Here is a 43508-nt window from a genome sequence, read left to right on the forward strand (position 1 = left end):
CGGCCCGCGGCGCGGCGGTGTCCACCGCCTCGAACGCCGTCTCCAGGAGCGGGCCCGCGCCGTCCCGGGCGGCGATCTCGACCGCGACCGGGAGGGCGCCGTCGCCGACGGGAACCGACCACACGTCGATCCGCCCGGCCAGGCTGTCCGGGTCGGCCGGGGTCACCCGCAGCCCGGCCGCGGCCCGCCCGGCCACCCGCCGTGCCGGCAGCGCCGTCACCGGGTCGTCGGGGGTCGCGCCGAGCAGCCGGCGGGCCAGGTCGGACGGGGCGAGGTCCGAGGCCCGCGGGAAACGCACCGGGGCGAGCGGGGAGACCGTGGTCAGCCGGTTCGCGCCGTAGTCCCAGATCCGCTCGACCTGTCCGTCGCGGTAGGTGTCGACCTCGCCGACCGGCGTCAGCTCGTCGACCCGCCAGCGGCCCGCGTCGGCGACCTGGACGCGGATCCGGGTGGTCGTGGACAGCAGCCGGGCCGCGGATCCGATCGGCGCGACGGTGGGCAGCCCGAGCCGGCCGGTCGCCGTCGCCAGGCCGGAGTGGGGGACGACACCCGCCAGCATCCGGGCCCGCAGCGCGGCCGGGTCCGGGGTCCCCGCGACGTCGCCGACGGGGAGCCAGCGGTCGGTCGTACCCACCGCGACCAGGGCGGCGGCACCGGCACCGACGAGCAGGGAGCGCCGGCCGAAGCGGCGTGCGGACATCACCCCACCCACCGTGCCACGCCGCGTGCCCCGGCCGCGCGGCCACGAGGGCGCCTAGGATGGACGGGGCACAGCGGGGGAGGTGCGAGGAGATGAACGCCGACGAGCGGCGGTTCGCCGTGCTGCGGGCCATCGTGGCCGACTACGTCTCGACGCAGGAGCCCGTGGGCTCGAAGGCCATCGTCGACCGGCACAACCTCGGGGTGTCGAGCGCGACGGTGCGCAACGACATGGCCGTCCTCGAGGAGGACGGCCTGATCGCGCAGCCGCACACCAGCGCGGGCCGGATCCCGACCGACAAGGGCTACCGGCAGTTCGTCGACCGGATCTCGCAGGTCAAGCCGCTGTCGTCGGCCGAGAAGCGGGCCGTGCAGACGTTCCTGGACGGCGCCGTCGATCTCGACGACGTGCTGCGCCGCTCGGTGCGGCTGCTCGCGCAACTGACCCGCCAGGTCGCCGTCGTGCAGTACCCGACGCTCACCCGTTCCACGGTCCGCCACCTCGAGGTCGTGCAGCTGACCCCGGCCCGGCTGATGCTGGTGCTGATCACCGACTCCGGCCGGGTCGACCAGCGCGTCGTCGACCTGGGCGACGTGCTCGCCGACGCCGACGTCGCCCGGCTGCGTGAGATGCTCGGCAACGCGCTGAACGGCCGCAAGCTGGCCGAGGCCTCCGCGGCCGTCGCCGAGCTGCCCGACACCGCGCCGGAGGACCTGCGCACCCCGCTGCTGCACCTCGCGACGGTGCTCATCGAGACACTCGTCGAGCACCCCGAGGAGCGGATGGTGCTGGGCGGCACGGCGAACCTGACCCGTAGCCACACCGACTTCCCCGGCTCGCTCCGTCAGGTCCTGGAAGCACTGGAGGAGCAGGTCGTGGTCATGCGGCTGCTCGCGGCCTCGCAGGACTCCGGCCTGGTCACGGTCCGGATCGGCGAGGAGAACGAGGCCGAGGACCTGCGCACCGCGTCCGTGGTCACGGTGGGGTACGGATCGGGTACCCCGCTGGGCGGGATGGGCGTCGTCGGACCGACCCGGATGGACTACCCGGGCACGATCTCGGCGGTGCATGCGGTCGCCCGGTACGTGGGTGAGATCCTGACCGGTCGGTAGACCTTTCATCGTTGTTGTACGTACTTCCCAGAGGAAAAGAGCCAGGTGGCACGCGACTACTACGGGATCCTGGGCGTCGAGCGCGGCGCCGACGCCTCGGAGATCAAGCGGGCGTACCGCAAGCTCGCCCGTGAGCTGCACCCGGACGTCAACCCCGACCCCGCAGCACAGGAACGGTTCCGGGAGGTCAGCGCCGCCTACGAGGTGCTGACCGACCCCGAGAAGCGTCGGGTCGTCGACCTCGGCGGCGACCCCCTCGACGCCCGCGGCGGGGGTGGTGGCGGTGGCGACCCGTTCGCCGGGTTCGGCGGGTTCAGCGACATCATGGACGCGTTCTTCGGCGGCACCGCCGGCGGCGGACGCGGGCGCGGCCCGCGCAGCCGGGTCCAGCCCGGCGCCGACGCGCTGATCCGGATGGAGCTGACGCTGGAGGACTGCGCCGCCGGTGTGCAGCGCGACCTCGCCGTCGACACCGCCGTCCTGTGCACCCAGTGCCAGGGCTCCGGCTGCGCCGAGGGCACCCACCCCACCGCCTGCGACACCTGCGGCGGCTCCGGGGAGATCCAGAGCGTGCAGCGCTCGTTCCTCGGGCAGGTCGTCACCGCACGGCCCTGCCCGACCTGCCGCGGGTTCGGCGAGGTCATCCCCGACCCCTGCCGCCAGTGTGCGGGCGACGGCCGGGTCCGGTCGCGGCGCACCGTCGCCGTCAAGATCCCGGCGGGCGTCGCCGAGGGCATGCGGGTGCGCCTGTCCGGCCAGGGCGAGGTCGGCTCCGGCGGCGGTCCCGCCGGTGACCTCTACGTCGAGGTGGAGGAGGCGCCGCACGAGCTGTTCACCCGCGACGGCGCCGATCTGCACTGCACGCTCCCGCTGCCGATGACCGCGGCCGCGCTCGGCACCACGTTGCCGTTGCCGCTGCTCGACGGCTCGGTCGCCGAGATCGACGTCGAGGCGGGCACCCAGCACGGCACGGTCCGCACGCTGCGCGGCAAGGGCATGCCCCGGCTGCGCTCCACCGGGCGGATCGACGGCCACGGCGACCTCCTCGTGCACGTCGAGGTGGCGGTGCCGACCCGGCTGGACAAGGAGCAGACCGACCTGCTGCGCCGGCTCGCCGAGCTGCGCGGTGAGGAGCAGCCGGACCTGATCGGCGGCTCCCGCAACGGGCACGGCCTGTTCTCCAAGCTGCGCGACAGCTGGACCGGACGCTGACCCGGTGACGACGGCGCCGCTGTTCCTGGTCGACGACGTCGGCTCCCTCCCGGGCCCGGGCTCCGACACGGTGCTCGACGGCCCGGAGGGACGCCACGCCGCGACCGTGCGACGGCTGCGCCCCGGCGAGGCGCTGGTGCTGTCCGACGGCCGGGGCGGTCTCGCCCGCGCCGAGGTCGTCGACGTCGCCGGGCGGGACGCGCTGACCGTGCGGCTGCACGAGGTGACCCGGGTGGCTGCACCCGCGGTCCGCGTCGTCGTCGCGCAGGCGCTGGTCAAGGGCGACCGCGGCGAGCTCGCCGTGGAGACCGCCACCGAGGCCGGCGCCGACGGGTTCGTCCCCTGGAAGGCGGCCCGCTGCGTCACCCGCTGGGACGACGGCCCGCGCGGCGCGAAAGCCCTCGAACGCTGGCGTTCCACCGTCCGCGAGGCCGCCAAGCAGGCCCGCCGCCCGTGGCAGCCCGACGTCGCAGGCCCGGTGACCACCGCGCAGCTCGCCGCCCGTGTCGGTGCCGCCGACACCACGCTGGTGCTGCACGAGTCCGCGGGCGAGGACCTCGCCTCGGTCGCGCTGCCCGCGGCGGGGGAGGTGCTGCTCGCCGTCGGACCGGAGGGCGGCGTCGACGACGCCGAGCTCGACCGCCTCGCCGAGGCCGGCGCCGTCCCGGTCCGGATGGGGCCGGAGGTGCTGCGGGCCTCCACCGCGGCCTGCGTCGCGCTCGGTGCGCTCGCCGTGCGCACCGGCCGCTGGGCCCGCTGAGCCCCCTCGCCGACCCGTCCCAGGGCGCCCCCAGTGTCACTTTCGGGGCTTAGAGCGCTACGAGGGTGACCCTGGGAGCAGGGCGGGGAGGGACGCGGACGCCGGTCACGATCCGGCGAACCGGTCGTCGGGGACCGGGCGCGGGTGTCATCATCCGCCGCGTGAGTGACCACGCTCCCCGGATCGGACGCCGCACGCTGCTGGCAGGCCTCGCCGCCACCCCGCTGCTCGGCGCCTGCGGCAACGACGCCCCCGCAGCCCCGCGGCGGCCCCCGCGCGACGAGACCGCCCCGCGGACCGAGCGGATGGCCTACGGCGGCCAGCCCGACCAGTTCGGCGAGCTGACCTTCCCGGCGAGCCGGGACCTGCCCCGCGGCACCGTGATCGTCGTGCACGGCGGGTTCTGGCGGGCAGGCACCGACCTCACGATCATGCGTCCGGTCGTCGACGCGCTGGTCGCGGCGGACTTCGCGGTCTGGAACATCGAGTACCGGAAGGTGGGCGCCGGCGGTGGCTGGCCCTCCACCTTCGACGACGTCGCGATGGCCGCCGACCACCTCGCCACCCTGCGCTCCACCCGGCTCGACCTGCGCCGGCTCGTCGTGCTCGGGCACTCGGCGGGCGGGCACCTCGCGGGCTGGCTGGCGATGCGCGCGACGCTCGCCCCCGGCGACCCGGGCGCGACGCCCGTGGTCCGCCCGGCCGGGGTGGTCTCGCTGGCCGGGGTGCTCGACCTGGCCGGCGGGATGCTGCTCGGCGACGGCGCCGTCGCCGACCTCGTCGCGGCGACCCCGGGCGCCGACCCGGCCCGCTTCCGGGCGACCAGTCCGCTGGAGGCCGTCCCGCTCGGGGTGCCGTCGGTGTGCGTGCACGGCACCGCCGACGAGGTGGTCCCGCTCTCCCAGAGCGAGGACTTCGTCGCCGCCGCGACGGCCGCCGGTGACCGGTCGGAGCTCGTGCGGGTCGAGGGCGCGAACCACCTGCAGCTCATCGACGTCGCCCACCCCGGCTGGGCCGCCGCGCTGCAGGCCGTGGAACGGCTGAGCGCCCCCGCCTGATCCGCGGGAGAATCCGCGGGTGCCGTCGGCGGTCCGACCGGTACGATCGGCGCAGTCCGGCGACCCGACGTACGAGGCAGGCGAACACACTCTTGACCGGCACCGAACCCGGCTCCACCCCCCGGACCGACCTGCGGTCCACCGCGGCACCGGGCGGGACCGTCCGGTCGAGGATGGCCGTGCCGGACACCGCGGTCCTGTCCCTGCTCGGCTCCCGCGACGACAGCCTGCGCGCGGCCGAGGAGGAGCTGACCGCCGACGTCCACGTCCGCGGTAACGAGCTGACCCTGTCCGGGGACCCGGGCGACGTCGCGTTCGCCGAGCGGGTGTTCGCCGAGCTGATCACCCTGGCCGAGCGCGGCCAGCTGGTCGGTGCGGACGACGTGCGCCGCACCGTGCAGATGCTCTCGGCGGAGAACACCGCCGACGAGCGCCTGGGCGAGTCCCCGGCCGAGGTGCTGAGCCTGGACATCCTGTCCCGGCGCGGGAAGACCATCCGCCCCAAGACGCTCAACCAGAAGCGCTACGTCGACGCCATCGACGCGTTCACCATCGTCTTCGGCATCGGCCCGGCCGGTACCGGCAAGACCTACCTGGCGATGGCCAAGGCCGTGCAGGCGCTGCAGGCCAAGCAGGTCAACCGGATCATCCTGACCCGGCCCGCGGTCGAGGCGGGGGAGCGGCTGGGCTACCTGCCCGGCACGCTGTTCGAGAAGATCGACCCGTACCTGCGCCCGCTCTACGACGCGCTCCACGACATGCTCGACCCCGAGTCCATCCCGAAGCTGATGGCCGCCGGGACGATCGAGGTCGCGCCGTTGGCGTACATGCGCGGCCGGACCCTGAACGACGCGTTCATCATCCTCGACGAGGCGCAGAACACCACGCCCGAGCAGATGAAGATGTTCCTCACCCGGCTCGGCTTCGGTTCGCGGATCGTGGTGACCGGCGACATCACCCAGGTCGACCTCCCGGGCAACGCCCGGTCCGGCCTGGCCGTCGTGCAGGACATCCTCGACGGAGTCGACGACGTGCACTTCTCCCGGCTCGAGAGCGCCGACGTGGTCCGGCACCGCCTGGTGTCCGACATCGTCGACGCCTACGCCCGGTTCGACGCGTCCGAGCACCGCACGGCGGCCGTCGGCAACGGCGCACCCCGCAACGGCCCGGCGCGGCGTCCCGACCGGCGGCGGTGACCGGGGGGCGGGTGGCACCGGGCCCGTCGGTACGGCCGTCTAGGCTGCCCCCTACATCCGTATCGGCGAGCAGGGGCAGGGCAGCGGCGGCGTGAGCATCGAGGTCGTCAACGAGTCCGGTATCACCGTCGACGAGGCGCAGATCGTCTCGGTCGCCCGGTACGCGCTGGACGCGATGAAGGTGAGCCCGTCCGCCGAGCTGGCGATCACCGCCGTCGGGCTGGACGCGATGGAGGAGCTGCACGTCCGCTGGATGGACGAGCCGGGCCCCACCGACGTCATGGCGTTCCCCATGGACTCCCTCGTCGAGGACACCCGGCGCCCCGATGCGCCGGACCTGGGTCCGGCCCTGCTCGGCGACGTCGTGCTCTGCCCGGCCTTCGCCCGGGACCAGGCGCGCAAGGCCGGGCACACCCTGGCCGACGAGCTGCACCTGCTGACCGTGCACGGCATCCTGCACCTGCTGGGGTACGACCACCTCGAGCCCGAGGACGAGCGCGAGATGTTCGCACTGCAGAACCGGCTGCTGGTCCGCTGGCGGTCCGACCGGGCCCGCGAGCGCGCCCGGGACGCCCAGAAGCGCAGCGACGACCGCCTGCTCGGTGCCGCCGGCTTCGAGGACGAGTCCGGCCGGTGACCGGAAGACCCACGACCACGTTCTCCGAGGAGCAGAAGTGACCACCGTCTGGCTGATCGTCGCGACGGTCCTGCTCGTGCTGCTGGCCGGGGTGTTCGCCGCCGCCGACTCGGCCCTCATGTCGATCTCGCGCGCCCGGGTGGACGCCGTGGTGCGCGCCGGCCGCGCCGGCGCGAAGGCGCTCGCCGCCGTCGTCGCGGACCGGCCGCGGCACGTCAACCTGCTGATGCTGCTGCGGGTCACCTGCGAGACGGTCGCGATCATCCTGCTGGCCGTCGCGCTCGCGCCGCTGTTCTCCGCCACCTGGATCGGGCTGCTGCTCACCGGCGTTCTCATGGTGCTCGCCAGCTACGTCCTGATCGGGGTCGGCCCGCGGACGCTGGGCCGCCAGCACCCCTACCGGATCGGGCTGCTGCTCGCGGGCCCGATCCGCGCGATCGGCGTCGTGCTGTCCCCGCTGGCGAAGCTGCTGATCCTGCTGGGCAACGCGATCACCCCGGGCCCCGGTTTCCGCGACGGCCCGTTCTCCACCGAGGTGGAGCTGCGCGAGCTCGTCGACATGGCCAGCAACCGCGGCGTGGTCGACGAGGGCGAGCGCAAGATGATCCACTCGGTGTTCGAGCTGGGGGAGACCCCGGTCCGCGACATCATGGTGCCGCGGCCGGACCTCATCTGGACCGAGCGCGACACCCCGGTGGAGAAGGTACTGCGCCTGGCGCTCAAGAGCGGCTACTCGCGCATCCCGGTGCTCGGCGAGGGCGTGGACGACGTCATCGGCATCGCCTACCTCAAGGACCTGGTCCGGGCCCGCGAGGAGGCCCGGCGCGGAGAGCGTGAGGTCCCGCTGCTCGACATCCTGCGCCCCGCGGCCTTCGTGCCGGACTCCAAGCGCAGCGACGACCTCATGCGCGAGATGCAGCGCACCCGCAACCACATGGCCGTCGTCGTCGACGAGTACGGCGGCACCGCGGGCGTGGTGACGATCGAGGACATCCTGGAGGAGATCGTCGGCGAGATCACCGACGAGTACGACACCGAGGAGGTGCCCGAGGTCGCCGAGGCCTCCGACGGCGCCTTCCGGGTCTCCGCCCGGCTGCCCGCCGAGGACCTCGAGGAGCTGTTCGCCGGCCGGTTCCGCGGCACCCCGCGGGAGGACGAGCTGCACGAGGCGCTGGAGAACGCCGACGTCGACACCGTCGGCGGGCTGCTCGCCCAACGGCTGGGCAAGGTGCCGCTGCCCGGCGCCACCGCCGAGCTGGACGGCCTGCTGCGGCTGCAGGGCGAGGGCGGCAAGGACGCCCGCGGCCGTGTCCGCATCACCTCGGTGCTGGTCAGCCCGCTGGAGCCGGCCGAGACCGAGGACACCGACCACGACGAGCCGCGCGGGAACGCCCGGGAGTCCGACGTGCCCGACCACGTCGCCGGCGACCCCACCGAGCACGCCGGCGCCGACCGGCACTGACCTGGCCGCCCCCGGCCACGGGGAGCGACCGACGGACGTGACCGTCCCGCCACGGGCGGGACGCGAGGAGGACCTGATGGCTGCCCGCACGACCTTCCCCGCGGAGCGGGCCCGGTGACCGGGCTGCCCGCGACACCGCGCTACGACCTGGTCGTCGTCGGCGGTGGGATCGTCGGCCTGGCCACCGCGTACGCCGCCACCCGCAACGGGCTCAGCGTCGCCGTCGTCGAGCGTGAGCAGCGCCTGGCGAACCACCAGACCGGCAACAACTCCAACGTCGTGCACTCCGGGCTGTACTACGCGCCGGGCGGCTACAAGGCACGTCTGGCCGTCGCCGGGTGTGCCGAGACCATCGCGTTCTGCCGCGAGCACGACCTGCCGTACCAGGTGTGCGGCAAGCTCGTCGTCGCGACCGAGCCCGAGGAGCTGCCCCGGCTCGACGAGCTGGCCCGCCGCGGCGCCGCCAACGGCGTGGAGAACCACCGCCTCGACGAGCACGGCATCCGCACCTACGAGCCCGACGTCCGCGGTCTCGCCGCGCTGTGGGTGCCCTCGACCGGCATCACCGACTATCGGCTGGTCGCGGAGAAGCTCGGCGAGCTGGTGGAGAAGAACGGCGGCGAGGTCCACCTGGGCCGCACCGTCACCGGGTTCGCCCGCCGCCCGTCCGACGTCGTCGTGCGCACCACCCGCGGTGACCTGCTCGGCACCCGCGCGGTCGTCTGTGGCGGCCTGCGCTGCGACGAGCTCGCCCGCCTGGCCGGTGCCGACCCCGGGGTGCGGATCGTGCCGTTCCGCGGCGAGTACTCCGGCTTCTCCGAGCGGGCCGCCTCGCTGGTCCGCGGCCTGATCTACCCGGTGCCCGACCCGGCGTTCCCGTTCCTCGGGGTGCACGCCACCCGCGGCATCGACGGCACCGTCCACGCCGGCCCGAACGCCGTGCTCGCGATGGCCCGTGAGGGCTACGACTGGCGCACGATCAGACCGAAGGAGCTGCTGGGCACGCTGACCTATCCCGGCATGGTCAAGGTGGCGCGCACGCACTGGCGCTACGGCATCGGCGAGGTCCGCCGCTCGCTGTCGACACGGGCGATGGTCCGCCAGATCCAGCGGATGCTGCCCGACGTCACCGCCGCCGACCTGCACCCGGCCGGCGCCGGGGTGCGGGCCCAGGCGGTGCAGGCCGACGGCACCCTGGTCGACGACTTCCTGTTCCTCGACCAGGCCGGCCCGGACGGCGCGGGCCGCCCCGGCTCGATCCTGCACGTGCTGAACGCACCGTCCCCGGCGGCGACGGCGGCCCTGCCGATCGGCCGCGAGATCCTCGACCGGCTGGGTGCGGCGTGACCGGCGCACAGCCCGAGGGCTTCCGGTCCGGGTTCGCCTGCTTCGTCGGCAGGCCCAACGCCGGCAAGTCGACGCTGACCAACGCGCTGGTCGGGGAGAAGATCGCGATCACCTCCTCGCGCCCGCAGACCACCCGGCACGCGATCCGCGGGATCGTGCACCGCCCGGACGCCCAGATCGTCCTGGTCGACACCCCGGGGCTGCACCGCCCGCGGACCCTGCTCGGGTCGCGGCTCAACGACCTGGTGCGCGAGACCTGGTCCGAGGTCGACGTCGTCGGGTTCTGCGTGCCCGCCGACGAGAAGGTCGGCAAGGGCGACCGGTTCATCGCCGAGGAGCTGCGGCGGATCGCCGCGCACACCCCGGTGGTCGCCGTCGTCACCAAGACCGACACCGCCCGCCCCGAGCAGGTCGCCGAGCGGCTCACCGAGGTGTCGGCCCTGATGGAGTTCACCGAGGTCGTGCCGACCTCGGCGCGGTCGGGTTTCCAGGTGTCGCTGCTCTCGGACCTGCTGGTCGGGCTGCTGCCGGAGGGCCCGCAGCTCTACCCGGACGGCGACCTCACCGACGAGCCGACCGACGTGCTCGTCGCCGAGCTCGTGCGGGAGGCGGCGCTGGAGGGCGTGCGCGACGAGCTGCCGCACTCGATCGCCGTCGTCGTCGAGGAGACGATCGAGAAGAAGAACCTCCTGGAGATCTACGCGATCATCTACGTCGAGCGGTCCAGCCAGAAGGGCATCGTGATCGGCAAGGGCGGTGCCCGGCTCAAGCAGGTCGGCAGCGACGCCCGTCGCCAGATCGAGAAGCTGCTGGGCACCCGGGTGCACCTCGACCTGCACGTGAAGATCGCCGAGGACTGGCAGCGGGACCCGAAGCAGCTGCGCAAGCTGGGGTTCTGAGCAGGACCTAGACTGGGTGCGTGGCCCAGTTCTACCGCGACACCGGGATCGTGCTCCGGGTGCAGAAGCTGGGCGAGGCGGACCGGATCATCACGATGCTGACCCGCCGGCACGGCAAGATCCGGGTGGTCGCCAAGGGCGTGCGCCGCACCCGGTCGCGGTGGGGCGCACGGCTGGAGCCGTTCAACCACGTCGACGTCCAGTGCTACACCGGGCGCACGCTGGACGTGGTCACCCAGGCCCAGACCGTCGACGCGTTCGCCCCGGCGATCGTCGCGGACTGGTCGGCGTACTCCTGTGGCTGCGCGATCCTGGAGACCGCGGACCGGCTGGTGTCCGAGGAGGGCGAGCCGAGCCTGCGGGTGTACCTGCTGCTGCTCGGCGCCACCCGGGCGCTGGCCGACGGCGCCCGTGAACCGGCCCTGGTGCTCGACGCGTTCCTGCTGCGGGCGATGAGCCACGCGGGGTGGGCGCCGTCGCTGTCGGAATGCGCGCGCTGCGCCACCCCCGGCCCGCACCGGTCGTTCACCGTCGCCGGGGGCGGCATGGTGTGCCCGCGCTGCCGCCCGCCGGGCTCGGTGACCCCGGCGACCGAGACGGTGGCCCTGCTGTCCGCGCTGCTGCACGGCGACTGGGACACCGCGGACGCCTCGGGCACCCCGACCCGGCGTGAGGCCAGCGGCCTGGTCGCGGCGCACCTGCAGTGGCACCTGGAGCGGCAGCTGCGCTCGCTGCCCCTGGTCGACCGCCGCGCCCGGGTCCGGCCCGCCGCCGCCGTCGCACCCGGGGTGCCGGGGCCCGCCCCGGAACCGCCGGACGGCGGAACCGCGACACCCCCGGACGCGCTCCCCGGCTAGTCCGGTCGGAATTGTGTCCGGTGTGGGGTGCCGTGAGCGGGCCGTCCGCTCCGTCGAGCGGTTGACGTACGGGCGTGCCGGCCCTCTCGGTGCCGCCGGTCGCGTCGCACGGGACTTCCGCCGACTCCACCGGGTGATCGTCGCTTTCGACGGGCAACCGGTTCCGCCGTCTCGTTACGCTCCTGTGATCGAGGGGACCCCAGCCCCGTCGGAGAGGCAGTCGTGAACCGACCCCACACCCCGCCGCCGGACGACGACCACACCGGTCGCACCCACCGTCTCCCGGCCGCCACGCAGCGCATCCCGGTGCCGCCGACCCAGCAGTTCCCGGTCCGCACCGAGGCGATGCCGGAGTCCCCGCAGGACGGGCCTACCCGCGCGATGCGTCAGGTCCGGGCCCGCACCGAGGACGGCGCGTGGCCGGCCATCCCGATGCTGCCGGTGATCCGGCCCGACGAGTCCGAGCCGATGACGGAGGCCGACCGGATCCGCGGGCACCGCGGGATGCGCCGGCTGCGCGAGACCATCGAGCGGCTGGAGGACCCGGCCGTGCCGGCCTGGCCGCAGCCCGACCACCGCGACTGAACCCGTCCGCCGTCCCCGACGTAGGGTCGGCGACGTGCCGTTCCAGCCTCCCGCACCGCACCCGTCCGGTGCCCGGCCCCCGGCGATCCCGCCGGAGCTGGTGCCACGCCACGTCGCCCTCGTGATGGACGGCAACGGCCGCTGGGCCAACGCCCGCGGCCTGCCCCGCACGGAGGGCCACAAGCGGGGCGAGGCCTCGCTGATGGACGTCGCCCGCGGATGCATCGACCTGGGCGTGCGCTGGCTGTCGGCGTACGCGTTCTCCACCGAGAACTGGCGGCGCAGCCCCGATGAGGTCCGGTTCCTGATGGGCTTCAACCGCGACGTGATCCGCCGCCGCGTCGACGAGATGGACGCGATGGGGGTCCGGGTCCGCTGGGCGGGCCGGCGCCCGCGGCTGTGGCGGTCGGTGATCAAGGAGCTGGAGATCGCCGAGGAGCGCACCCGTGGCAACGACGTGCTGAACCTGACCATGTGCGTCAACTACGGCGGCCGCGCCGAGATCGTCGACTCCGTGCGGCATCTCGCCCGCCTCGCCGCGGAGGGCCGGATCAACCCCGACAAGATCGACGAGCGGATGCTGGCCCGGTACCTCGACGAGCCGGACATGCCCGACGTCGACCTGTTCGTGCGCTCCTCGGGGGAGCAGCGGACGTCGAACTTCCTGCTCTGGCAGAGCGCCTACGCCGAGATGGTCTTCCTGGACACGCTGTTCCCGGACTTCGACCGGCGCCACATCTGGCAGGCGATCGAGATCTACGCGCGCCGGGACCGGCGTTTCGGGGGAGCTTCCGAGCGTCGCGGACCGGGCGCGAGCATCGACACGGCCGCCGCCGTCCCGAACGATGGAGTGACACCGTGACCACCGATGTGATCTCCGGGATGCTCACCACCGCCAGGAGGGCGCTGGAGCGGTTCCACGACGTCACCACCGACGACGACGGCGCGCTGACCTTCGCCCACGGCGGCGTGCTGTGCGTGGTGCAGGGCACCGAGCTGGAGGAGGGCCTGCCCGTCCTCAACCTGACCTGCGTCGTCGCGTGGGACCTGCCGGAGTCCGACGACCCGGAGCGCGACGTGCCGCGCCGGGTCGGCCTCGGGGTGGGGGAGGGCCTGTTCGGCACGCCCCGGGCGGTGCGCGGCGAGCGCGGCTGGGACGTGACCCTGCGCTACGCCTTCCCCGCGGCCGGGCTGGGTGAGGGGCCGATGGGCACCCTGCTGATGCTGGTCGTGTCCTCGGCGTCGAGCATGCGCGCGGAGCTGGTCGAGAGCTGAGACCGCCCGGCCGGGGGCGCACCCCCGGCCGTGGCCCGGTCACTTCTTGCGGTTGGTCCCGAGCTCCTCGGCGATCGGGTTGACCGGGTCGGCGTCCGTGCCGGACTCCGACAGGCCCGAGGCGTTGTGTCCGGTGCGTCGCTGCCGGCGCAGCTGCTCGGTCTCCTCGCGGGTCTCCCCGTCGGTGTCGCCCGCGGTCTGCGCGGCCGGGTCGTCCTCGCGGAGGTCGGTGGCGGAGACCACGGCACCGATCGAGGTGTAGTACTCCTCGGCCGGCACCGCCCGCAGGGCCTCGACCGTCGCGGCGTCGGCGCCGTTGCGCTCGGCGGTCCACGCCAGGTCGTCCTTGGAAGCGGGGAACTCCAGACCGTGCAGGGCGCTGCGGACGGCGTCGGCGGTCGTCGTACGGGCTGTCATGGGTCACCTCTCGTCGTGGACGTTCGGTGACCGGGTAGCCGGTGTGCGGCCGTCCATGCACGGACGGCCGCACCCGTCAGCCGTCGGTGTCCGTGGTCTCCCCGGCGGAGTCCCCGGAGTCGCTGAGGTGCACGATCGGCAGCGCCGCCAGCTGGCCCGCGGTCATCGCGTGCGCCACGCCCAGCACGTCGTTCTGGGCCTTGGTCATCCGCGCGTCCACCAGGCCGGACAGGCTGTAGGCGACCCGGCCGAGCAGCCGCACCGTGGTCTCGTCGACCTGGGGGCGCGGGGTGGAGACGACCGCGACACCGCGCGGGTCGCCGTCGTTGGACTGGGCGACGCCGATCTCGTAGGACTCACGCGGGTTGACGTGCCGCGACGCGTAGTGGTCGCGCAGCGTCGACATCATGTCGTGGAACCCGGTGACGTCACCCTCGAGCTCCAGGGTGGACAGGTCGTCCTTCGTGAGGGTCTTGGTGCGGCCGGAGAAGCAGCGCACGTAGCCGATCACCGCGCCGGTCCACAGTGCCTCGACCAGGGCCGGGTCGGCGGCCACCCGGACCGGGCCGGACTCCGGACCGCCGAGCGCGGTCACCAGGTGCTCGCAGCACCGCAGCACGTACTGCAGGTCGTCGAACACCGCCGCCAGCTGGGCAAGCTCGCCGGACTCCGGGACGTCGATCCGCCGTACCGTGCCCGGGGCGGGTTGCGTGTCGGTCATCGTTCAGACGCTATCCGGGGTGGCGATGGTCACGGTGTCTCCTTCTGAGACGGTCTGCTAGCTTCGGCCGCGAAGGTCACGAGTGCCAGCGCGAAGCCCCGGCTCGCTGGACGGCAACCCTCCTCCGCGGCGGGGTGCCCCGGGTGATGACCGGGCCGACGCGACACCCGCAGTCGGCAAGCGCGGATCCGTGCGCCACGCCGGGTCCCCGAGATCGGCCGGAGGCCCGATCATGACCCTCGCGCTGTCGCGTCCCGTCCAGCACGCGCTGCCCCGTGTCGTCGGCGCGGACCTCACCGTCCCGCTCGTCGACGGCAGGTGGGCCCGCTACTGCGACCTCGACTCCGCCGCGTCGGCGCCGGCGCTGGAGAGCGTCGCCGCGCACGTTGCGCAGGTGCTGCCCTACCACGGCAGCGTGCACCGCGGCGCCGGCTGGACCTCGAAGGTCTGCACCGCCCTGGTGGAGAACGCCCGCGCCGACGTCGCCCGGTTCGTCCGGGCCCGCGCCGACGACGTCGTGGTGTTCACCCGCAACACCACCGACGCGCTCGGCCTGCTCGCGCGCGCCGTGCCCGGCCCGGTGGTGACCCTCGACCTGGAGCACCACGCGACGCTGCTGGCCTGGCGGGGCGGTTCCGGTGGCGCCGAGCACCGGGTCGTGCGGGCCGGCCACAGCATCGCCGCGACCCTCGACGCGCTGCGGGCCGAGCTCGCCGCCCGTCCCGACGCCGCGCTGGTCGCGGTCACCGGTGCGTCCAACGTGACCGGCGAGCTCCTCCCGGTCGCCGAGATCGCCCGGATCGCGCACGCCGCGGGCGCCCGGCTGTGCGTCGACGCAGCGCAGCTCGCCCCGCACCGGCGCGTCGACCTGGCCGGGTGGGGTGCGGACTACGTCGCGCTGTCCGGGCACAAGCTCTACGCGCCCTTCGGTGCCGGGGTCCTCGTCGGCCGCCGTGACTGGCTCGACACCGCAGAGCCGCACGTCGCGGGCGGGGGAGCGGTCCGGTCGGTCGGCGTCACGGCCGACGACGCCGTCGACGGCCCGGGCGGCACCGTCACCGAGTGGCTGCCCGCGCCGCAACGCCACGAGGGCGGCACCCCGAACGTGCTCGGCGCCGCCGCGCTGGGCGCGGCCTGCCGCGCCCTCGAGGACCTGATCGACGACGCCGTGCCCGCCCACGAGCGCGAGCTCGCCGCCCGGCTGCGCGCGGGTCTGGCGACCGTCCGCGGCCTGCGGATCCTGTCCTGCTTCGACGACGGGCCCGACGCCGACCGCACCGCGACCGTCTCGTTCACCCTCGGCGAGCTGCCCGCCGGCCTCGTCGCGGCGGCGCTGTCCGCCGAGTACGGCATCGGTGTCCGCGACGGGCGGTTCTGCGCGCACCCGCTGCTGGAGCGGCTCACCGGCGGCGGCGACGCGGTGCGCGCCTCGCTGGGCCTGCGCACCGGCCCCTCCGACGTCGACCGCCTGGTCGACGCGCTGACCGACCTGGCGCAGCGCGGTCCGGCCTGGACCTACGCCCTCGTCGACGGCCGGTGGGCGCCCACCCCGGACCCGCGCCCGGCCGACCCGTTCGCCCGGGGCCGGGAGCTGCCGGCCGTCCCCGGCTGCGGGGACTGAGTCCCGGGAGTCACCCCGCCGAGCAGCGGCCGCAGAGGCCGAAGATCTCCAGGGTGTGCGACACCTCGGTGAAGCCGTGCTTCTGCGCGACCGACTCGGTCCAGGACTCCACCGCGGGGCCCTCGATCTCGACGGCGGCGCCGCACCGGCGGCACACCAGATGATGGTGGTGGTGCTCGGTCTCGCAGCGCCGGTAGACCGCCTCGCCGGACGCGACCCGCAGCACGTCGACCTCGCCGCCGTCGGCGAGGGTCTGCAGCGTCCGGTAGACCGTGGTCAGACCGATGCCCTCACCGGCGCGCCGCAGCTCCTCGTGGATCTCCTGGGCGGACCGGAAGTCCTCCAGACGGTCGAGCAGCGCGGTGACGGCGGCCCGCTGCCGGGTGGCGCGGATGCCGCGCGGCCCGGCGGTGGACCGCTGCGTCATCGTCGCCGTGGTCGTCCGGTCGGTCGTCTCCGTCACGTGTCCTCCTCGACGTGGGCGACGGCGTCCACCACGATGTGCGCCAGGTGGTCGTCCACCAGCGAGTACAGCACCTCACGCCCCTTCCGCTCGCCCTCGACCACCCCGGCGGCCTTGAGGACCCGCAGGTGCTGGCTGATCAGGGGCTGGGTGACCCCGAGCGCGTCCACCAGGTCGTGGACGCACCGGGAGTGTTCCAGCAGCTGCAGGACGATGGCGATCCGGACCGGTGCGGCGAGTGCCCGCAGCAGGTCGCCCGCGGCGGCCAGGGTGCGCGGGTCGCGGGTCGGGCCGGGCTCGGGCGCGGGGTGGTGGTCTTCGTCCGCACCCGGGCCGGCTCCCGGTGCGTGCGTGGTCTGGGCTGCGGCAGACATGTGGTGGACCCGTCCGTTCCCCGGAGGCGGCGGCCACACCCCCCGGCGCTGCTGTGCCGTGCCGGCCGCACCCCACATGGTAGGCGTGTTCGTTATCGTCGCGCCGTGCTGCTGGTCTGCCGCTTCCGCGTGTCCCCCTCCGAGGAGGCCGCGTTCACCGCGCGCGCGGCCCGCGCGCTGGAGCTCCTGGCCGCCCGGCCGGGCTGCCGCGGAGGTGAGGCGGGCCGGGCGATCGAGGATGCCGGGCAGTGGGTCCTGACCGTCCGCTTCGACTCCGTCGACGCCTACCGGCGCGCCCTGGGGCCGTTCGCGGTCCGTGAGCACGTGCACCCGCTGCTGGCCGAGGCCGACACGACCACGGAGGCGACCTACGAGTCCCTCATCACGGTGACCGCCGGCGCCGCTCCCGTCCACCACCCCAGCCTGCTGAGCTGACCCCCGACCCCGCACACCGTCCTGCGACCTCGCAGCCGCTGCAGACGGTGCGAGGTCGCAGGAACGTGTGCGAGGTGCGGCGGGGGCCGGGTTGTCCACAGCGCGCGCTCGACGCCCGTCGCGAGCCGGGACCGTCCACAGCCGGACGGGTGACGGGCTTCCCCCGCTCCCGGTGCACGGCGACGGTGGGGACATGGATCCCGACCCGCGGCCGGCGCACGGTTCGCCCGCCCCCGTGCTGCGCCGGGACCTGGTTGCGGCGGGCGTGGGCGACGACGAGCTCCGCAGGCTCCGGGCCTCGGGCCGACTCGTCCGGCTGCGCCGCGGCGCCTACGTCGGAGCCGGTGACCTCGGGCCGGTGGAACGACACCGGCAGACCGTGCGTGCGGCGGTCCGCACCCTGTCCCCGGACGCGGTGTTCAGCCACGTCTCGGCGGCCGCGATGCACGGGATCGGGCTGTGGCGGGTCCCGCTCGACCGGGTGGAGGTGACCAGGAACCGGCGCAGCGGTGCGCGGACGGCGCCGTCGGCGCGGTTCCACGCGGCGACGCTCGCCGCGGACGAGATCACCGTCGTCGACGGCGTCCCAGTGACGACGGTCCCGCGCACGGTCGTCGACCTGGCCCGCGCTCTGCCCTTCGTCGTGGCGGTCGCGGTCACCGACGCGGCGCTGCACGCCGGAGCCGTCACCGCCGACGAACTCGCTGCCGCCGTGGCCCGGTCCGCGCGGCGTCCCGGCACCCCGGCCGCCCGCCGGGTGCTCGCCGCGGCCGACGGCGGCGCGGACGGCCCGGGGGAGACCCGCAGCAGGCTCCTCCTCCACTCCTGCGGCCTGCCCGCACCGGCCACCCAGCAGGAGCTGCGGGATCCGGCGGGACGGTTCCTCGGCCGGGTCGATTTCTGGTGGGAGCAGGCCCGGGTGGCGGGGGAGTTCGACGGGCGCATCAAGTACGGCCGGCGGCTCGACCCCGGCGGCGACCTCGAGGAGGTCCTGTGGCGGGAGAAGCTGCGGGAGGACGCGATCCGGGCCGAGGGTGTCGCGGTGGTGCGCTGGGTGTGGGGCGACCTGCACAGCGCGGCGTCGTTCGCCCCGACCGTCGCCCGCCTGCACCGTGCCCTGGACCGTGCCGCGTGAGCGCTCGACCTCGCACAGGTTCCTGCGACCTCGCAGCCCCTGCAGGGTGTGCGAGGTCGCAGGAACCTGTGCGAGGTCGGCCGGTCGGAGCCACCGCGGCGGAAGTGGGACGGGGCAAGGGGTGGGGATGCACGGCGGGTCGGTAACCTGGGACGCCCCGTATCCGGGGGACCTCCGAACCACCTTCTCTGGAGTACCGCCAGTGGCCAGCAAGCCCACCTCCGCCAAGATCGAGACCATCGTCGCGCTGACCAAGCGGCGCGGATTCGTCTTCGCCTCCGGTGAGATCTACGGCGGTACCCGGTCGGCGTGGGACTACGGGCCCCTCGGCGTCGAGCTGAAGGACAACATCAAGCGCCAGTGGTGGAAGACCGTGGTGACCGGCCGCGACGACGTCGTCGGCCTGGACTCCTCGGTCATCCTGCCGCGCCAGACCTGGGTCGCGTCGGGCCACGTCGGCACCTTCTCCGACCCGCTGGTCGAGTGCGAGTCCTGCCACAAGCGCTACCGTGCCGACCAGCTCGCCGAGGAGTTCGCCGAGCGCAAGGGCCGCGACCCGGAGCAGGCCGACCAGAACGACCTCTCCGAGGTCCCCTGCCCGAACTGCGGCACCCGCGGCCGGTTCACCGCGCCCCGCGAGTTCAACATGATGCTCAAGACCTTCCTCGGCCCGGTGGAGTCCGAGGAGGGTCTGCACTACCTGCGCCCGGAGACCGCGCAGGGCATCTTCGTGAACTTCCTGAACGTGCAGACGACCTCGCGCAAGAAGCCGCCGTTCGGCATCGGTCAGATCGGCAAGAGCTTCCGCAACGAGATCACCCCGGGCAACTTCATCTTCCGCACGCGCGAGTTCGAGCAGATGGAGATGGAGTACTTCGTCGAGCCCGGCAGCGACGAGGAGCTGCACCAGTACTGGATCGACGAGCGCACCCGCTGGTACACCGACCTGGGCATCTCCCCGGAGAACCTGCGGCACTACGAGCACGCCAAGGAGAAGCTCTCCCACTACTCGAAGCGCACCGTCGACATCGAGTACCGGTTCAACTTCACCGGCCAGGAGTGGGGCGAGCTCGAGGGCATCGCGAACCGCACCGACTTCGACCTCACGGCGCACTCGAACCACTCGGGCGTCGACCTGTCGTTCTACGACCAGGCCTCCGACACCCGGTACAAGCCGTACGTGATCGAGCCCGCGGCCGGTGTCGGCCGGTCGATGATGGCCTTCCTCATCGAGGCCTACACCGAGGACGAGGCGCCCAACGCCAAGGGCGGCGTCGACAAGCGGGTCGTGCTGAAGCTCGACCGCAGGCTCGCCCCGGTCAAGGCCGCGGTGCTGCCGCTGTCGCGCAACGCCGACCTGTCGCCCAAGGCGAAGGACCTGGCCGCGCAGCTCCGCAAGAACTGGAACGTCGACTTCGACGACGCCGGCGCCATCGGCCGCCGGTACCGCCGCCAGGACGAGATCGGCACCCCGTTCTGCATCACGGTCGACTTCGACACCCTCACCGACCAGGCGGTGACGATCCGCGAGCGCGACTCGATGGCGCAGGAGCGGGTCGCCCTCGACCAGGTCGAGACCTACCTGGCGACGCGCCTGCTCGGCTGCTGAGCAGGGTCCGGACCCACGAACGCCCCCGCCCGGGATCCGGGCAGGGGCGTTCGTCGTGAGTCGGTCAGCGTCGGTAGGCCAGCAGCTGCACGCCCAGCTCGGACTCGGCGCGGCGCACCTCCTCCAGCTGCTCGGCGGTCAGCGCGGCGTAGGGCGACTCGGGCCGGTAGGCCACGAGCGGGCCGCCGATGCGGTCCTCGAGCTGCTTGAGCCTGGCCAGCGCCGTGTCGTCGAGATCGGCGGGGCGCAGCGTCGGAGCGGTCATCACAACCTCCGTGGGTGATCGGGAGGCGACCCAGAGTAGGACCGCCCCGGACCGGGCGCAGCGCGGGTACCCGGTCCGGGGTCGCTCCTACACCGGCTCGGGAAGGAGCCGTTCGACCAGGTCGGAGAGGGTGACGATGCCGACCGGGCGGTCGTCGGACTCCACCAGCGCCAGGTGCGCACGCTGCTCACGCATCGTGTTCACCGCAGTGTGGTACTGCGTGTCCGCCGGCAGGGTGAGCACCGGGCGCATCAGGTCCCGGGCCCGGGTCCCCGGCTCGCGCGTCAGCGTGTCGCGGACGTGCACGTACCCGATCGGGGTGTCCCCGTCCCGCACGACGAGCCGGAGGTGACCGGTCCGGCGGCAGGTCGCCTGGATCGCCGCGACGTCGTCGTCCGCGGCCACCGCGGACGGCTCGCGGGCGAGCTCGCCCAGCGGGGTCCGCTCCAGCTCCAGCGCCGTGACCAGCTGGTCACGGCGCCCCTGGTCCAGGGTGCCGGTCTTCGCCGAGTGGTCGACCAGCTGGCGCAGGTCGTCGGCGTTGCGGCCCGAGGCCATCTCGTCCACCGGCTCCACCCCGCACCAGCGCAGGCAGCGGTTGGCGGCGCCGTTGAGCAGCAGCAGCACCGGGCGGGCGGTCACCATGAACGCACGCATCGGGATCGCGAGCATGATCGCCGAGCGCTCCGGGTGCGAGATCGCCCAGGACTTCGGCGCCATCTCCCCGACGACCAGGTGCAGGAATGTCACCACGATCAGCGAGACGACGAACGACGCCACCCCCGCGACCCCGCCGGGGACGCCCCAGCCCTCCAGGACCGGGCGCAGCGCGTCGTCCACGGCCGGCTTGGTGATCGCACCGAGCCCCAGCACGCACAGCGTGATGCCCAGCTGGGACCCAGCCAGGAGCAGCGAGATGTCCTTGGCGCTGCGCAACGCCGCCCGTGCCGACGCCGAGGTCAGCGCCGCCTCCTCCAGCCGGTAGTTCCGGGCTGCGACGAGCGCGAACTCGACGGCCACGAAGAACGCGCTCGCCGCGACGAGCAGGATCGACACCACGATCTCGAAGGCACTCATGCCCGCACCTCCCGCTCGTCGCTGTCCTGCTCGGAACCGGCGGTCACCGGTTCGGTCCACTCCAGGCGGACCGCCGACGGGACCCGCCGGTCGACCTCCTGCACCACGAGACGCAGGGCGCGGTCCCCGTCGTCCGGGCTCTCGGCCGGGATCGTCACGACGACCGCGTCCCCGGCGTCCGGCAGCCGCTGCAGCTCGGCCATGACCAGACCGCCGACGGTCTGGTAGTCGCCCTCGGGCAGCTCGGCGTCGATCAGCCTGCCGACCTCGTCGACGTGCCGGTCACCCGGCACGACCCAGCCGTCGTCGGACCGCAGTGCCTGATCCGTCCCGGCCTGGTCGTGCTCGTCGGTGATCTCACCGACGAGCTCCTCGGCGACGTCCTCGACGGTGATGACGCCGGCCAGGCCGCCGTACTCGTCGAGCACGCACGCCAGCTCCTCGTCGTCGGCACGCAGCTGGGCCAGCACCTGCGGCAGCGGCAGGGACGACGGCACCAGCACCGGGGCCCGCATCAGGTCCGACACCAGCACCTCGTCGAACGGCCGGTCGTCGCGGTCGGCGAGGGCCAGCACATCCTTCAGGCAGACCACGCCCACCAGCTCCAGCGCGTTCTCCGTGTCCGTCGCCTCGGCGGGCGGCCCGAGCACCGGGTACCGCGAGTGCTGGACGGCCATCTGGCCGACCAGACTCTCGACGGTCGCGTCGGCGCGGACCCACGACACCCGCGGCCGCGGGATCATCGCGGCCCGCGCGGTGCGGTCGCCGAAGTCGACGGCGCGGTCCAGCAGCACCGCGAACTCCGGGTTGAGGTCACCCGAGTCCTTCGAGTCGTCGATGATCGCCTCGAGGTCGCGCGGGGTGGCCGAGTGCTCGACGTCGTGCACCGGCTCGATCCGCAGCGCACGCAGCAGCAGGTTCGAGGCCGCGTCGAAGATCCGGATGAGCCACCCGAACAGCGCCAGGTAGGTCTTGGTGGACAGCGCCAGCCACCGCGCGACCGGCTCCGGCCGTGCGATGGCGAGGTTCTTCGGGAACAGCTCGCCGAACACCATCTGGACGACGGTGGCGAACAGCAGCGCGATCACGGTGCCGATCGCGACACCGACGCCGAGCGGGACGTCGACCAGGCCCAGCAGCTCACCGATGCCGTTACCGATCAGCGGCTCGGCGACGTAACCGACCAGCAGACCGGTGACGGTGATGCCGAGCTGGGCGCCCGACAGCATGAACGAGGTGCGACGGGTGATGTCGAGGGCACGGGACGCTCCGGTGTCGCCCTCGGCCGCACGGGCCTTGAGCCGGGAGCGGTCGACGGCCATGAAGCCGAACTCCTGGGCCACGAAGTAGCCGGTCAGGGCGGTGATCACGAGGACGACCAGGATGCCCAGGAGGATGCCGAGGATCGTGCCGATCACCGGGAGGTCACCGCCCGGGTCTCGGGCCCGGCCGGGATGTGCACGGCGGGGGCGGGGACGAGGACGATGCGGGGTCGCCGGCCGTCACGGGGACGGTCGGCGCGCGGACTGCAGGTGGGGTCCATGACTCCTGACTCGCGGTCTGATGGGTGTCTGACGCGTTCAACGCGTGCCGGAATCGTACGGTTCCGGAACGCAGCCGTCGCGGTGGTCACCCTCTGATGGCCCGAACGGCGGTACCGGTGTTTGGTGCAACGCCGGGGCGGGTCATCCCCGTCCGTGATCACGTCCCGCCCGGGACAGGCCGGTCCGCCCTGGTCCGGGGCGGTGATGGGGACCGGGATCGTGGCGGTCGCGACCACCTCGTTCCCGGTGCCGGAGCCGGGCCTGCGCGTCGTGGGGACCGTGCTGTGGCTGCTCGCGGCGGCGTCGCTGGTGGCGCTGGGCGTGCTGCGACGGGTGCTGGTCCGGTTCGGCACGGCCGGGCTCGCCCTGGCCGACACCCCGACCGTCGTCATCGTGCCGGGGTCCTTCGGGCAGTCGGTGACGGCGGCGAACCTGCTCGCGGGGGGAGGCACAGGGGCTGCTGCCCGAGCCGTTCGCCGGTGTCGCGATCGGGGCCGGGCTGCTCTACGGGGCACCGGCCTGGGGATTCGCGGTCGGCTGGGCCGTCCTGTCGGCGCTGCTGATCGGCCACGCCCTGCGCCGGGGGATGCCCTTCAGCGCCTCCTGGTGGGCGGTGACCGTCCCGTTCGGCACCCTGGTGCCCGGCACGAACGCGCTGGCCGCGCGGACGGCGCTGCCCCCGGTCGTCGGGGCGGCGGTGGTGCTGTTCGCGGTGCTGGTCCTGGTGTGGGTGGTGGTCGCGGCCGCCACCGTGCGGTCGGCACTGTCCGACGTCGCCGACGAGATCGGGCCACCGCGACGGACGGTACGGGCATGACCCCGGAGTCGGTCCTCGTGAGCGGCGCGCTGTAGCCCGTTCTCAGCTCACCGTCAGGCCCCGTCGCTACCCTGGCGACCGTGAGCACCTCGGCGACCTCCTCCGCGGCACGGCCACCGGCCGACCCCCGTCGTGACCTGGGCGCGGCCCTGCGCCGCTGGGCGGTGACCGGCGGCCCGGGGATCGGCGTCGTCCGGGTGCTCGACCGGCACGGGTTCGGCTCCGTCGAGTCCGGCCAGCTGGTCGCGGGCACCACCGACGGCGAGGTCGGCGGCCTGCTCTACCTCGGCGCCCTCGACGACTCCGCGCACCCGCTCGCCGCCGAGGCGGCGTCCGGGACGGCCACGGTGCGCGAGGCGCACGTCGGGGAGTCCTCCGCGGTCGCGGCCGGACTCGCCTGCGCCGGCGGGGCGACGCTGCTCGCCCACCCGCTGCCCGCCGCTTCCGCCGCCGCGCTGGGGGAGGCGCTGGAGACCGGTCGGCCCGCCGCGCTGCTGTCGGTCGTGGACACCGGCGCGGCCCTCGTGCTCACCGGGCCCGGCCTGGAGGAGCCCACCGGTGACCTCGGCGGGGTCACCACCGCGGCGGCCGAGCAGGCCCGCGCCCTGCTGCGCCGGGGGGCCACGGCCACCGAGCGGCTCGACGTCGACGGCACCGCGGTCCTGGTCGACCTGCTGGTGCCGGTCCCGTCGGTGCTGGTCGTCGGCGAGGGTGCGCTCGGGGGCGCCCTGCACGCCCAGGCGGGCCTGCTCGGCTGGAGCGCCCGCACCGTCACCACCGTCGACGACGCGCGCGCCGCCGTCGCCGCCTTCACCGAGGCCGACGTGCTGGTGCTGCTCGACCACGACCCGGCCTTCGACGCGGCCCTGCTCGACGGCCTCGCCCACGGCCGCGGGTTCCTCGGGGCGCTCGGGTCGCGGCGCACCCAGGCCGCGCGCCGCGAGCGGCTGCTCGCCGCCGGGGTCACCGAGGACGCCCTGTCCGCGGTCCACGGGCCGGTCGGTCTGGACCTCGGTGCCCGCACCCCGGCCGAGACCGCGGTGTCGATCGTCGCTCAGGTCGTCGCGCTGCGCGCCGGGCGCTCGGCGTCGGCGCTCGCCTCCTCCGCCGGTCGGATCGGCGGATGACCGGCACGTCGTCGCGGCGCGGGCTCGGCGGCGCACCGCCGGAGCCCGATCCGGACCGGCGCACCGTGCGGCGCCCCGTGCGGACCGGCATGACCTGGGGCGCGCGGCTGCTCGTCGGCGGGCTGGTCATGCTCGTCGCGGTGGTCGGGGTGACCGCGCTGCGGGTGTGGCAGGTCGCCCGGGTCGACGACCAGCGCCCCAGTGACGCGGTCGTCGTGCTCGGCGCCGCCCAGTACAACGGCGAGCCCAGCGCGGTGCTGGCCAACCGTCTCAAACACGCCGAGCAGCTGTGGCGCGACGGCGTGGCCCCGCGGATCGTCACCGTCGGCGGCGGGCGGACGGGGGACCGCTACACCGAGGCGGAGGCCAGCCGGGACTGGCTGATCGAGCAGGGCGTGCCGTCCTCGGCGGTCGAGGCCGTGCCCGAGGGCGCGGACACGCTCGGCAGCCTGCAGGCGGTCGCGGCGACCGCGCGGCAGCAGGGCTGGTCCTCGGCGCTGCTGGTGTCCGACCCGTGGCACAGCCTGCGGGCCCGCACCATGGCCCGCGACGCCGGGCTGAAGGCCTACACCTCACCGACCCGCAGCGGCCCGATCGTGCAGACCCGTGAGACGCAGCTCCGCTACATCTACCGCGAGACCGGTGCGCTGTTGTTCTACGAGCTGACCCACGCCTCGGTCGACACCGCGAGCAGCGGTCTGGGATGAGCGTCCAGCACGCCCCGGCCGATCCGGGCTACACCGCTGCCGACGCGGAGCGCCGCCACCCCGAGGCCCCGAAGGGGTCCGGGCTGGGGGAGCGCGGCCGCGTCGAGCGGCGCAGCCCCTACTCCCGGGACCGGGCCCGGGTGCTGCACTGCGCGGCGTTGCGCCGGCTCGCGGGCAAGACCCAGGTGGTCGGGCCGGGGGAGGGCGCCGAGGTCAGCGGCATCCCGCGGACCCGGCTGACGCACTCGCTGGAGGTCGCCCAGATCGGCCGCGGCGTCGCCGAGGAGCTGGGGCTCGACCCGGACGTCGTCGACGCCGCCGGGCTCGCCCACGACATCGGCCACCCGCCGTTCGGGCACAACGGCGAGCGGGCGCTCGACGTAGCGGGTGCGGAGTGCGGCGGGTTCGAGGGCAACGCCCAGACCCTGCGCATCCTGACCCGCCTGGAGCCGAAGGCACGCTCCGGCGACGGTCTCGTCCCCGGTGGGCTCAACCTGACCCGGGCGACGCTGGACGCCGCTACCAAGTACCCGTGGGCGCGGCGCGGCGCGGAACGCAAGTTCGGTGCCTACACCGACGACCTGCCCGCCCTGGAGTGGCTGCGCGCCGGGGCCCGGCCGGGGGTGCGGAGCATGGAGGCCCAGGTCATGGACTGGGCCGACGACGTCGCCTATTCGGTGCACGACGTCGAGGACGCGGTGCACGCCGGCCGCATGGACCTGGCCGTGCTGTCCTCGCCCGCGGAGCGCGCGGCGCTCGCGGTGGAGGCGTCGCTGCGCTTCGGCGAGGACGAGGGCGCCTGCGCCGAGGCCGCCGCCCGGCTCGACGCGCTGCCGGTGGTCCGTGCGGTCCGCGGGTTCGACGCCGCCACCGCCGCGGGCGACGACCTGGTCGCGATGAAGCGGATGACCTCCGAGCTGGTGGGCCGGTTCGCGCTGGCCGCCACCGACGCGACCCTGGACACCTACGGTGACGCACCGCTGGCCCGGCACCGCGCCGACCTGGTGGTCCCGGTCGTCGCGGCGGCGGAGGTCGTGGTGCTCAAGGCGCTGGCCACCCGCTACGTGATGAGCGACCCGCGGCGGCTGGAGATGCAGTCCCGCCAGCGCGACCTGCTGCACGACCTCGTCGCGGCGTTGTGCGCCCGGGGGCCCGGTGCCCTGGACCCGGCCCGCGCGGAGGACTGGACGGCCGCCCCCGACGACCGGGCGCGGCTGCGCGTCGTGATCGACCAGGTCGCGACGCTGACCGACCCGCAGGCGCACGCCTGGCACCGCACGCTCTGCCGGCCCTGAGACCACACCGGCCCCGGGACGCCGACCGGCCCCGCCGCCCGGTCGGACGGCGGGGCCGGGTCGGCAGGGGTCAGCGCAGGGTGACCGCGGGCTTCGCCGCGTCGGCCTCGCTGGTCACGACGCGGGTCGGGCAGGTCCCGAGGACCCTGTCGATCGCGTCGCGCTCGGCGCTGGTCACCCACAGCTTGTACTTCTTCTTCACCGCGACCTGCCGCGCGACATAGGCGCAGCGGTAGCGGTTGTCCGGCGGGAGCCAGGTCGCGGCGTCGCCGTCGCTCTTGCGGCCGTTGGTCGGGCCGTCGACCGCGATCAGGTTCAGCGGGTCGTTCCCGATCTTCTCCCGGGTGGTCGCGTCGAGCTGCTGGGCGCCCTTCTGCCAGGCGTCGGACAGCGCGACGACGTGGTCGATCTGCACCTTCTCGCTGGTGCCCTGACCGCGGGTGAAGGAGATGGTGGTGCCGGTGTAGGAGTCGCGCAGCGACCCGGTGAGCACGACGCAGTCGTGGGTGCCCGCCTTGAACGTCTCGCGATCCATGTCCCGGGCGAGGACCTGGTTGCGCTGGTCACAGCCGTCGCGGTCGATGTCGGCCCAGCGGCGTCCGAACTGCTCGCGGGTGTAGCCGGTCTTCGGCGCCCGGCCCTTCACCGCCAGCGTCTTCAGCGTCGTCGACGCGCTGCCCGCGGCCGCGCCCTCCACGGCCCCGGGTGTCACCGGGGCGACCACACCGACGTCGACGGCGCCGGTGTCGAGCGCCGCGTCCAGCACGTCCACGAACGACCCGGGGGATCCGCACCCGGCCATGACCATCATCGTCGCCAGAAGCCCGGCGACCCGCACACCTCGTACACGCACGCCGTAGATGGTCGCGAACGCGCGCGCCGGAACCGCGCCAACACGCCGCGTGTTCGTCACTCAGGGTGAAGTAGCTTGCCAGGAGGCTCCCAGTCCGTTCACAGGGTCGGGGCGGACCGCGGGGGCGTGATCACGCTCATCGACCTGTCGTCCACCACGGCCGGGGCGGCCGGGGGAACGCTCGGGGTACTCGTGCTCGCGCTCGTCGAGCTGACGCCATGGCCGGCCCGGCACGCCCAGGACGGGCTGCCCGCCCGGCGCGTGCCGGGACAGGCAGGGCAGCCCGCCTTCCGCGCAGAGCGGTGGCCCGGACCCGGGCGCGGTGACGGCTGCGGCCGCCCGGTGCCCGGGCCCGGCAGTCGGCCGGGCCCGGGCACCGGGCGTCAGGTGCCGATCCTCGGCCGGTCGGCATCGTGCCCGGACTCCACGGTGATCGTCCGCGGCTTGGCCGCCTCGGCGACCGGGATGCGGATGCGCAGCACTCCGGCGTCGTACGACGCGTGGATGGCGGACGTGTCGAGATTGTCGCCCAGGAGCAGCTGACGGGCGAACACGCCGTAGGCCCGCTCGGAGGCGACCCACTCGACCTGGTCGGTGGTTCCGGTGTGGGTGGGCCGTCGTTCCGCCTTCACCGTCAGGGTGCTGCGCTCGACGGAGAGTTCGACGGCGTCCGGGTCGATGCCGGGCAGGTCGAACTCCACGACGAACTCGTCACCGTGACGCCAGGCGTCCATCGGCATCGCCGCGGGGCGCGACCAGGTGCCGCCGGACTCGAACGCCTGCGCGGCGAGCCGGTCCAGGGCCCGGAACGGGTCGGTACGCAGCAGCATCGTGAACCACTCCCTTCCAGCCGTGCCGGTTCGCGACCGGGCACGGCTGACTCCTCGTCGTCCTTCGTCGGATCGGTACTCCGGAGAGGAGCTCCGGATATCTCCAGTTATAGCTTGAGATTTTCTGCTGTCAAGCGATCGGGGGCGCGGCGTCGCCGAGCTCGGTCTGCAGCTGCGCGAGCTCTGTGCGCAGCCGCTCGATCTCGCGGTGCGCGGCGCCGAGGCGGTCCTCGCTGTCGGCGAGCTCCCCACGCAGCCGGTCGATCCACGACGCCGACCCCAGCGGGTGTCCCTCGTCCAGCAGGGTGCGCAGGCGGGCGGCCTGCTCCAGCTGGTTGCGCGAGTAGCGGCGGTGCCCGCCGGCGGAGCGGTGCGGATTCACCACGCCCGCGCTGTCCAGGCTGCGCAGGAAGGCGGGCTCGACCTCCAGCAGGTGCGCGGCCTGACCCATCGCGACGGTCGGGTAGTCGGGGTCGTCGAGTCGGTCCAGTGCCATGGTCGGTCCTCCCTCGCGGCCCGCGGCGCGCTCCCGGACACCCGGGCCGGTCGTCCGTCGACCCCGAGTGTAGCCACTCAGTGGCGAAAACTTGTACTATTCGCTACAGATATGAGGGAGACGACGATCCGGGAGGAGAGCGTGATGAACGAGAGCAGGGTCCGCACCGACCGTCCCCGGGAGAACGTCCTCCGCATCCGCGTGGAGGGCGAGCTGGACGCGGCGGCGGGCGCGTCGCTGCTGCGTCAGGTCGATGCGCACCTCGCCGTCGCCGGCGCCGGGTGGGTGCCGGTGCGGCACGTCCTCGTCGACCTGGGCACCGGGGTCACCGCGCGCGGGGCGCGGGCGCTGCACCACCTGCGGCACGTGGCGCGGAACCGCGGCCTGGACGTCCGGCTGATCGGCGCCGCACGCGTCGCGCCGCGCATGGTGCCGGGCGCCCGGGCGGTCCTGCACGGGATGCGCAACCACCCGGACCTGGCCTCGGCGCTCGCCGACCTGGAGCCACCGGCCGTCGTCGCGGCCTGACCGGACCTGGGGGTGAGGCTCCCGCCACCCCGGCTTGCCCCGATCGTTAGCACTGCGATGGAGTGAGGGTGTGACCTCCTCGCGTTGGCTCGTCCCGGTGCTGGCCGTGCTCTTCGTCCCGCTGTGGGCGTCCGGCTTCATCGCGGGCAAGATCGCGACCGGGTCGACCGACGTGCCCGCGGTCCTGTTCTGGCGGTTCGTGATCGCGCTGGTCGTGATGCTCGCCGCGGTCGCGGTGCTGCGACCGGGCCTGCCGCGCGGCCGGTCCTGGCTGCACCTCGCGGTCACGGCGTTGCTGCTGCAGGTCGGGCAGTTCACCTTCGTCTACAGCGGGCTCGCCTCCGGCGTCCCGGCCGGGCTGTCGAGTCTCATCCTCGGGATGGCGCCGCTGCTGGTCGGACTGCTGACCCCGTTGCTGCTGGCCACCCGCCTGGGCGTCGGACCGGTGCTGGGTCTCCTGATCGGCGCCACCGGCGTCTACGTCGTGCTGGCCGACGACCTCGGCGCCGGTCTCGGCGGCAACCTCGTCTTCCCGGTGCTGGGCATGCTGTCGCTGGCGGCCGGCACGCTTTACCAGAAGCGGTTCAACGACAGCACGCCCGTGGTGACCAGCGTCGTGGTCCAGATGGCGACCTCGCTGGTCGCGACCCTGGTCGCCTGGCCGTTCCTCGGTGCGGACTGGCTGCCCCGCGCGCCGTCGGGCTGGGCGGCCGTGGCCTTCCTGGGAGTCGTGAACTCGGCGGGCGCCTTCGTGCTGATGTTCGTGCTGCTGCGACGCCGCTCGACGGTGTTCGTGTCGTCGCTGCTCAACCTGGTCCCGGCGACGACGGCGCTGGTCGCCGTGCCCGTGCTCGGCGAGCCGCTCACCGTGCAGGCGGTGCTGGGCCTGGGCATCGCCCTGGTCGGCATGTTCGTCGGGCTGGGCCGGGTGCCCGGCCTGCGCGGCCGCCGGGTGGTCGCCGACGCGGCCGTCGCCGCCCCGTCCGGGCAGCCGGACGGAGACGCCGTCGCACCGGCAGCGGGCGGACCGGGGCGCCGGGCCGGGGGCGCCTAGACTGGCCGGCGTGGCAGGACGGATCCGGGACGCCGACATCACCGAGGTCCGCAACCGCACGCGGGTCGAGGAGATCGTCGAGGAGTACGTGGCCCTCCGCCGCGCCGGGGCGGGCTCGCTGAAGGGCCTGTGCCCGTTCCACGACGAGAAGTCCCCGTCGTTCACCGTCCGCCCCTCGCACGGCACGTTCCACTGCTTCGGCTGCGGCGAGCACGGCAGCGTCATCGACTTCGTCATGAAGATGGAGGTCATCGGGTTCCCCGAGGCCGTCGAGCGGCTCGCCGAGCGGTGCGGGGTCCGGCTGACCTACGAGGGCGGCGGGTCCTCGGTGCAGCGCGACCGCGGCACCCGCAGCCGCCTGCTGGAGATCAACAAGAAGGCGCAGGCGTTCTACGCCGAGCAGCTAGCCACCCCCGCGGGCCGCGCGGGCGTGCAGTTCCTCGCCGACCGCGGCTTCGACGCCGCGGCCGCGGAGAAGTTCGGCTGCGGCTACGCCCCGGCGGGCTGGGACACCGTCACCAAGCACCTGCTGGCACAGGGCTACCAGCTGGACGAGCTGATCAAGGCCGGCATCTCCAAGGAGGGCAGGCGCGGCGCGATCGACCGGTTCCACCGGCGTCTGCTGTGGCCGATCCGCGACCTGGGCGGCGACGTCGTCGGCTTCGGCGCGCGCCGGCTGTTCGACGACGACGGCATCGAGGCCAAGTACCTCAACACCTCCGAGACGCCGGTCTACCGCAAGACCCACGTGCTGTTCGGCCTCGACCAGGCCAAACGGGAGATCGCGAAGACCCGGCAGGTGGTCGTCGTCGAGGGCTACACCGACGTCATGGCGATGCACCTGGCCGGGGTGACCACGGCGGTCGCGTCCTGTGGCACGGCGTTCGGCAGCGAGCACGTCTCGGTCATCCGCAGGCTGATCGGCGACGACTCCTTCGACCGCGGTGAGGTCGTGTTCGTCTTCGACGGCGACGCGGCCGGTCAGAAGGCCGCCGAGAAGGCCTTCGACGGTGACCAGAGCTTCGCCACGCAGCTCTACGTCGCCGTCGCGCCGGACAACCAGGACCCGTGCGACCTGCGCCTCGGGCACGGCGACACCGCGGTGCGCGACCTCGTCGCCCGCCGGGAGCCGCTGTTCGAGTTCGTCATCCGCACCGAGCTGGACAAGCTCCAGCTGGACACCGCCGAGGGCCGTGTGGCCGCCCTGCAGCGCTGCGTACCGATCGTCGCGAAGATCAAGCGGGAGGACCTGCGCGACGAGTACGCGCGGCGCCTCGCCGGCTGGGTCGGCTGGGACGACATCGCCGTCGTCGTGCGACGGGTGCGCGAGAGCGCCGGCGTGTCGCCCGAGGGGGGCCGCTCCCGGCGCCGCGCCCCGCTGCCCGCCCCGAAACGCGACGACACCCAGCTGCACCTGCAGCGCGAGGCGCTCAAGGCGGCCCTGCAGATCCCCGGCGTCGTCGGACCCGGCTTCGACGAGCTGCCCGAGGCCGGGTTCACCCATCCGCAGCTGGCCGCGGTGCACCGGGCGATCATGGCCGCGGGCGGGGTGTGCGCCGGGCTGGACGGGTCGGACTGGCTCGACGCCGTCGTCGCCGAGGGCGCGGGCGACGACGTCAAGCGCCTGGTCAGCGAGCTGGCCGTGGAGAACCTGGAGCTCCCCAAGCGCAACACCGACGAGGTCCGCTACGTCAACGGCGTCCTCGCCGGGGTCCGGCTCGGCCTGGTCGAGCGCGAGATCGCCGACCTCAAGTCGCAGCTGCAGCGCACCAATGCCGAGACCGACCATGACGAGTACATGGACCTGTTCGGCGTGCTCGTCCCGCTGGAGCAGTACAAGATCCAGCTGCGCGAGCAGGCGTCCGGGGTCGCGTCGTGACGGGTTTCTGGGCACGGCTGCTCGGCCGCGAGCCGGTGCCCGACGCGGTCGCCGACGCCCTCGCCGACTCCGAGGCCGTCGTCGCCACCGCGCAGGCCCCGGACGGGATGCTCGTGGTCACCTCGTGGGGGATCTGGCCGCCCGGCGGCGAGCGGCTGGGCTGGCACGAGATCGCGAAGGCCACCTGGGACAAGACCAGCCTGGTCGTGACACCGACCTCGGCCGAGCAGATCGCCCCCGGCACCGAGCTGCTCGCCGACGGGCGCCCGCTGCGGTTCCGCCTCGTCGAACCGGGGAAGGTGCCGCAGGCCGTGCAGGAGCGGGTCACCCAGTCCATCCGCACCCGCAACCGGCGTGAGCTGCCCGGGGGAGGGGTCTGGGTGCTGCAGCGCCGGGTCCCCGGCCGCGACGGGCTGGTGCTGCAGGTCCGGCCCGACCCGGGGACCGATCCGGTCGCCGCCCGGAGGCTGGCGGAGGGCATCGCCGCACGCCTCCCGGAGGAACCGTGACCACGACCAGCTGGGACCCGGAGCTCTACCGCGCCTTCGACGACCACCGCTCGCGCCCGTTCCTGGACCTGCTGGCCCGGGTGGGCGAGACCGACCCCGCGCTGACCCGGGTCGTCGACGCCGGCTGCGGGCCCGGCCACCTGACCGGGCTGCTCGCCCGTCGGTGGCCGACGGCGACGGTCGAGGCGTTCGACTCCTCCCCGGACATGGTCGCCGCGGCCCGCGCCGCCGGCGTCGACGTCACGCAGGTCGACGTGCGCGACTGGACCCCGCCCCGCGACACCGGGGTGCTCGTGACCAACGCGGTGCTGCAGTGGGTGCCGGAGCACCCCGACGTGCTGCGCCGCTGGACGGCCTCGCTCGCGCCCGGCGCGTGGATCGCGGTGCAGGTCCCCGGCAACTTCGACGCCCCCTCACACGTGCTGACCCGCGAGGTCGCGACGCTCCCGCAGTGGCGGGACCGGATTCTGCTGCGCGGCGACGAGACCGTGCTCGACCCGCTCGGCTACGCCGACATCCTGGCTGCCGCGGGCGCCGACGTCGACGCCTGGGAGACGACCTACCTGCAGCGGCTCGACGGCGACGACCCGGTTCTGCGCTGGATCTCCGGCACCGCCCTGCGCCCGGTCCGCGACGCCCTCGACGACGACGCCTACGACGCGTTCGTCCGCGAGCTCGCGCCCCGGCTGCGGGCGGCCTACCCGCCGAGCGCCGACGGCGGCACCTGGTTCCCGTTCCGCCGCGTCTTCGCGGTGGCCCGCACACGCTGACCCGCCCGTCCCGTGACCCGGGGACGGGTCACGGGACGGGGCGAGCCCTCAGTGCCCGGTGTTCTGGCCGCCGCGCACCTTGTCGAGCGCACCCTCGACACCCGCCCGCGCGACGCCCGCGGCGCCCTGCACCGCGGGGTGGTCCGCCGCCCGGTGATAGGCACGGACGAGCTGTTCGTAGCGCTCGTGACCGGCTCTGGTGCCGAGGACGTACCCGACGGCGACACCCACGAGGAATTTGACCATTCCCCTCACCTCCGACCGCGACCGTACCCGGACCGCGGCCGCTGTCCGACCGCCACCCGGATGGGGCTCCGACCTGCGGGAACAGCGGCCGAACGGGGGGTTGCGAGAGGGCTGTACGGGGTGTTGTAGAGTTCTTCTCGTCGCCGGGAACACCACCTGGAACGGCGTGAACGGTCCTCCGTAGCTCAATGGCAGAGCACCCGACTGTTAATCGGGCGGTTACTGGTTCGAGTCCAGTCGGAGGAGCCTACGACCAGGGGAAACCCGGTCACACAAGATCACGAATGCAAGATCAGGGCCGGTTTAAGGCCGGTGAATCTGCGAGCGGACCGACCCGCACCGTCGAGGTAAGGGTCGCCTAACCCGTGCTCGAGTATCGGGTCCGACGAACGACGACGCCCCGCCGGCGAGCTTGCCGGCGGGGCGTTCGTATGTCCGGGGTCGGTCAGGCGGTCTCGTCGAGGATGCCGTCGAGCACCTCCGCGGCACGGGCCGAGCCCTTGCCGCGCTGCATGTAGTTCCGCTCCGTCATGGACGGGTCGGCGTGGCCGGCCTGGTCGGCGATCGACCGGCGCGAGACGCCGGCGTCGTCGAGCACGGTCAACACCGTCTGTCGGAACACGTGCGAGGTGACCCAGCCGAAGCCAGCCGCGTCGCGCGCCTCACGGAGCGCCCGCGACATGTTCGAGGGGTCGCGCCACCCGCCGAGGCTGTCGGGGAACACCGGCCACGCGCCGGCCGACTCGACGCGCCGGCGGAGCAGCATGTCGACCGCCCAGCGGGGGAGGAACAGCTCCCGGTCGCCGGCCTCGGACTTCGCGCCGGTCGCGCGGATGAGCCCCTCGCCCTTGACCCGGATGATGTGCCACTCGACCCGCACCGAGCCGGCGTCGAGGTCGACCTCATCCCACGTGACCGCGAGCGCCTCGCCGATCCGGACGCCGGTCGCGAGCAGAAACCGCGTGAGGTCCGGGACGGCCCAGCGCGAGGCGCGCTCGTCGGCTTCCATCGCGTCGAGCCACCGCCGGCGCTCGTCGAGGGTCATCGCCCGCGCTGCCCGCTTGCGCTTGCCGCGCACCGGCGACGTGTCGCGGACCGGGTTCGCGCCGATCGCACCCATGCGGGCCGCGTACCCGGCGACCCCGGACAGCACCGCCTTGGACGTGCGGACGGTGCCGGCGCCCTTCCGCTTGCGCAGCTCGACCTTCCACGCCTCGCACCGGGAGACGGTCAGCTCGCGGAGCCGCAGCTCACCGACGGCGGGCTCGATGTGCAGGCGCCACGCGGACTCGTAGAGCCGCAACGTGTTCGGCGCGAGTTCGCCCTCGGCGACCGCGGCCTCGCACTGCTCGAACCACACAGCGGCGGCGGCCGAGACCCGGGAGTCGCCGGAGAGCGTGGCGGCGCTGTCGGTCTGCCGGTCGGACAGGGCGGCGCGGAGCGCGTTCTCCGCGGCGGACTTCGAGCCTCCGGTCCGCTTGACGCGGCGGGTCTTCCCGTCGGGGTCCCGGTAGTAGGTGTGTGCCTGCCAGAGCTTCGCGCGCTGGCCGGCGGGGGTGACGTCGCGAGCGACGATCTTGCCGTGCGTGCCGATCGGCAGTGGTGGGCGCCCGGCCATGCTCAGACCGCGGCCGGCAGGGCGGTGACCGCCTCGGCCGAAACACGCGGCCCGTCCGCGTCGATGACCTTGCTCGTGTCCGCGCCGAGGGCGCCGGCGGCGATGGCTGCGGCGACGCCGGCGAGCCACGCGGTCACCGTGTAGCCGACCCCGCGGGCGAACGACGGGCGTGTCCGTTGACGGGGGACGCGCGGTCGCGGGACCCGGCGGACGGCGTGCGCCTCGGCGTCGAGCAGCTCGCCGGCGTCGATCAGGGATGCGAGCTGCCCCGGCTCGACGTCCGGGTCGGCGAGGATGATCGCCCGGCCGGGGCCGGACTCGTCGGTCACCGTGAGCACCGTCGCGACGGGTGCGCCGAGGGGGATCTCGACGACCCGGGGCGGGCCGTCCTGGACCAGGCGCCCGACCCCGACGCCGGGCACGACGACCCGGTCACCACCGGCCCAGGCCGTCGGAATCTCGTCGACGGCGCCAGGGCGGTTCGTCGTGGTGAAGCGCGGTACGTCGTGCACGGGGATACCTCTCGTTGGGGGAGCCCAAGCGGGGGAGACCGACACGCTAACGGGTGACCCCGTCACTCAGCGCGGTGACCGTTCCGCCGAGTTGGGGGTCGACTGTTGGTGCCCGGTGTCCAACGCGTCAGCGACTGATCGGACTACTCGGAGCATTCGCTCGATCTGTTCATCGTTCATCCCCTCGGTCAGTGTTAGCCACGCGCGCACATGTTGTGTCTCCGCAGCTTCCACCATGTCGGTGCCCGCCATCGCTGACGCGACCGCCATCACGACGTCGCCGTACGGCACGTCGAGCGCGACCGCGAGCGCTTCCATCGTTCGTCTCTTGGGGGACTCCGCGAGGGGTTTCGTCTCGAAGGCCGACAGCGTCGTGCGTGTCAGGTCGTAGCCCTGCTCACGTGCACGGACGCACATCTTTTCGAGCGAAAGGCCCAGGTCAGCCCGCCGCTTAGAGATCAGCTCGCCCAGCTTCACGGCGCCCATCCTCGCACGGCTTGTCAGCCGACAGAACGCATCCACGCCACCGGATGGCGCTCGCGACACGCCGTGTGCGCTGTGGGAAGACAGAAATGTGCGCTGACAGCTTGCGTCGAGGGGTGCACGTCGGGCAACGTGTCGCACTGTCGCCGCACGGAATACAACACCGAGCGCCGACAGACGACAAGCCCCTCGATCCCCGGGAGTACCCGTGTCCCAGCCCGACGGCGCCACCCAGGACGGCAGCACGCCGCCCCGGGTCGCCTACACCCCGACCGAGGTCGCCTCGCGCCTCGGCCTGTCCGAGTGGTCGGTCCGCCGGCTCATCCGCTCCGGCCAGCTCCGCGCGACCCGCGTCGGTCGCCGGTGGGTGGTCCCCGTCGCGGCCGTGACCGCGTTCGTCAACGGCTCCGCGCAGGACTGACCCCCACCACCGCCGCGGAGCGCCGCCCAGCTCACCCGCGGCCACCACTCGGAAGGCCCCGCAGATGCACGCCACCCGCTCGCCCCGCTCGACCGCCCGCGTCCACGTCGCGGTGACCGCGCTCGCCGCGCTGGTCGTGATCGTCGGCGGCACGTTCACCGTCGCCGCGCTGCTCTACCACGGCATGCCGACGCTCGGCGCCGTCGCGTCGGCCGGCACCTTCGCCGCCTACTTCTTCACCTCGCGGCTCGCGTTCGACGCCCTCGACCGCCTCGGCGACCTTCGCCGCATCGAGCGCGACCAGCCGACCCCGGCCGCCGAGATCGGCGTCGAGCTGCACCGCGCCATCGAGCAGACCGCCGAACTGTCCCGGCTCGCCCCGCCGGCGCAGAGCCCCGGCCGCCACCGCCCGGAGACCTTCGCGCGCACCTCGCACCTGCCGGCCGTCGCCTCCGCCGGCGCGCGTTCCTGACCTCTCGCATCCCCCACCAGAACCCCGGAAGGACCACCCACGATGAACACCCCGCAGCCCCCGCGCCCGGACCACAACCGGCCGAACTGGGCTCACCACCCGTCGCACGGCCCCGCCGGCTACGGCCACACCTGGGCCCAGCAGCACGGCCCCGCACCCAGCAACGGCGCCGGCACGACCGCGCTCGTGCTCGGCATCGTCGGCGCCCTGCTCGCGCTCGTCCCGCTCGTCGGCATCATCGCCTGGCCCGTCGTGATCGTCGGCGCGGTGTTCGGCATCGTCGGCCTGGTCCGCGTCTCCCGCGGGACCGCCACGAACCGCGGCGCCGCGCTCACCGGCCTGATCCTGTCCCTCGTCGGGCTCGTCGTGTGCATCGGCTACGCCGCAGCGTTCGGCCAGGCCGCGAACGACGTCGCCATCGCTTCGGACCCCGGTCTCGGCCAGGCCGACCCCTCGTTCGCCGTGACCACGCCGGCCGAGGCCGCGCCGTCTCCCGAGCCCGCCGCGCCCGGCAGCATCCCCGGCACCGGGACGTTCCTGGTCGGCGAGGAGGTCGAGCCCGGCACCTACCGGTCCACCCCGACCGAGCGCGTCATGTCCTGGTGCTACTGGTCGCGGCTGTCGAGCCTCGACGGGACCGTCGACTCGATCATCGCGAACGACGGCGGCGACGGCCCGAAGGTCGTCACGATCTCGCCCAGCGACCGCGCGTTCGAGACCTCCGGGTGCAACACCTGGGAGCGCGTCGAGTGACCGCCCCGACCCGCGCGTTCGACCCGGCCGCCGACCCGCTGCTCACCGTCCGCTGCTCGCCGGACCACCGGCCCGACAGCCCGGCCGCGGTGCTCGCGATCCGCGTCGAGCGCGGCCACCTCCCGTGGCTGGTCATCACCGGCCCGGACACCGCGCTCCCGCTCACCGACGACGAGGTCGCCGCCTGGCCGGTCGCCCACCCCGCGACCTGGTCGCCGCAGCTCGCCCGCGACCTCGCCCACCTCTACGCCCTCACCCGGAAGGAACAGCCCTGATGGACGCCCCCGACCAGACGCTCGCCGAGCAGTCGGCCGAGACCGCCGACGAGACGCTGTACACCGCGCGCCGCTCGGCCGCCGGCGTCGACGACCGCAAGGCCGACGCCGTCGACGTCGCCCAGACCGACGCGCTCATGGCCCAGGCCGAGCAGACCCGCGCGCTCCGGCTCGCGGTCGTCGAGGCCGGCCAGCGCATCGCCCGTGCGATCGAGCGGGCCGGCGAGTGAGCGCCGCCCAGGCCGAGGCGCTGGCCGCGCTCGACGCTGCCGTCCCGGACGTCGCCCAGCCGCCGGTGTGCATGCGCTGCAACCGCGACGCCGAGGGGTGGCCGGTCGGCGGGTACGACGTGTGCTCGCCCCGCAGCTCGCGTGTGTGCCGCCGGTCGCCGTTCGTCGTCGCCATCGAGAACGCCCGCGCCGAGGGGGTGCCGGCATGACCCCGCTCGGCGCCGAGGCCCCCACCGTGGCCGTCTCGCACGTCGTCACCGCCCAGACCCGCGACGTCCGCGCCACCGTCGCCGGCGCCCCGCCGGTCCCGTGGCGCACCGGCGAGCGCGTGATCGACCCGGTGATGATCGAGGTGCGCTCGACCCGCCTGTCCGACGACGAGCCCGCCGGCCTGTGGCGGCCCGAGTACGTGGCCGTCTCCGGCTACCTGTCGGGCGGTCTCGAAGGGGCCCAGGCCACGGAGCGGTACTACGCCCACAGCCGCGAGGACTGGCCGACCTGGGTCGACGAGCTGGTCGACTACCTGGGCGGTGGTCACTGATGGGCCGCCGTCCCGGCACGCCGCTGCTCGACCGGCTGTGCGAGCTGGTCGAGGTCCGCAGCGGGGTGCGCGTGTACCGGTGCCTCGGCTGCCGGCGCCAGATGCAGCAGGACGTCCGCAAGGGCGGGGGAGCGCAGACCCCGCGGCTGCCCGGCGTCGTCCGGCACTCCGCCGGCGGGCACTGCGGTTCCTGCCGCAGCTCGATCCGCGCCACCGGCAAGCCCTGCCCGGTCGGCGGACCCCGCGGGGTCGGTTCGGCCCCCTCGGTCGACGAGCTGCCGCAGCGCTCCGGCATGTGCGAGTGCGGGTGCGGCCAGCGGACCGACGTCGCGACCCGCACCAAGCGCGAGGCCGACCAGTACCGCGGCCTGCCGAACCGTTTCGTCCAGGGGCACGCAGCCAACCGGCAGCAGCGCCGCGACGACGAGCCCCCGGCGCTGGCCGTCGACGTCGACGGGTCCGCGTGGAAGACCCGCGCGGCCTGCCGCAACACCGCCCAGCCGCAGGCGTTCGACATGCCCGACGCGTGGCCCTACCCGGGCCCGACGCCGGACGCCCAGAGCGCCGCACGCCGGTACTGCGACCGCTGTCCGGTGCTCGACGAGTGCCGCGCCCTGGCCGACGAGCTGGCCGGCGGTGCCTACCCGGTCACCGGTCTGTGGGCCGGGGAGTGGCGCACGACCAAGGGCCGCAAGGCGATCCGCACCGCGACCCCCGACCGCATCCCGGCCGGCGCCGGCGCGGCCTGACCCACCACACGAGAGGAGACGACACCGTGACCACTACCGAGCCCGCCACCGACGCCCGCGGCGTGGCCTGTCACTGCGACGGCGACGACGCCGGCCACGTCCCCGGCACCCGCGAGTGCGCGCCGATCCCGGTCCGGGCGTCCGGGAAGCCGGCCCGCACCCCGGACCCGAACACCGCGGCGGCCGGCATCTGTGACGCGCTCGCCCGGCAGACCACGGACCCCGACTACCGGCGTCGCCTGCGCGCCTCGGCGAAGATCCTGCGCGCTGCGCGGAGCCACAAGTGAGCGCGCCGCAGACCCGCGCCCGCCGGCGCGACGAGCTGGTCGCCCGCTCGACCCGGTTCGGGTTCTTCAAGCGCTCGGAGACCGAGGGCTACGTCAAGTGCCCGGCCCGCTGCGGGGTCGAGGTCGCGGCGACCGTGTCGCTGCGCGAGCAGGTCGGCAAGCGCAACCCGGACGCCGTGATCGTCAAGGCGATTCGCGCGGCGGTGCGCGAGCACCTGCGCGACGACTGCCCGTTCGCGGGGGTCGCGACGTGACCGCGACGACCAAGCGCCGCAAGGCCCAGCGGTTCACCGCGTCCCGCCCGCAGGACTGCCGGTCCCCGTGGCCGTGCGACGGCATCACCGAGGGGGAGCCCGCCGGCTACCTGCCGAGCACCTCCGAGGACGGGACCCGGCCGGCGTGCGGTCCGTGCTGCGACCGCCACGACGCCGGCGACGAGCAGCCCCCCGCCGCGGATGCCGACGGGCCCGCGGCGGGGGAGCACCCGGAGCCCTGCCGGTGCGCCTCGCCGGCCGGCGGGTTCACGAACGCGGCCGGCGCCGGCGAGCCCGAGCGGTGGGTTCACGCCCCGTGCGGCCGCTCGACCCGCGCCTACCTCGCCGGCCGGGGCACAGCCCCCGACGAGCCGGTCGAGCTGCCGGCGACCACCACCGACCCCGACACGGAAGGAACCCCCGATGACCGACCAGCAGACCCCGCCCCCGCCACCGGTCGAGACGACACCGCCCGTCGTCGTGCAGCCCGCGAGCGACAGTCGGCTCGAACAGCTTCTCGCGGAGTGGTCCGCGAAAAAGCCGCAGCTCGACGCGCTGAAAGCGGAGGTCGACACGCTCTCGAAGTCGATCAAGGCGGAGACGATGAGGGCCGCGCCGGAGGGCTCGCCGGAGGCGATCGTCCGGAGCCCGTTCCTGGACCTGCCGCTGCGGGTGTACCCGCGGACGGAGTGGCGCCTCGACGCGAAGGCGATGAAGGCCGAGGACCCGCAGACGTACGTGAAGTGGGCCCGGTCGTCGACGAGCTGGCGCATGGAGTCGGTGAAGTGAGCGCCCCGGCCCCCGCGCCGGCGCCCTCCCCGTCCGCGTTCCTCGCGCCGCCGGTGCCGGCCGACGTCGACACCGCACCGGGCGTGCCGGCCGGCCCCGCGACCATGTCGCCAGCGGAGTTCATGGCCGCCGCGCCGGCCCGGACGAACGGCTCGTCGACGTGGGCGAACCGCTACGCCGACGAGCTGCGGGCGATCGTGCTCGAACACGCGAACGGCTCCGCCCGCAACGTGCAACGGCACCTGGGCCCGTCCGAGATCGGTCACCTGTGCGACCGCCAGGTCGCCGGCAAGCTCGCCGAGCTGCCGCCGACGAACAACGTCACCGACCCGTGGCCGTCGATCATGGGCACCGCCGGGCACACGTGGATGGAGGACTGCCTTTCCGCGGTGAACGGCAAGATCGGCCGGCCGCGGTTCCTCACCGAGTACCGGGTCACGCCGACGATGGGGTTCGAGGGACACCCCGGCACCGGCGACGGGTACGACGCCGACCACGAGGCCGTGATCGACCACAAGTTCCTCGGCGACACGAGCATGGCGAAGGTCCGCAAGTCGGGCCCGCCGCGGCACTACTTCGTGCAGTTCCTCCTGTACACGCTCGGCTTCCTCGCGCTCGGCCTGCCGGTGCGGCGTATCGCGCTGCTCGCCTGGCCGCGGACCGGCTCGTCGCTGGACGGGCTCTACGTCTGGGACCACGAGATCACCGATGCCGACTGGGAGTTCCTGCGCGACGTCGTCGAGCCGGAGCTCCGGTACCGCAAGGCGTGGGCCGCGGCCCTGGTGACCGGTCAGGCCCAGCTCAACGACGTGCCCGCGAACGCGGCCGACGAGTGCCACTTCTGCCCCTTCTACCGGCCGCAGACCGCCCGTGACGGCGGCTACGGGTGCCCCGGCTCGACCGCCGGCCCCGCCGCGGCCTGACCCATCCCCTCCGCCCCGAAGGAGAACCCCGTGAGCTACCCGACTTATCCGCCGGCACAGCCCGTCTACCCGACCTATCCGCAGGCACCGGGGATGACGCCCCAGAAACACGCGCTGCTCGGCCAGCTCACCGACCCGCCGCAGGTGGACTACTACCGCAGCGCGGAGCGCCGCCCGCTCGGCGAGATGAGCGTCGACGAGCTGCTCGCCGAGTACGCCGCGCTCCGCCCGGCCGCCGAGCAGACACGGACCCAGCTCGACGCCCTGGTCGAGGCCGAGCGCGAGTACCGCGACCGGCTCGCCGCCATCGCCCGCGTGCTGCCGGCGCGCATCGCCGACGAGCACGACCAGGCCCCGACCGAGGGCGACGCCGCGGCGGAGAACACGCCCGCCCCCTGGGACCTCGACGCGCCGGCGGTCCGGCACCGCGGGTCCCGCAACTGATCTCCGAGGCGGGGACCCACCGCGGCCCCGACCCCGGCCCGAAGACGACGACGAACATCGAACAAGGAGCACGACCGTGACCCAGCCCTACGCCCCCCAGATGCCCGGCATGCCGCAGCAGGGCTACGCGCCCCAGCAGCCGCAGCAGCCGGCCTACCCGGGCGCCTACCAGCAGCCGGCCGACCCGTACGGCCAGCAGCCCTACCCGGGCGGCTACCCCGCCCAGCCCCAGCAGCCCTACGCGCCGCAGATGCCGGGCGGCTACGCCCCGCAGCAGCAGCCGCAGGGCCCGCCGCCCGGTGCCGCGGCCGGTTCCCTCGACGCGTTCTTCGCTCAGCCCTCGGTCGGCGGCGGCAAGTCGCTGTCGTTCAAGGACAAGCCGATCGGCACCGAGTACATCGGCATCGTGTCCCGCGCGGTCGGCGCCGGCGACGTCGAGCACCAGACGATCCCGGGGACCCAGAACCTCGCGTACTTCCGCGACGGGACCCCGAAGTTCGTCATGAAGGTGCCGATGAACGTCCCGGCCGCCGGCGAGCACCCGGACGGCAAGGCGCAGTGGTACTGCCAGGGCTCCGCCCGCGACGAGCTGCTCCGGGCGATGAACGCCGTCGGTGCCCCGGCCGGACCGCCGGAGGCCGGCGCCCTGGTCCGGGTCAAGCTGACCGGCACCCGGCCGTCCGGACCGGGTAAGAACCCGTCGAACATCTACGAGGTCACCTACTGGCGGCCGGCCGCCGAGATCGACCAGTTCGCGGCTCAGCTCGGCATCGCCGTCCCGTCCGAGGGGGAGCGCGCCGCGGCGGCCCCGGCCGCACCCGCGGCGCCGGCTCAGGAGGCGCCCAGCGCGCCCGAGCAGCCGGCCCCGGCTCCCCAGTCCCCGCC

Annotated in this window: 53 protein-coding genes, 1 tRNA gene, 3 pseudogenes and 1 riboswitch; of the genes and pseudogenes, 42 read left to right on the top strand and 15 right to left on the bottom strand. The window is 74.2% G+C overall.

What is annotated here, in order from left to right:
* A pseudogene (locus tag NH602_RS04365) lies at positions 1-700 on the bottom strand (hypothetical protein); the annotation flags it as partial.
* A 92-nt stretch (positions 701-792) separates the two neighbouring features.
* Between NH602_RS04365 and hrcA the strand changes: the two are divergent.
* The 13 genes from hrcA (at position 793) to NH602_RS04430 (ending at position 13100) form a co-directional block, all read left to right on the top strand.
* Positions 793-1812: a heat-inducible transcriptional repressor HrcA gene (gene hrcA / locus NH602_RS04370; protein ID WP_062401498.1), complete on the top strand. Its 1020-nt coding sequence runs from the start codon at positions 793-795 to the stop codon at positions 1810-1812.
* A 45-nt stretch (positions 1813-1857) separates the two neighbouring features.
* On the top strand, positions 1858-3024 hold the full coding sequence (dnaJ, locus tag NH602_RS04375) for a molecular chaperone DnaJ (protein WP_161151755.1): 1167 nt from the start codon (positions 1858-1860) through the stop codon (positions 3022-3024).
* Between the two features lie 4 nt (positions 3025-3028).
* The gene (locus NH602_RS04380; protein WP_179760575.1) at positions 3029-3784 is read left to right on the top strand and encodes a 16S rRNA (uracil(1498)-N(3))-methyltransferase; all 756 of its coding nucleotides are present in this window, start codon (positions 3029-3031) and stop codon (positions 3782-3784) included.
* 161 nt (positions 3785-3945) lie between these two features.
* On the top strand, positions 3946-4842 hold the full coding sequence (locus tag NH602_RS04385) for a S9 family peptidase (protein WP_253067070.1): 897 nt from the start codon (positions 3946-3948) through the stop codon (positions 4840-4842).
* Between the two features lie 131 nt (positions 4843-4973).
* A complete protein-coding gene (locus NH602_RS04390; protein ID WP_246352949.1) occupies positions 4974-6038 on the top strand; it encodes a PhoH family protein in 1065 nt (354 codons plus the stop codon).
* Positions 6039-6129: 91 nt separating this feature from the next.
* Positions 6130-6675, top strand: coding sequence for an rRNA maturation RNase YbeY (ybeY, locus tag NH602_RS04395; protein ID WP_100880115.1), 546 nt, complete (start codon positions 6130-6132; stop codon positions 6673-6675).
* Positions 6676-6712: 37 nt separating this feature from the next.
* A complete protein-coding gene (locus NH602_RS04400; protein WP_253067071.1) occupies positions 6713-8137 on the top strand; it encodes a hemolysin family protein in 1425 nt (474 codons plus the stop codon).
* 114 nt (positions 8138-8251) lie between these two features.
* Positions 8252-9484, top strand: a complete 1233-nt coding sequence (lhgO, locus tag NH602_RS04405) for an L-2-hydroxyglutarate oxidase (protein WP_253067072.1) — start codon at positions 8252-8254, stop codon at positions 9482-9484.
* The gene (gene era, locus NH602_RS04410) at positions 9481-10383 is read left to right on the top strand and encodes a GTPase Era (RefSeq protein WP_073577991.1); all 903 of its coding nucleotides are present in this window, start codon (positions 9481-9483) and stop codon (positions 10381-10383) included. Before lhgO ends, era begins: the two co-directional genes overlap by 4 nt.
* 20 nt (positions 10384-10403) lie before the next feature.
* Entirely contained in the window at positions 10404-11240 is an 837-nt protein-coding gene (gene recO, locus NH602_RS04415; protein WP_253067073.1) for a DNA repair protein RecO, read from the top strand.
* 222 nt (positions 11241-11462) lie between these two features.
* Positions 11463-11825, top strand: a complete 363-nt coding sequence (locus tag NH602_RS04420) for a hypothetical protein (protein WP_073577989.1) — start codon at positions 11463-11465, stop codon at positions 11823-11825.
* Between the two features lie 34 nt (positions 11826-11859).
* Positions 11860-12687 carry an isoprenyl transferase gene (locus NH602_RS04425; RefSeq protein WP_253067074.1) on the top strand — a complete coding sequence of 276 codons (828 nt, stop codon included), beginning with the start codon at positions 11860-11862 and terminating at the stop codon, positions 12685-12687.
* A gap of 20 nt (positions 12688-12707) precedes the next feature.
* Entirely contained in the window at positions 12708-13100 is a 393-nt protein-coding gene (locus NH602_RS04430; protein WP_256493777.1) for a hypothetical protein, read from the top strand.
* 39 nt (positions 13101-13139) lie between these two features.
* Here the strand turns inward: NH602_RS04430 and NH602_RS04435 are convergent, their stop codons facing one another.
* Both NH602_RS04435 and NH602_RS04440 read right to left on the bottom strand, forming a co-directional pair.
* Complete coding sequence (locus NH602_RS04435) at positions 13140-13517, bottom strand: DUF2795 domain-containing protein (protein WP_083659055.1); 378 nt, start codon at positions 13515-13517, stop codon at positions 13140-13142.
* A 76-nt stretch (positions 13518-13593) separates the two neighbouring features.
* Entirely contained in the window at positions 13594-14238 is a 645-nt protein-coding gene (locus NH602_RS04440) for a hypothetical protein (protein ID WP_253067076.1), read from the bottom strand.
* 74 nt (positions 14239-14312) lie between these two features.
* A riboswitch (SAM riboswitch) is annotated at positions 14313-14427 on the top strand.
* A gap of 43 nt (positions 14428-14470) precedes the next feature.
* Between NH602_RS04440 and NH602_RS04445 the strand changes: the two genes are divergently transcribed.
* Positions 14471-15859, top strand: coding sequence for an aminotransferase class V-fold PLP-dependent enzyme (locus NH602_RS04445; protein WP_253067077.1), 1389 nt, complete (start codon positions 14471-14473; stop codon positions 15857-15859).
* 10 nt (positions 15860-15869) lie between these two features.
* Here NH602_RS04445 and NH602_RS04450 read toward each other — a convergent pair whose 3' ends face one another.
* The gene (locus tag NH602_RS04450) at positions 15870-16286 is read right to left on the bottom strand and encodes a Fur family transcriptional regulator (protein WP_062404466.1); all 417 of its coding nucleotides are present in this window, start codon (positions 16284-16286) and stop codon (positions 15870-15872) included.
* A 32-nt stretch (positions 16287-16318) separates the two neighbouring features.
* Complete coding sequence (locus NH602_RS04455) at positions 16319-16696, bottom strand: helix-turn-helix transcriptional regulator (protein ID WP_253067078.1); 378 nt, start codon at positions 16694-16696, stop codon at positions 16319-16321.
* A gap of 105 nt (positions 16697-16801) precedes the next feature.
* Between NH602_RS04455 and NH602_RS04460 the strand changes: the two genes are divergently transcribed.
* From NH602_RS04460 to NH602_RS04470, 3 genes are all read left to right on the top strand, one after another.
* Positions 16802-17131 (top strand): antibiotic biosynthesis monooxygenase, encoded by a 330-nt coding sequence (locus NH602_RS04460; RefSeq protein ID WP_073577985.1) that lies wholly within the window; start codon positions 16802-16804, stop codon positions 17129-17131.
* Between the two features lie 193 nt (positions 17132-17324).
* Positions 17325-18266, top strand: a complete 942-nt coding sequence (locus NH602_RS04465) for a type IV toxin-antitoxin system AbiEi family antitoxin domain-containing protein (protein WP_253067079.1) — start codon at positions 17325-17327, stop codon at positions 18264-18266.
* Between the two features lie 202 nt (positions 18267-18468).
* Entirely contained in the window at positions 18469-19875 is a 1407-nt protein-coding gene (locus NH602_RS04470) for a glycine--tRNA ligase (protein WP_253067080.1), read from the top strand.
* 64 nt (positions 19876-19939) lie between these two features.
* Here NH602_RS04470 and NH602_RS04475 read toward each other — a convergent pair whose 3' ends face one another.
* The 3 genes from NH602_RS04475 to NH602_RS04485 all read right to left on the bottom strand — a co-directional run bounded on the left by NH602_RS04475 (position 19940) and on the right by NH602_RS04485 (position 22635).
* Complete coding sequence (locus tag NH602_RS04475) at positions 19940-20140, bottom strand: hypothetical protein (protein WP_073577983.1); 201 nt, start codon at positions 20138-20140, stop codon at positions 19940-19942.
* Between the two features lie 87 nt (positions 20141-20227).
* Positions 20228-21217 (bottom strand): CNNM domain-containing protein, encoded by a 990-nt coding sequence (locus NH602_RS04480; RefSeq protein WP_100880124.1) that lies wholly within the window; start codon positions 21215-21217, stop codon positions 20228-20230.
* A complete protein-coding gene (locus NH602_RS04485; protein WP_073577981.1) occupies positions 21214-22635 on the bottom strand; it encodes a hemolysin family protein in 1422 nt (473 codons plus the stop codon). Before NH602_RS04485 ends, NH602_RS04480 begins: the two co-directional genes overlap by 4 nt.
* A 279-nt stretch (positions 22636-22914) precedes the next feature.
* Between NH602_RS04485 and NH602_RS32140 the strand changes: the two are divergent.
* From NH602_RS32140 to NH602_RS04505, 5 genes and pseudogenes are all read left to right on the top strand, one after another.
* Positions 22915-23154 (top strand): annotated as a pseudogene (locus NH602_RS32140) (hypothetical protein); the annotation flags it as partial.
* A gap of 67 nt (positions 23155-23221) precedes the next feature.
* A complete protein-coding gene (locus NH602_RS04490) occupies positions 23222-23578 on the top strand; it encodes a hypothetical protein (protein ID WP_256493780.1) in 357 nt (118 codons plus the stop codon).
* Between the two features lie 80 nt (positions 23579-23658).
* Complete coding sequence (locus NH602_RS04495) at positions 23659-24705, top strand: XdhC family protein (protein ID WP_253067081.1); 1047 nt, start codon at positions 23659-23661, stop codon at positions 24703-24705.
* A gap of 89 nt (positions 24706-24794) precedes the next feature.
* Complete coding sequence (locus NH602_RS04500) at positions 24795-25412, top strand: YdcF family protein (protein WP_062404469.1); 618 nt, start codon at positions 24795-24797, stop codon at positions 25410-25412.
* The gene (locus NH602_RS04505) at positions 25409-26707 is read left to right on the top strand and encodes a deoxyguanosinetriphosphate triphosphohydrolase (protein WP_073577979.1); all 1299 of its coding nucleotides are present in this window, start codon (positions 25409-25411) and stop codon (positions 26705-26707) included. The genes NH602_RS04500 and NH602_RS04505 overlap by 4 nt, the downstream gene beginning before the upstream one ends.
* A gap of 70 nt (positions 26708-26777) precedes the next feature.
* Here the strand turns inward: NH602_RS04505 and NH602_RS04510 are convergent, their stop codons facing one another.
* From NH602_RS04510 to NH602_RS04520, 3 genes are all read right to left on the bottom strand, one after another.
* Entirely contained in the window at positions 26778-27560 is a 783-nt protein-coding gene (locus NH602_RS04510; protein ID WP_253067082.1) for a DUF1524 domain-containing protein, read from the bottom strand.
* A gap of 383 nt (positions 27561-27943) precedes the next feature.
* On the bottom strand, positions 27944-28390 hold the full coding sequence (locus NH602_RS04515; RefSeq protein WP_073577978.1) for an Hsp20/alpha crystallin family protein: 447 nt from the start codon (positions 28388-28390) through the stop codon (positions 27944-27946).
* Between the two features lie 130 nt (positions 28391-28520).
* The gene (locus NH602_RS04520) at positions 28521-28886 is read right to left on the bottom strand and encodes a helix-turn-helix domain-containing protein (protein ID WP_073577977.1); all 366 of its coding nucleotides are present in this window, start codon (positions 28884-28886) and stop codon (positions 28521-28523) included.
* 144 nt (positions 28887-29030) lie between these two features.
* Here NH602_RS04520 and NH602_RS04525 point away from each other — a divergent pair, with 144 nt between their 5' ends.
* The 5 genes from NH602_RS04525 (at position 29031) to NH602_RS04545 (ending at position 33626) form a co-directional block, all read left to right on the top strand.
* Positions 29031-29414: a hypothetical protein gene (locus tag NH602_RS04525; protein WP_179760562.1), complete on the top strand. Its 384-nt coding sequence runs from the start codon at positions 29031-29033 to the stop codon at positions 29412-29414.
* Between the two features lie 70 nt (positions 29415-29484).
* Complete coding sequence (locus tag NH602_RS04530) at positions 29485-30468, top strand: DMT family transporter (RefSeq protein ID WP_073577975.1); 984 nt, start codon at positions 29485-29487, stop codon at positions 30466-30468.
* A 10-nt stretch (positions 30469-30478) separates the two neighbouring features.
* On the top strand, positions 30479-32347 hold the full coding sequence (gene dnaG, locus NH602_RS04535) for a DNA primase (RefSeq protein WP_073577974.1): 1869 nt from the start codon (positions 30479-30481) through the stop codon (positions 32345-32347).
* Positions 32344-32856: a hypothetical protein gene (locus tag NH602_RS04540; RefSeq protein ID WP_073577973.1), complete on the top strand. Its 513-nt coding sequence runs from the start codon at positions 32344-32346 to the stop codon at positions 32854-32856. Before dnaG ends, NH602_RS04540 begins: the two co-directional genes overlap by 4 nt.
* Positions 32853-33626, top strand: a complete 774-nt coding sequence (locus NH602_RS04545) for a trans-aconitate 2-methyltransferase (RefSeq protein ID WP_179760561.1) — start codon at positions 32853-32855, stop codon at positions 33624-33626. Before NH602_RS04540 ends, NH602_RS04545 begins: the two co-directional genes overlap by 4 nt.
* Before the next feature lie 48 nt (positions 33627-33674).
* Here NH602_RS04545 and NH602_RS04550 read toward each other — a convergent pair whose 3' ends face one another.
* Positions 33675-33872 (bottom strand): hypothetical protein, encoded by a 198-nt coding sequence (locus NH602_RS04550; RefSeq protein WP_073577971.1) that lies wholly within the window; start codon positions 33870-33872, stop codon positions 33675-33677.
* A 174-nt stretch (positions 33873-34046) separates the two neighbouring features.
* On the opposite strand from NH602_RS04550, the gene NH602_RS04555 reads away from it, so the two are divergent.
* A tRNA-Asn gene (locus tag NH602_RS04555) sits at positions 34047-34118 on the top strand.
* 199 nt (positions 34119-34317) lie between these two features.
* Here NH602_RS04555 and NH602_RS04560 read toward each other — a convergent pair.
* The 3 genes from NH602_RS04560 to NH602_RS04570 form a co-directional block, all read right to left on the bottom strand.
* Positions 34318-35490, bottom strand: a complete 1173-nt coding sequence (locus NH602_RS04560) for a site-specific integrase (protein WP_253067083.1) — start codon at positions 35488-35490, stop codon at positions 34318-34320.
* 2 nt (positions 35491-35492) lie between these two features.
* Positions 35493-36002 (bottom strand): hypothetical protein, encoded by a 510-nt coding sequence (locus tag NH602_RS04565; protein ID WP_253067084.1) that lies wholly within the window; start codon positions 36000-36002, stop codon positions 35493-35495.
* A gap of 66 nt (positions 36003-36068) precedes the next feature.
* Positions 36069-36479 carry a hypothetical protein gene (locus tag NH602_RS04570; protein WP_253067085.1) on the bottom strand — a complete coding sequence of 137 codons (411 nt, stop codon included), beginning with the start codon at positions 36477-36479 and terminating at the stop codon, positions 36069-36071.
* A 214-nt stretch (positions 36480-36693) separates the two neighbouring features.
* Between NH602_RS04570 and NH602_RS04575 the strand changes: the two genes are divergently transcribed.
* From NH602_RS04575 to NH602_RS04640, 14 genes and pseudogenes are all read left to right on the top strand, one after another.
* Positions 36694-36906, top strand: coding sequence for a helix-turn-helix domain-containing protein (locus tag NH602_RS04575; protein ID WP_253067086.1), 213 nt, complete (start codon positions 36694-36696; stop codon positions 36904-36906).
* 64 nt (positions 36907-36970) lie between these two features.
* Complete coding sequence (locus tag NH602_RS04580) at positions 36971-37378, top strand: hypothetical protein (protein ID WP_253067087.1); 408 nt, start codon at positions 36971-36973, stop codon at positions 37376-37378.
* Between the two features lie 42 nt (positions 37379-37420).
* On the top strand, positions 37421-38131 hold the full coding sequence (locus tag NH602_RS04585) for a DUF4190 domain-containing protein (protein WP_253067088.1): 711 nt from the start codon (positions 37421-37423) through the stop codon (positions 38129-38131).
* Positions 38128-38406 (top strand): hypothetical protein, encoded by a 279-nt coding sequence (locus NH602_RS04590; RefSeq protein WP_253067089.1) that lies wholly within the window; start codon positions 38128-38130, stop codon positions 38404-38406. Before NH602_RS04585 ends, NH602_RS04590 begins: the two co-directional genes overlap by 4 nt.
* The gene (locus NH602_RS04595) at positions 38406-38636 is read left to right on the top strand and encodes a hypothetical protein (RefSeq protein WP_253067090.1); all 231 of its coding nucleotides are present in this window, start codon (positions 38406-38408) and stop codon (positions 38634-38636) included. Before NH602_RS04590 ends, NH602_RS04595 begins: the two co-directional genes overlap by 1 nt.
* On the top strand, positions 38633-38845 hold the full coding sequence (locus NH602_RS04600) for a hypothetical protein (protein WP_253067091.1): 213 nt from the start codon (positions 38633-38635) through the stop codon (positions 38843-38845). The genes NH602_RS04595 and NH602_RS04600 overlap by 4 nt, the downstream gene beginning before the upstream one ends.
* Positions 38842-39177 carry a hypothetical protein gene (locus tag NH602_RS04605; protein ID WP_253067092.1) on the top strand — a complete coding sequence of 112 codons (336 nt, stop codon included), beginning with the start codon at positions 38842-38844 and terminating at the stop codon, positions 39175-39177. The genes NH602_RS04600 and NH602_RS04605 overlap by 4 nt, the downstream gene beginning before the upstream one ends.
* Entirely contained in the window at positions 39177-39926 is a 750-nt protein-coding gene (locus NH602_RS04610) for a WhiB family transcriptional regulator (RefSeq protein WP_253067093.1), read from the top strand. Before NH602_RS04605 ends, NH602_RS04610 begins: the two co-directional genes overlap by 1 nt.
* A 26-nt stretch (positions 39927-39952) precedes the next feature.
* The gene (locus tag NH602_RS04615; RefSeq protein ID WP_253067094.1) at positions 39953-40213 is read left to right on the top strand and encodes a hypothetical protein; all 261 of its coding nucleotides are present in this window, start codon (positions 39953-39955) and stop codon (positions 40211-40213) included.
* On the top strand, positions 40210-40467 hold the full coding sequence (locus tag NH602_RS04620) for a hypothetical protein (protein ID WP_253067095.1): 258 nt from the start codon (positions 40210-40212) through the stop codon (positions 40465-40467). Before NH602_RS04615 ends, NH602_RS04620 begins: the two co-directional genes overlap by 4 nt.
* A 423-nt stretch (positions 40468-40890) precedes the next feature.
* A complete protein-coding gene (locus NH602_RS04625) occupies positions 40891-41256 on the top strand; it encodes a hypothetical protein (RefSeq protein WP_253067096.1) in 366 nt (121 codons plus the stop codon).
* The gene (locus NH602_RS04630) at positions 41253-42179 is read left to right on the top strand and encodes a hypothetical protein (protein WP_253067097.1); all 927 of its coding nucleotides are present in this window, start codon (positions 41253-41255) and stop codon (positions 42177-42179) included. The genes NH602_RS04625 and NH602_RS04630 overlap by 4 nt, the downstream gene beginning before the upstream one ends.
* A gap of 30 nt (positions 42180-42209) precedes the next feature.
* Positions 42210-42623, top strand: a complete 414-nt coding sequence (locus NH602_RS04635; protein ID WP_253067098.1) for a hypothetical protein — start codon at positions 42210-42212, stop codon at positions 42621-42623.
* 76 nt (positions 42624-42699) lie between these two features.
* A pseudogene (locus NH602_RS04640) lies at positions 42700-43508 on the top strand (hypothetical protein); the annotation flags it as partial.

Origin of the sequence: Pseudonocardia sp. McavD-2-B, assembly GCF_024124365.1 — a bacterium.
In the GTDB taxonomy this organism is placed as follows: domain Bacteria; phylum Actinomycetota; class Actinomycetes; order Mycobacteriales; family Pseudonocardiaceae; genus Pseudonocardia; species Pseudonocardia alni.

What these genes read in the sequence shown, in the direction of transcription:
- NH602_RS04520 (WP_073577977.1), bottom strand. Translation starts at nt 28,886, where the DNA reads ATGGCACTGGACCGACTCGACGACCCCGACTACCCGACCGTCGCGATG.
- NH602_RS04550 (WP_073577971.1), bottom strand. Translation starts at nt 33,872, where the DNA reads ATGGTCAAATTCCTCGTGGGTGTCGCCGTCGGGTACGTCCTCGGCACC.
- NH602_RS04480 (WP_100880124.1), bottom strand. Translation starts at nt 21,217, where the DNA reads ATGAGTGCCTTCGAGATCGTGGTGTCGATCCTGCTCGTCGCGGCGAGC.
- NH602_RS04465 (WP_253067079.1), top strand. Translation starts at nt 17,325, where the DNA reads ATGGATCCCGACCCGCGGCCGGCGCACGGTTCGCCCGCCCCCGTGCTG.
- NH602_RS04625 (WP_253067096.1), top strand. Translation starts at nt 40,891, where the DNA reads ATGACCGACCAGCAGACCCCGCCCCCGCCACCGGTCGAGACGACACCG.
- NH602_RS04515 (WP_073577978.1), bottom strand. Translation starts at nt 28,390, where the DNA reads ATGCTGCTGCGTACCGACCCGTTCCGGGCCCTGGACCGGCTCGCCGCG.
- hrcA (WP_062401498.1), top strand. Translation starts at nt 793, where the DNA reads ATGAACGCCGACGAGCGGCGGTTCGCCGTGCTGCGGGCCATCGTGGCC.
- NH602_RS04560 (WP_253067083.1), bottom strand. Translation starts at nt 35,490, where the DNA reads ATGGCCGGGCGCCCACCACTGCCGATCGGCACGCACGGCAAGATCGTC.
- NH602_RS04450 (WP_062404466.1), bottom strand. Translation starts at nt 16,286, where the DNA reads ATGACGCAGCGGTCCACCGCCGGGCCGCGCGGCATCCGCGCCACCCGG.
- NH602_RS04595 (WP_253067090.1), top strand. Translation starts at nt 38,406, where the DNA reads ATGGACGCCCCCGACCAGACGCTCGCCGAGCAGTCGGCCGAGACCGCC.
- NH602_RS04475 (WP_073577983.1), bottom strand. Translation starts at nt 20,140, where the DNA reads ATGACCGCTCCGACGCTGCGCCCCGCCGATCTCGACGACACGGCGCTG.
- NH602_RS04455 (WP_253067078.1), bottom strand. Translation starts at nt 16,696, where the DNA reads ATGTCTGCCGCAGCCCAGACCACGCACGCACCGGGAGCCGGCCCGGGT.
- NH602_RS04585 (WP_253067088.1), top strand. Translation starts at nt 37,421, where the DNA reads ATGAACACCCCGCAGCCCCCGCGCCCGGACCACAACCGGCCGAACTGG.
- NH602_RS04500 (WP_062404469.1), top strand. Translation starts at nt 24,795, where the DNA reads ATGACCTGGGGCGCGCGGCTGCTCGTCGGCGGGCTGGTCATGCTCGTC.
- NH602_RS04610 (WP_253067093.1), top strand. Translation starts at nt 39,177, where the DNA reads ATGGGCCGCCGTCCCGGCACGCCGCTGCTCGACCGGCTGTGCGAGCTG.
- NH602_RS04435 (WP_083659055.1), bottom strand. Translation starts at nt 13,517, where the DNA reads ATGACAGCCCGTACGACGACCGCCGACGCCGTCCGCAGCGCCCTGCAC.
- NH602_RS04580 (WP_253067087.1), top strand. Translation starts at nt 36,971, where the DNA reads ATGCACGCCACCCGCTCGCCCCGCTCGACCGCCCGCGTCCACGTCGCG.
- NH602_RS04430 (WP_256493777.1), top strand. Translation starts at nt 12,708, where the DNA reads ATGCTCACCACCGCCAGGAGGGCGCTGGAGCGGTTCCACGACGTCACC.
- NH602_RS04525 (WP_179760562.1), top strand. Translation starts at nt 29,031, where the DNA reads ATGAACGAGAGCAGGGTCCGCACCGACCGTCCCCGGGAGAACGTCCTC.
- NH602_RS04445 (WP_253067077.1), top strand. Translation starts at nt 14,471, where the DNA reads ATGACCCTCGCGCTGTCGCGTCCCGTCCAGCACGCGCTGCCCCGTGTC.
- NH602_RS04605 (WP_253067092.1), top strand. Translation starts at nt 38,842, where the DNA reads ATGACCCCGCTCGGCGCCGAGGCCCCCACCGTGGCCGTCTCGCACGTC.
- NH602_RS04505 (WP_073577979.1), top strand. Translation starts at nt 25,409, where the DNA reads ATGAGCGTCCAGCACGCCCCGGCCGATCCGGGCTACACCGCTGCCGAC.
- NH602_RS04440 (WP_253067076.1), bottom strand. Translation starts at nt 14,238, where the DNA reads ATGACCGACACGCAACCCGCCCCGGGCACGGTACGGCGGATCGACGTC.